The sequence below is a fragment of the Nannocystis punicea genome, assembly GCF_026965555.1.
Taxonomy (GTDB): domain Bacteria; phylum Myxococcota_A; class Polyangia; order Nannocystales; family Nannocystaceae; genus Nannocystis; species Nannocystis punicea.
In genome coordinates, this window is record NZ_CP114040.1 from 2,358,453 (window position 1) to 2,416,123 (window position 57,671).

General features: G+C 72.4%; 34 protein-coding genes and 2 pseudogenes (1 of these 36 only partly in view). 21 read left to right on the top strand and 15 right to left on the bottom strand.

The genetic code is table 11. From position 1 onward, the window contains the following. Positions 1-59: 59 nt before the first annotated feature. The 3 genes from O0S08_RS09115 (at position 60) to O0S08_RS09125 (ending at position 3,318) form a co-directional block, all read left to right on the top strand. Positions 60-1,133: a phage tail tape measure protein gene (locus O0S08_RS09115; protein WP_269038650.1), complete on the top strand. Its 1,074-nt coding sequence runs from the start codon at positions 60-62 to the stop codon at positions 1,131-1,133. Positions 1,134-1,151: 18 nt separating this feature from the next. Continuing rightward, positions 1,152-2,237, top strand: a complete 1,086-nt coding sequence (locus tag O0S08_RS09120; RefSeq protein ID WP_269038651.1) for a hypothetical protein — start codon at positions 1,152-1,154, stop codon at positions 2,235-2,237. 118 nt (positions 2,238-2,355) lie between these two features. Next, complete coding sequence (locus tag O0S08_RS09125; protein ID WP_269038652.1) at positions 2,356-3,318, top strand: ribulose phosphate epimerase; 963 nt, start codon at positions 2,356-2,358, stop codon at positions 3,316-3,318. 325 nt (positions 3,319-3,643) lie between these two features. Here the strand turns inward: O0S08_RS09125 and O0S08_RS09130 are convergent, their stop codons facing one another. The 3 genes from O0S08_RS09130 to amrA all read right to left on the bottom strand — a co-directional run bounded on the left by O0S08_RS09130 (position 3,644) and on the right by amrA (position 7,301). Beyond that, positions 3,644-4,477, bottom strand: coding sequence for a CDP-alcohol phosphatidyltransferase family protein (locus tag O0S08_RS09130; RefSeq protein WP_269038653.1), 834 nt, complete (start codon positions 4,475-4,477; stop codon positions 3,644-3,646). Between the two features lie 8 nt (positions 4,478-4,485). After that, the gene (locus O0S08_RS09135; RefSeq protein ID WP_269038654.1) at positions 4,486-5,130 is read right to left on the bottom strand and encodes an adenylate kinase; all 645 of its coding nucleotides are present in this window, start codon (positions 5,128-5,130) and stop codon (positions 4,486-4,488) included. A gap of 1,490 nt (positions 5,131-6,620) precedes the next feature. After that, complete coding sequence (gene amrA, locus O0S08_RS09140; RefSeq protein ID WP_269041948.1) at positions 6,621-7,301, bottom strand: AmmeMemoRadiSam system protein A; 681 nt, start codon at positions 7,299-7,301, stop codon at positions 6,621-6,623. Between the two features lie 584 nt (positions 7,302-7,885). Here amrA and O0S08_RS09145 point away from each other — a divergent pair. The 8 genes from O0S08_RS09145 (at position 7,886) to O0S08_RS09180 (ending at position 26,442) form a co-directional block, all read left to right on the top strand. Further along, the gene (locus tag O0S08_RS09145) at positions 7,886-8,245 is read left to right on the top strand and encodes a DUF962 domain-containing protein (RefSeq protein ID WP_269038655.1); all 360 of its coding nucleotides are present in this window, start codon (positions 7,886-7,888) and stop codon (positions 8,243-8,245) included. Positions 8,246-8,276: 31 nt separating this feature from the next. Continuing rightward, positions 8,277-10,715, top strand: coding sequence for a S46 family peptidase (locus O0S08_RS09150; RefSeq protein WP_269038656.1), 2,439 nt, complete (start codon positions 8,277-8,279; stop codon positions 10,713-10,715). A 616-nt stretch (positions 10,716-11,331) separates the two neighbouring features. Then, complete coding sequence (locus tag O0S08_RS09155; protein ID WP_269038657.1) at positions 11,332-12,795, top strand: hypothetical protein; 1,464 nt, start codon at positions 11,332-11,334, stop codon at positions 12,793-12,795. 278 nt (positions 12,796-13,073) lie between these two features. Then, positions 13,074-15,335, top strand: coding sequence for a hypothetical protein (locus O0S08_RS09160; protein WP_269038658.1), 2,262 nt, complete (start codon positions 13,074-13,076; stop codon positions 15,333-15,335). A 433-nt stretch (positions 15,336-15,768) separates the two neighbouring features. After that, positions 15,769-23,541, top strand: coding sequence for a tetratricopeptide repeat protein (locus O0S08_RS09165; protein WP_269038659.1), 7,773 nt, complete (start codon positions 15,769-15,771; stop codon positions 23,539-23,541). Positions 23,542-23,657: 116 nt separating this feature from the next. Continuing rightward, on the top strand, positions 23,658-24,434 hold the full coding sequence (locus O0S08_RS09170; RefSeq protein ID WP_269038660.1) for an alpha/beta fold hydrolase: 777 nt from the start codon (positions 23,658-23,660) through the stop codon (positions 24,432-24,434). A gap of 914 nt (positions 24,435-25,348) precedes the next feature. Next, complete coding sequence (locus O0S08_RS09175; RefSeq protein WP_269038661.1) at positions 25,349-25,900, top strand: hypothetical protein; 552 nt, start codon at positions 25,349-25,351, stop codon at positions 25,898-25,900. Positions 25,901-26,028: 128 nt separating this feature from the next. After that, a complete protein-coding gene (locus O0S08_RS09180; protein WP_269038662.1) occupies positions 26,029-26,442 on the top strand; it encodes a DUF6210 family protein in 414 nt (137 codons plus the stop codon). 252 nt (positions 26,443-26,694) lie between these two features. Here O0S08_RS09180 and apaG read toward each other — a convergent pair whose 3' ends face one another. The 4 genes and pseudogenes from apaG to O0S08_RS09200 form a co-directional block, all read right to left on the bottom strand. After that, entirely contained in the window at positions 26,695-27,078 is a 384-nt protein-coding gene (gene apaG / locus O0S08_RS09185) for a Co2+/Mg2+ efflux facilitator ApaG/CorD (protein ID WP_224193758.1), read from the bottom strand. 255 nt (positions 27,079-27,333) lie between these two features. Beyond that, positions 27,334-28,071 (bottom strand): annotated as a pseudogene (locus O0S08_RS51235) (aldehyde ferredoxin oxidoreductase C-terminal domain-containing protein); the annotation flags it as partial. Positions 28,072-28,989: 918 nt separating this feature from the next. Continuing rightward, a complete protein-coding gene (locus O0S08_RS09195) occupies positions 28,990-29,175 on the bottom strand; it encodes a hypothetical protein (RefSeq protein ID WP_269038663.1) in 186 nt (61 codons plus the stop codon). Between the two features lie 46 nt (positions 29,176-29,221). Further along, positions 29,222-29,782 (bottom strand): hypothetical protein, encoded by a 561-nt coding sequence (locus O0S08_RS09200; protein WP_269038664.1) that lies wholly within the window; start codon positions 29,780-29,782, stop codon positions 29,222-29,224. A gap of 619 nt (positions 29,783-30,401) precedes the next feature. Here O0S08_RS09200 and O0S08_RS09205 point away from each other — a divergent pair. From O0S08_RS09205 to O0S08_RS09215, 3 genes are all read left to right on the top strand, one after another. Then, positions 30,402-32,549 (top strand): hypothetical protein, encoded by a 2,148-nt coding sequence (locus O0S08_RS09205; protein ID WP_269038665.1) that lies wholly within the window; start codon positions 30,402-30,404, stop codon positions 32,547-32,549. A 291-nt stretch (positions 32,550-32,840) separates the two neighbouring features. Next, positions 32,841-33,821, top strand: a complete 981-nt coding sequence (locus O0S08_RS09210; protein ID WP_269038666.1) for an SMP-30/gluconolactonase/LRE family protein — start codon at positions 32,841-32,843, stop codon at positions 33,819-33,821. 147 nt (positions 33,822-33,968) lie between these two features. Further along, positions 33,969-35,564 (top strand): PAS domain-containing sensor histidine kinase, encoded by a 1,596-nt coding sequence (locus tag O0S08_RS09215; RefSeq protein WP_269038667.1) that lies wholly within the window; start codon positions 33,969-33,971, stop codon positions 35,562-35,564. 57 nt (positions 35,565-35,621) lie between these two features. On the opposite strand, the pseudogene O0S08_RS09220 reads toward O0S08_RS09215, so the two are convergent. After that, positions 35,622-35,945, bottom strand: a pseudogene (locus O0S08_RS09220) (redoxin domain-containing protein); the annotation flags it as partial. A gap of 12 nt (positions 35,946-35,957) precedes the next feature. Next, positions 35,958-36,188: a hypothetical protein gene (locus tag O0S08_RS09225; protein ID WP_269038668.1), complete on the bottom strand. Its 231-nt coding sequence runs from the start codon at positions 36,186-36,188 to the stop codon at positions 35,958-35,960. Positions 36,189-36,252: 64 nt separating this feature from the next. Here O0S08_RS09225 and O0S08_RS09230 point away from each other — a divergent pair, with 64 nt between their 5' ends. Continuing rightward, positions 36,253-38,994, top strand: a complete 2,742-nt coding sequence (locus O0S08_RS09230; RefSeq protein WP_269038669.1) for a serine/threonine-protein kinase — start codon at positions 36,253-36,255, stop codon at positions 38,992-38,994. An 89-nt stretch (positions 38,995-39,083) separates the two neighbouring features. Here O0S08_RS09230 and O0S08_RS09235 read toward each other — a convergent pair whose 3' ends face one another. Then, a complete protein-coding gene (locus O0S08_RS09235) occupies positions 39,084-40,034 on the bottom strand; it encodes a C13 family peptidase (protein WP_269038670.1) in 951 nt (316 codons plus the stop codon). 166 nt (positions 40,035-40,200) lie between these two features. Between O0S08_RS09235 and O0S08_RS09240 the strand changes: the two genes are divergently transcribed. Next, complete coding sequence (locus O0S08_RS09240; RefSeq protein ID WP_269038671.1) at positions 40,201-40,788, top strand: hypothetical protein; 588 nt, start codon at positions 40,201-40,203, stop codon at positions 40,786-40,788. 122 nt (positions 40,789-40,910) lie between these two features. Further along, a complete protein-coding gene (locus O0S08_RS09245; protein ID WP_269038672.1) occupies positions 40,911-41,594 on the top strand; it encodes a hypothetical protein in 684 nt (227 codons plus the stop codon). Positions 41,595-41,706: 112 nt separating this feature from the next. Here the strand turns inward: O0S08_RS09245 and O0S08_RS09250 are convergent, their stop codons facing one another. Then, positions 41,707-42,318: a superoxide dismutase gene (locus tag O0S08_RS09250; protein ID WP_269038673.1), complete on the bottom strand. Its 612-nt coding sequence runs from the start codon at positions 42,316-42,318 to the stop codon at positions 41,707-41,709. A 278-nt stretch (positions 42,319-42,596) separates the two neighbouring features. Between O0S08_RS09250 and rpmB the strand changes: the two genes are divergently transcribed. Next, entirely contained in the window at positions 42,597-42,833 is a 237-nt protein-coding gene (rpmB, locus tag O0S08_RS09255; RefSeq protein ID WP_269038674.1) for a 50S ribosomal protein L28, read from the top strand. A 66-nt stretch (positions 42,834-42,899) separates the two neighbouring features. Continuing rightward, on the top strand, positions 42,900-44,117 hold the full coding sequence (locus O0S08_RS09260) for a serine/threonine-protein kinase (RefSeq protein ID WP_269038675.1): 1,218 nt from the start codon (positions 42,900-42,902) through the stop codon (positions 44,115-44,117). Positions 44,118-44,120: 3 nt separating this feature from the next. Here O0S08_RS09260 and O0S08_RS09265 read toward each other — a convergent pair whose 3' ends face one another. Further along, positions 44,121-46,334 (bottom strand): CapA family protein, encoded by a 2,214-nt coding sequence (locus O0S08_RS09265; RefSeq protein WP_269038676.1) that lies wholly within the window; start codon positions 46,332-46,334, stop codon positions 44,121-44,123. 186 nt (positions 46,335-46,520) lie between these two features. On the opposite strand from O0S08_RS09265, the gene O0S08_RS09270 reads away from it, so the two are divergent. Continuing rightward, positions 46,521-47,081, top strand: a complete 561-nt coding sequence (locus O0S08_RS09270; RefSeq protein ID WP_269038677.1) for a hypothetical protein — start codon at positions 46,521-46,523, stop codon at positions 47,079-47,081. Positions 47,082-47,304: 223 nt separating this feature from the next. Here O0S08_RS09270 and O0S08_RS09275 read toward each other — a convergent pair whose 3' ends face one another. The 3 genes from O0S08_RS09275 to O0S08_RS09285 all read right to left on the bottom strand — a co-directional run bounded on the left by O0S08_RS09275 (position 47,305) and on the right by O0S08_RS09285 (position 54,038). Next, on the bottom strand, positions 47,305-52,176 hold the full coding sequence (locus tag O0S08_RS09275; RefSeq protein WP_269038678.1) for a DNA topoisomerase 3: 4,872 nt from the start codon (positions 52,174-52,176) through the stop codon (positions 47,305-47,307). A 478-nt stretch (positions 52,177-52,654) separates the two neighbouring features. Continuing rightward, complete coding sequence (locus tag O0S08_RS09280; RefSeq protein ID WP_269038679.1) at positions 52,655-53,461, bottom strand: hypothetical protein; 807 nt, start codon at positions 53,459-53,461, stop codon at positions 52,655-52,657. Further along, positions 53,448-54,038, bottom strand: coding sequence for an RNA polymerase sigma factor (locus O0S08_RS09285; protein ID WP_269038680.1), 591 nt, complete (start codon positions 54,036-54,038; stop codon positions 53,448-53,450). Before O0S08_RS09285 ends, O0S08_RS09280 begins: the two co-directional genes overlap by 14 nt. Before the next feature lie 448 nt (positions 54,039-54,486). Between O0S08_RS09285 and O0S08_RS09290 the strand changes: the two genes are divergently transcribed. Beyond that, positions 54,487-57,671: the 5' portion of a LamG domain-containing protein gene (locus tag O0S08_RS09290; protein WP_269038681.1), read on the top strand. 340 nt of this gene lie beyond the right edge of the window; only the first 3,185 of its 3,525 coding nucleotides appear in the window; it begins with the start codon at positions 54,487-54,489; its stop codon lies off the right edge, out of view.

A 57,671-nucleotide genomic window follows, 5' to 3' on the forward strand; every position in this document is an offset into this window, starting at 1 on the left:
GCTCGCGGCGCGACTTGCCGCCCCCCTTCACCGCCGATTTGTGTCACCCTTCGCCCACGATGAGTTCGAAGGCAAACCTCGACGTCCTGAGCCGCCAGGTCGCGTACTCCGGTGAAGGGATCTCCGTCAAGTCGCTCGAGACGGACATCCAAAAAGAACGCACGATCCAGGACAACAAGGTCGAGGAGCTCAAGGTCCTCCGCGAACGCAACGTGAACATCCAGAATGCGATGGCCGAGGAGCTCAAGAAGCTGCGCAAGTTCAGCGACTACCTCAACGGCACCGCCACCAACAGCGGCTTCTGGGCCGGCTTCAAGGAGGTCCTCAGCTACATCCCCGGGCTCGGGTCGATGAGCATGAGCCAGCGGTCGATCGAGGAGCTGCTGAAGGCGCAGTACCAGATCTCGGCCCGCCGCGTGAAAGAGGCCGCCGAGTACGTCGATACGCTCAAGCAGAGCGAGCAGGATCTGTACAAAGAGATCGATCGCATCAACGTGCGCATCGTCGAGATGGCCAAGAACGAGCGCGAGGCGCTGAATTACGTGCTCGAGCTCAAGAAGCTGCAGGAGCAGCTCGAGGCCGAGGAGCAGGCCGTCGAGGCCGGCAGCGTCGAGCAGCGCGACATCCAGGCCAGCGTCGACAAGGTCCGCGCCAAGCTCGCCGAGCACTCGACCAACGTGCAGCTCTACGGCTCGGCCGAGGAGCGCTACGCCCGCCTCAAGGAGAACACCCGCAAGCTGGCCGACACGATCCGCAACCTGGCCCAGGACATCCAGCAGTACACGACGGCGTCGTCGATCAAGCTCGACATGGCCTCGGCCCAGATCCAGGCGATCGGCCGCGCCGCCGACGCATCGACCGTCATGCTCGAGATGAAGCGCAGCCTCGACGTCATGACCGAGTCGATGAACGTCACCACCCAGTTCGTCAGCGACACGCAGATGTTCTTCCGCAGCAACCTCGACACCTTCATCCAGGAGCTCGACACCTTCGACGAGAAGACGTCGACGGTGCTCGAGGACAACCTCCGCAAGTCGAAGGAGATCGAGGACGCGCGGATCCAGGCGGCCATCGACAAGGCGGTCAAGCGGGCCGGCGCCCCGGCCTCGCCGGCTTCCCCGGCCGCGTCCTGACGCCTCGCCGAGGTCGCGATGACCGTCGTCGCGCTCCACACCCAGGCGCTCGTCCTGCCCGAGGCGGCGACCTATCTCGACCTGCTCGGTCGCTCGCTGCACGCGGCCCGCCTGTCGAACGCGTTCCCCGAGCGCCGGCCGCTGCAACACTCGCTCGAGACCCTGGCCGAGTCGCTGCGGCTCGGGCTCCACGGCGAGCTGTACGTCGACTCGCGCGCCGGCCTGCCCAACCTCGCCAGCTTGACCCGGGCGCTGACCGACAAGAGCGTCGCCCGCGAGTCGCTGGCGCGCATGGGCGACCGCGCGGCGCTCGAGGCCCGCGCCGGCGAGGCGGAGGTGTTCGCGCGCCTGGCGGCCAAGCACGGCTACTACGAGAAGCTGCAGGACCGCGAGCTGGCGCCGGTCGATCACCAGCGGGTCTTGCTGCGCCGCCACGACCCGGCCAGCGGCACCGCGGCGTTCCGCATCGAGCTGACCAAGCTGGACGCCAGCGGGGTGTACGTGCGCCTGCAGATCGAGCTGACGCAGGTGTCCTCGCTGTGGCGGCGCAAGGTGATCGACCTCGACAAGGACGGCGAGACGGCGGCCGCAAGCGAGGCGTTCCGGGCCATGGTGTACCGCTGCGCCGACCTCGACGCCGAGGCGCTGTTCATGCGCCTGCACGGGGCCGAGGGCGTGAGCGTCGAGCGGGTCCAGCGCGGCGTGATCGGCCCGGTGCTGTTCGCGGTGCCGATCGGCAGCGGCGTCCAGGTCGCCCGCACTGCCGAGGCCGGCGACGACGCCCTCGGCCGCGAGTGGCACGCGTGGTCGGTGGGCGCCGGCGCGGCCGAGCACGAGCGGCCCGAGCTGCTCGCGGCCTTCGCCACCGACTCGGCCGCGCTCGACATCCGCGACGAACGCAGCAACGACCCGATTTCGCCGCTCCTGCGCGACCGGCTGCGAGATCAGGAGCAGGCGCGTTATCGCGCGCTGCGCGAGCGCTACCCGTTCAAGGTGTTCAAGGACCGCAAGTTCGTGGCGACGCCGGGGCTCAAGGCGGTGGCCCACGCGACCTGCGCGGCCGCTGGCACCAAGAACATGATCTATGACCTCCAGTACCGCTGAGGCGGCGAGGTCTGATCGGACCCTGGCAACTTCGGTAGTTTCTGGTTTGCGTCCGGGCGCGCTTTGGCCAATCATCGCCGAGACGAGCGCCACACGCGCCGGCCGAAGGAGAAGATCAATGCTTAAGTACGTTCGATTCACCATCATCGGCGCCGCCCTGGCGCTTGGCGCCTGTGGGGACGATGACGGGAAGGCCACCGGGACGAACGCCACCAACCCGAGCACCAACCCGACCAACGACGCCACCGAGGGTGACACCTCGACGGGCACCGGCGACCAGACGACCACCAACGGGACGACGACCACCAACGGGACGACCACCGCGCCGAGCCCGACCACCACCGACGGGACCGAGAGCGCCGGCACCGAGACCACCGACAATTCCTTCATCACTCCGCCCGACGGCGGCGGCGGCGTGAAGGAGTGCGACGTGTGGACGCAAGACTGCCCGGACGGCCAGAAGTGCATGCCGTGGGCCGACAACGGCAGCAGCTCGTGGAACGCCACCAAGTGCTCGCCGGTCAACGCCAACCCGGGCAAGGAAGGCGACCCGTGCACGGTCGAGGGCAGCGCGGTCAGCGGCGTCGACTCCTGCGACGTCGGCCTGCTCTGCTGGTACTTCGACGAGAACAACAACGGCAGCTGCATCGACATGTGCAAAGGCACGCCCGACGCGCCGTCCTGCGACATGGGGCAGACCTGCGACGTGTCGAACGACGGCGTGCTGATCCTCTGCCTCGAGACCTGCGACCCGCTGATCCAGAGCTGCCCCGCCGGCCAGATCTGCTTCTGGGACGGCCTCGACCAGTTCATCTGCGATTTCGACGCCAGCGGTGACATGGGCGCGTACGGCGACCCCTGCGCCTACATCAACGTGTGCGACTACGGCCTGTACTGCGCCTCGCCCGAGTCCGTCCCCGGCTGCGACAACGCCGACGGCTGCTGCAGCTCGTACTGCAACATCCAGGAGCCCAACACCTGCCCCGGCGCCGGCGAGGGCCAGGAGTGCGTGCCGTGGTACACCGAGGGCATGGCCCCTCCGGGACAGGAGAACATCGGCGCCTGCGCCATCCCGGCGTGACCCGGCCGCGCGCCCTGACGGGTGCGCGGGGAGTTTCGAGGGACATGTCCTTGTGGGCATGTCCCTTCGCTTTTGCGGCGCAGGGCGGGAGCTTCGGCGAGATGTCCGAAGGGACAGGCCTGAACCGCATCGCCGGCGCGCGGGCCTCGGAGCCGCCGCGGCGGTCGTTTTAGATGTCCGAAGGGACAGGCCCGAGCGGCGCCTCGGGGCAGGGCTCGGTCGGAGAGCTGTCCGAAGAGACATAGCGGCCGCGCTGGCGAGCTGTCCCGGAGGACAGCCCGCCGATCGCCGACCTGCCCCGGAGGACAGCTCCGCGCGGGTCGGTTCACTCGTCGCCGACGGGGAACAGCGGCGGCTTGGGCCGGCCGCGGTAGCCCGGGCCGATCTGGCCCCACACCAGCCAGATCGCCAGCCAGGTCGAGGGCAGCAGGACCATGAACTCGGGGTAGACGCGCATGACGAGGAACGCCATCGCCACCAGCGACAGGGCGCCGACCACGAGGTTGGCCCAGCGGTGGCGCAGCGCGCCGAACTTCTTGTTGCGCAGGTTCGAGACCATCAGCAGCGCGCCGACGATCATCGCCCACGGGAACGCGGTCCACACCTCGGGCCCGAGCTGCAGGTCGCCGAACAGCCGGCCCTCGGCGAACCGGTCGGGCGCGGCGAGCGGGTTGTCGGGCCCGCCGTACTTGAGGCAGACGAGGAACCAGTTGACCAACAGCCCGGCGGCGAGGGTGGTCGGCACGCCGTGGAAGATGGTCTTGTCGGCGATCTCGGCGTCGCTCAGGACGTTGAAGCGGGCCAGCCGCACGGCCGCGGCGGCCAGCCACAGGCCGGCGGCGAGCAGCGCCCAGGCCAGGCCCGAACCTGACCCGAAGGGCAGGCCGGCCGTGGAGCTCAGCGCGGTCAGCACCAGGTACGGCGGGACCACGCCGAAGTTGAAGAAGTCGGCGAAGGAGTCCATCTGCACGCCGAAGCTGCTGGTCGCCTGCAGCCGGCGAGCGACGAAGCCGTCGGCCCGGTCGAGGAAGGTCGAGAAGAGCAGTAACCAGGCGGCCGCGACGTAGTCGCCGCGGTGCGCCAGCAGCATCGCCCCGAGACCGCAGGCCATGGCGCCCACGGTGATGAAGTTCGGCGCGAGATACGGGACCTTCGACATGATGCGCCTCAGCCGGCGGAGCGCGGCGCGCCGAGCACCGCCAGCAGCCGCGCGGTGACCTCGTCGGGCGAGCCGACGCCGTCGACCCGCTTGAGCAGGCCCTTGGCCTCGTAGAACGGCACGATCGGCGCGGTCTCGCGGTGGTACTTGTCGAGCCGCGCGGTCACTGCGGCCTCGAAGTCGTCGCTGCGGTGGACCAGACGGCCGAGGGCGTCGGTCGGCGGCGGGTTGAACTTGAGGTGGTAGATGGCGCCGGTCTCGGGGTCGCTGCGGCGGCCGGTGACGCGCTCGACGATCAGCGAGTCAGGGACCTCGAACAGGACCACGGCGTCGAGCGCGACCCCGGCGGCGGCGAGCGCGACGTCCAGCGCCTCGGCCTGCGGCCGCGTGCGCGGGAAGCCGTCCAGCAAGAACCCGCGGGCGCAGTCCGGCCGGCCGATCCGCTCGATCACCATGCCGATCACGACGTCGTCCGGGACGAGGTCCCCGCGCTTCATCGCCGCGTCGGCCTTCTTGCCCAGCTCGGTGCCGTTGCGGACGGCCTCGCGCAACATGTCCCCCGAGGAGATGTGGGGGATCCCGTGAGTGTTGACGATGAACTGGGCCTGGGTGCCTTTGCCGGCGCCGGGCGGGCCGATGAGGATCGTGCGCATAGAGGACAAGCTCGCAGGTTGGTGCGGGCCCCGCCGCGCACATGCGCGAAAAGGCCCGTTGGCGCGGCAACTGTGACACGGGCCCGCGGGCACCCGCAAGGTTTCCGACCGCGCGCCCGGCGACCCCGGCGACGCCGAACGCGGTCCGAGGACCCATCCAGGCGCTCGCGCCGGTGATCACGGCCCCGTCAGTGCGCGAGGATCACGATGAAAGAAGATCGACCGCGCGGCTCGCGATCGCGGCGCGGCGAGTGCACCCGCGCAGCGAGCACTGCGAAGACGGCCGCGCACGCAGGGCCGAGGGGCGGCGCCGCGACAGGCCGGCCGCGAACTCGGCGGAGCAGTGCGCGATGACACAGACTCCGCATGGATGCGGTGCGGCGAGCCGAGGCGCGGCGGTGAGGAGTGATGACGGCGGCGGAGAGAAGAGGCCAGCGAAGGGCGGTGGAAGCCGCGAGTGAGGGCTGTCGAGATGGAGAAGACAGGCAGCTCGCGTTCAAGGACGACTCTGCGGTGCGGCGACGAGGTCGTGTGGGAGCGCCGCGCGTGGCCGGCTTTCCAAGCACTGGCGGCGGCGTCGGTGGACGGCGCGAAGAGCCGCGGCTCCCACCGTTGGCGTCGCGCCGCGAGACTCCGGCCGTCCGACGGATTGTTCGGAGCTGGGCCGGGACGAGATTCGCCCGACGTGTCGAGCGGCGGCGGTTTCTGGCGGTGAGGGAGCGGGGCGCCCATGTGCGTCGAGTCGCGAGAGCTCTGGCTGTCGGATGAATGGCTCGCGGCCGGACGGGGCGAGAGGTGCCCGTCGGGTCGAGCCGCGGCGCTCCTCTTGTGATGAGAGGGCGCGCCCCGTGGCGGCGAGGAGCGAGAGCTCCGGCTGTCCGAGTGAATCGCTCCCGGCTGGGCCGGGGCGAGAGGCGTCCGTCGAGTCGAGCCGCGGCGTTCCGGTGGCGGTAGGCGCGAGGTGCCGCCGTGGGCCGAGTGGCGAGAGCCGTCCGGCGGACTTACTCGCGGCTGGGCCGGGGCGAGAGGCGTCCGGTCGGCGCAGTTCCTCTCGTGATGGGAGGGAGCGAGGCGCCCCATGCGTCGAGTCGCCAGAGCTCGCGGCCAGGCCGGGACGAGAGGGTCCGTCGGGTCGAGCGGCGGCGTTCCTCTCGCGGCGCGAGGCGCCCCGTGGCCGGCAGCTCGGCTGAATTGCTCGCGGCTCGGCCCGGGGCGAGAGGGCCCGTCGGGTCGAGCCGCGGCGTTCCTCTTGCGAGGAGGCGCCCCGCGCGTCGAGTAGCGAGAGCTCTGGTTGTTCGGATGAATGGTTCGCGGCTCGGCCCGGGGCGAGAGGGGCCCGTCGGGTCGAGCCGCGGCGTTCCTCTCGCGGCGAGCACCCCGTGGCCGGCCGCTCGGCTGAATTGCTCGCGGCTCGGCCCGGGGCGAGAGGCGCCCGTCGAGTCGAGCCGGCGGCGGTTCTCTTATTAATTAAAGGAAGAGGCAGGAGCCGGTCAGTGCACGTACTGCACGAGCAGCGAGTGGCCGCCGGCGTGGCTGGCCGAGGCGCCCGGGTGGGCCGGGGCGACCACCGGCTCGCCGAAGGTCTCGGCGAGGAAGACGCGGGCGCGGATCCGGGGGCCGTCGTGGACCGGCGACAGCCCGGCCTTGCGCATCAACGCGGCCAGGAAGTCGGACGGGCGCGGCAGCTGGCGCCACACCACCGGCAGGAACACGGCCTGGCGCGAGCCGATGCCGAGGATCACGCCGTCGCGGCCGGGCGTGACGGACTCGGCGATCGCGTCGAGGCCGACGCAGTCGAGCTGCTGGGGCTCCCCGAGGATCGAGATCTCCCCGTTCATCCGGTGCCAGCGGGACGGACGTGCCGGCGAGGTCCGCGGGTCGTGCAGACCCGCCTGCACCGCGTAGCGCACCACGGCCTGCTCGAGGTTGGGCCACGGCTCGAGCGAGCCGATGCAGCCGACAAGCTCTCGCACGTCGTGCCACGAGACGAACACCCGCGCCGGCGCCTCGAGCCGGGGCTCGTCCTCGACGCGCTCGGCCAGGCCGACCGGAAGATCCTTCGCGTCCGGGTCTCTCGCGGCCATGGCGTCGCGCAACGCCCGGCGGGCGAGGTGAAGCAGCCAACGACGCGCCGCTTCGGAGAGCGGCTCGGGGAAGGGGGCCTTTGCCATATCCAACGCGGGCGAACTATGGATCCTTCGGGCCGAGACGTCGATGGAAAAATTGCGAGCCGCGGCGTCGCGATCCGGAGCCGCCACGTCGAGCTCGCCGACCGCGACGGGCGCCGGGCAGCTGTCCGTGCGCGGGGTCCCGTCCGCGAGCCGGCGGCGTCCTCGTCGTCCCGGTCGCGAGCGACGCGGCGACGCCGAAGAGGCGGCGACGCCGGCCCTCTCGAGGCGCCCGCGCCGGCTCCGAGCCTCGCCGCCCGCGGGGCTCCGACGCCGGATCGGGGCGCGGCCGATCGGCGAGCGAAGGGGGCCGGCCGAGATCTCCGAGCTGTCTGAAGGGACAGCCCCGAGCCGGCCGCCGCCGCGGCAAGCCAGGCCCGTTCGCCGCCGGGTCCGGAGCCAAGAATTCGGCCGGAGCCTCGGAGCTGGTGGCTGCACCGCGAGCCGCCGGTCGCGTGCTGGTGCCCGACGCGCTGGCGGTGGGGCTCGGCTCAAGCGGCCGGCGCCCGCGGCAAGACGTGTCGGCACGCGCGCCGGCGCGCAGGTCGGTGTGCCAGTGGCGCCGGGGATGCGATACAACAGGACCTGTGAGCACCCTGGATCGGATCGCCAGCATCGACGAGTTCTGGACCCGCGAGTTCGCCTACTACCTGCACGAGCATCGCCACCCGCTCAACCGGCTGACGCACATGTTCGGCGTGCCGATCCTGGTGGTGACCGGCGTCGGCGCCGTGGCGACGCTGAGCTGGAAGATGTTCGTGATCGGCTGGACCATCGGCTGGGCGTTCCAGATCGCCGGGCATCGCATCGAGGGCAACAAGCCGGCGCTGCTCAAGCGGCCCATCTCGTGGCTGATGGGGCCCATGATGGTGATGGTCGAGTTCCTCGAGCTGGCGGGGCTCCACTTCGGCTTCGCTCGCCGCGCCCGCTCGATCGTCGGGCTTTGAGCGCCGATCTCGCGCTGCTATGGTGGCCGGGATGCACACCCGGCCGCACCTCGTCCTTTCGCGCTCCGCCCGCTGCCTCGGGCTCGTCGCCGCAGCCTCGCTGGTGGCCACACCGGCCCGCGCCGACGAGGGCCAGTGGTTGCCCGGACAGATCGTCGAGCTCGACCGCGACAAGCTGAGCGCGATGGGCCTCGAGCTGCCGCTGGAGCAGCTGTGGAGCAACAACACCGGGCTGATGCGGGCGGCCGTCAATCTCTCGGGCTGCTCGGCGGCGTTCGTGTCGGCCGAGGGCCTGATCGCCACCAATCATCACTGTGCGCACGGGGCGATCCAGGCGGTCAGCAGCGTCGAGCACGACTACCTCAAGGACGGCTTCCTCGCCCGCACCCGCGCGGAGGAGCTGCCGGGCAAGGGCCTGTCGGTGCGGGTGCTCGAGCGCATCGACGACGTCACCGCGGAGGTGCTGGCCGGCGCGTCGGAGCTGTCCGACGACCGCGCCCGGGCGCAGGCGATCGACCGCGCGCGCAAGCAGATCGTCGACACCTGCGAGAAGCCCGGCGGCGGGCTGCGCTGCGAGGTGGCGGCTTTTTACAACATGAGCCTGTTCCAGCGCTTCACCTACCGCGAGCTCCGCGACGTGCGGCTGGTGTACGCGCCGCCGGCGGCGATCGGCGAGTTCGGCGGCGAGATCGACAACTGGATGTGGCCGCGCCACACCGGCGACTTCACGCTGCTGCGCGCGTACGTCGGGCCCGGCGGCGAGCCGGCCGAGCCGCCGTCACGGCCCTCCGGGCCTGAGGGCGCGGACGCCAACGTGCCGTACAAGCCGGAGGCGTGGCTGCCGGTGGCGCACACGGGGGTCAAGGCCGGCGACTTCGTGGCGGTGCTGGGCTACCCCGGCAACACCGAGCGCTATCTGCCGCTGTCGGAGGTGGAGCGCCACGAGTCGCAGATCTTCCCGGCCCGCATCGATCTGCTCGGCGAGTGGGTGGCGATCCTCGAGGAGCTCGGCGCGACCGACAAGGCCCGCGGGATCAAGGTGGCGTCGGCCAAGAAGAGCCTCGCCAACCGGCTGAAGAACGCCCGCGGCATGCTCGCCGGGTTCTCGGCGATCGGCCTGCTGGACCGCCGCCGCGCCGAGGAGGCCGCGCTCGAGAAGTGGGCCGAGGAGTCGGGCGAGCGCGAGTATTCGAAGGTGCTGCCGGCCCTGCGCGCGCTCAGCAAGGACCGCAAGGACAGCTTCGCCCACGACTACCTGCTCGAGCAGGTGCCCAACGGGCCGAACCTGCTCGGCCTGGCGATCGACCTGGTCCGCCGCGCGCGCGAGCGGCAAAAGCCCGATCTCGAGCGCTCGGCCGGCTACATGGACCGCAACGAGAAGAAGCTGTGGGACCGCCAGGAGCGGCGCCTCCGCGACTTCGACGCGGAGGTCGACGCCCACCTGCTGGCGTCGGTGATCGCCCGCGCGCAGGCGCTGCCGGCCGGCTGGAAGCTGGATGCCTTCAAGGACATGTCCCCAGAGTCAGCCGCGGCGGGGGCGGCTGGGGCGAAGGACATGGCCGAAAAGCCAGGCTCGGGGCGCGAGCGCTACCTGAAGCAGGCGCGGCAGCTGATCGCCCGCAGCAAGCTGCTGGCCGAGGGCAAGGCGAAGGCGCTGTTCGACGCCGCCGACCCTGCCGCGCTGGCGGCCAGCGGCGACCCGTTCGTGACGCTGGCGCTGGCGCTGGCGCCGGCGATCGAGGCGGCCGAGGCGCGCGGGGAGACCCGCGCGGGGGTGCTGTCACGGCTCGGCCCGGCGTACTTCACGATGCTCCGCAAGGTCCGCTCCGGGCCGGTCTACCCCGACGCCAACGGGACGCTGCGCCTCTCGTACGCGTCGATCCAGGGCTACAAGCCGCGCGAGGGCCTGCTGGCGACGCCGCAGACGACGCTGTCGGGCCAGCTGGCGAAGGTGACCGGCGAGGAGCCGTTCACGATGCCGGAGCGAGTGCTGGCGGCGGTGCCGAAGGCGAAGCAGACGTACTGGGCCGACCCGATCCTCGGCGACGTGCCGATCGACTTCCTGTCCAGCGCCGACACGACCGGCGGCAACTCCGGCAGCCCGGTGATCAACGGTCGCGGTGAATTCATCGGCCTCAACTTCGACCGGGTGTGGGAAAACATCGCCGGCGACTTCGGCTACAGCGAACGCTCCCGCAACATCATCGTCGACGTGCGCTACCTGCTGTGGCTGCTCGACCAGGTCGAAGACGCGGAGGCGCTGCTGCAAGAGCTCGGGGTCGGCGGGCTCCGCGTGGCCGGCGCCCGCGCGCAGGTCGGCGAGGGGACGCCGGGGCCGACGACGGCCGCGCCCGCGCCGGCGCGCGAGACGTGCCCGCAAGAGCGCCGCGGCTGCGGCTGCGCGAGCGGCTCGGAGTCGACGCCCTGGTGGATGCTGGGGCTGCTGTGGTTCTGGCGACGGCGGCGCTGAGCTGTCCTTCGGGGCAGGCGCGCTCGAAGGGTCCTTGAGACATGGCCGTTCGGGCAGGTTGCCGTGCTTTGCGTGCGGAGGACTCGGCGGGCGGCAGCGTCGGGCGCGTCAGAGGTCGCACGGCGCGGTCGGGCCCCGGATCGAGGCGCGGCGAAGGTCGCGAGGCCGGTGTCCGGGGCGACCTGTCCCTTCAGACAGTCCTCGAACCTCGGGGCGGCCGGGGTGCTTCGAGGCGGTAATTGCCTCGTTCTGCGGAACTCAGTGCCAGGTCGCCCCGGCCCCCGTCCACGGGAGCTTTCTTGGGGCGGTGACGGTCGGCAGAGCCGAGATCCGGGGCCCGACCGCGCCTGAACGGCGAGACTCTCCGCGCGGGGATCGAGGTCGAGGTGCGGGCAATGTCATGCGTCGCGTCGAGCACGTAGGCAATGCGAGACTGAGCTCGAGGCACAGAATGTCTTTTTGGACATGTTCTAAGGTTTCATGGGGTGCGTGTCCCCCGGGACTCGCGGTATGGCCGGTTCGGCGGGGTTCAGTCGCGTCGGTGCGGTGATGCGAGCGCACGTCGGGATGTCGTCGCGGCCGGGTCGAGCCGTGATAAGGGCGAGGTTGCATGCGCGTGGTCTCGTTCGCTTCCGTGGTGTTCCTGTCGCTGTTCGCGTGTGGGCCGAAGGGTCCGGGGATGGCGACCGACACGGCCGACACGGGGAGCGGGACCTCCGGCGGGGGGACCGTCGATGCGCCGACGACGTCGGGCGGGCCGGGGGGGACGTCGGGCGGGACGGCGGGGATGACGATGACCGGCGGGGGCGGGGCCGACCTCGGTGCGCCCGAGACCACCACGGGGGGGACGCCGACCTGCGAGGTGACGGGCGGGTGCAACCGCCTCGACCTGCTGTTCGTGATCGACAACTCGGGCGGGATGGCCGACGAGCAGAAGCACCTCGTGGCCGCGGTGCCGCACCTGGTGGCCCGACTGCGCGAGCTGGTCGGCGAGGACGGTCTGCCGGTGGAGCCCGACGTGCACGTGATGGTGACGACGACCGACATGGGCCATCCGATGTGCGAGCCCTTTGAAAAACCCGACTACGACGCGGCCATGGGCGCGCCGATCGCCAGCCCGTGCGCGCTGCGGCTCGACCGCTTCACCGGGCTCGGCGCCAACCCGCTGCAGCGACCGGACGTGTGCCTCGAACCATGTCCCGAGAGACAGCTGGCAGTGCCCGTCGATCCCTTCGTGGCGTTCGACGCGGAGGGGCACAACGTGGTGGCCAGCGGCGAGGGCGACCCGGTGGTCGAGGCGCTCGAGTGCTTGCTCCCTCAGGGCATCGACGGCTGCGGCTTCGAGTCGCCGCTCGAGTCGATGATGCAGGCGCTCGATCCGGCGGCGGAGTGGAACGCGGGGGCGCAGCCGTTCCTGCGCCCGGGGGCGGCGCTGGCGATCGTCCTCGTCGGTGACGAGACCGACTGCTCGGCGCTGGACCTGCGGCACTTCGATCCCAAGAACGTGGACGACCCGGTGTTCAACCAATTCTGGGAGGACTCACCGGGCGTGCCGGGGGTCAAGGACGAGCCGACCAGCGCGATCTGCTGGAACGCGAGCATGACCTGCGAGGACACCGATCCCGACCTGGCGTACGACTCGTGCGTGCCGGAGGAGAAGGGGGTGCTGCAGCCGCTCTCGCGCTACACCGGGTTGCTGGTCGACGTCCTCGGCGGCGAGCAGGACAAGCCGGTGTTCATGCTGGTGGTGACGGGGATCCCGACGACCGGGATCGAGGATCTGGTCCACCGCGGCTGGGCGCCGGAGGACATCCTGCCGGACGACAGCGACACGCCGGCGCAGAAGGAGTTCGACTACGGGATCGGGCCCGGGTGCACGAGCCCGGCCGCCGGCAACGGGCTGCCGCCGGGGCGGATCCGTCAGCTCTGCGAGGCGCTGGACGTCGCGGACGATCCGGACACTCCGGCCGACGAGTCGCAGGTCCGCTGCTGCTTCGAGTCGACCTGCAACACCGACCTCTCGGGCGGGTTCGACTGTCTGGCCGACAAGCTGGCGCACAGCCTCCGCGCGGCTGGTTGAAGTCGCGGGACGATCCGCGGCCGTCGGCCGGGTGGCTGAGGATCTCGCGGTCCGGCTCGAGGTAGCGGGGGCCGACGACCTCGATCTCGCCGGCGTCGCATGCGGGCCGGGCGATCTCACGGACGGCCCTCGAACGGGGGTTGCGGGCGCGCGTACGGGCTCCCGAGGGAATGGCGGTGCGTGCGCGCGTACGGGCAGGCGCCAGCAAGCCCGGCCAGGGCCGCTCTCCGTGCCGTGGTTTTGGCGCTCGCGCCGAGGGTAGGGCACGATCCAGGAAGATGCCCGCGGCCGACGAGACCTACCGCCAGTGGTTGGAGCTCCGCCTCGGGCAATCGCTGGTCGACGACCTGATGTCCCCCGACCAGGTCGTGGTGTGGCACGAGCTGTGCCGCGCGCTGCGGGTCGGGCCGGCGCCGGTCGCCGACGACGACGACGACGAGCCGGCGCTGACGGAGTGCGGCGAGTCTCTCGAGACATGTCTCATCGGACATGGTGAAAAGGGCATGTCGCCGCTGTGGGCGGTGGGCTCGACGCGCGCCGGCGGGTGCACGCTCGTGCAAGACCTGCTGCTCGGGCTGTGCGGGCCGACCGGAGCGCCGCCGCGGGCGCGGCTGGGTGACGCGCTGCCGGTGCCGCTGGTGGTGTGCGGCCGGACGGTGCGCGGGCCGCTGGGGATGTTGGGGATGGATGTCCGCTGGGACAGCTGCGAGACGGTGGCGGAGGCGCTGGAGCGCTGGTGGTCGCTGGTCGAGCACGACGTGCGCCGGGCGTTCGCGCCGGGTTTCGCGGCGGCCGAGCTGCGGGCGCGCAGCCAGCCGCCGCTGCTGCTGATCGCGGGGCTCGACGAGCTGCCGGGGCCGACGCGGGCGGCGGTCGGGCGGTGGGCGGCGGAGCTGTGCGCGGCGGGGGCACCTGTCCTCTTGACCACGCGCTCGGCGGACGTGCCGGAGCTCGAGGCGCTGCGCGCGGCCGGGTCGCTGCGGCGGGTGTACCTGCAACCGCTGGCGCGGCCGGACATCGACCGGTTCGTCGATCGGTGGGTGCGGCTGCCGGGGGCGTTCGAGCCGGCGACCGCGGGGCGGGTGCGGGCGGCGATCGACGGAGCGCCGGCGCGGCGGGCCCTGGCGCGTCGGCCGGTGACTCTGGCGATGCTGACGGTGCTGCTGGCCCGCACGGAGGCGGCGCCCGACTCGCTCGAGGCGTTGCAGCGGCAGCTGCTCGCGGTGCTCGACCCGCAGCGACCGGCGCATCGGCTGCTGATGGCGCGCATCGTCGCCGATCGCGACAGCCCGATCGCGGCGCCGGAGCGGGCCGAGTGGGTGGCGCCGCTGGTGGCGGCGGCGGGGGTGCACGACCATCCGGAGCTGGGCGACGCGCTGGGCCGCGATCCGGCGCTGGCGGACGCGGGCGGGGAGGTGCTGCGCACGGCGGCGCAGGGCTGGGCCGCCGGCGGGTGCCCGATCGAGGCGGTGCGGTCGCAGGTGCCCGAAGGATTGGCGGGGCTCGCCGCGGGTCAGGTCGGCGACCGCGACGACGCGATGGCGCGGCTCCTGGTGTTCGGCCGGCGCGCGGGCTGGTGGCGACCGGAGCACGCGTTCGTGCTGCACCGCGGGCTGCCGGGGCGCGAGCGGCTGTTCGAGGTCGGCGACGAGGCGATCCGAGCGCGGCCGCTGTTCGTGGCGCTGTCGGAGCTGCAGGAGATGTGGGGCACGTTCGCGTTGCCGCTGCTGCGCGCCGCGCCGCTCGGCTACGTGCTGGCCGAGGGCGGCGCGGCCTGCCCGGTGACGACCGCGGCGCTGTTCGCCGAGACCCCGCCGCCCGAGGTCCGCACGGTGCGAGATCTGTTCCAGCGCGCCCTGCTGCTCGAGCTGACGCTCGTCAGCCTCGCCGCCGACGACGAGGTGCTGCAGCGCGAGGTGCTCGAGGTCGTCCTCGCCCGCGACCAGGACCTCGACGCGGCGCTCGACCGGGCCCTGCTCGCGGAGCTCGGCGAGGCCCGTCCGCCGGGGCCGCGCAGCGCCGGCCACCTGAGCCCGCGGCTGCTCCACATCGACGCGGCGCTCGAGCTGGCGAGCCGGCTGACGCCCGACGGGGCGCCCGAGCTGGCGCGAGACCTCGAGCTGGCGCGCGGGCGGGCGGCGACGGAGCACGAGCCGCGGCTGCAGCGCCTGGCCGCGTTCGTGGTCGTCATCCTTTTATATGCGATCGACCGCCGGCTGGTGCCGAGGCGCGCGGAGATCCGGCGGAACGATGTCTCGGCGCTGCTCGTGGCGCTGACGCGGCCGGAGACGGTGGCGGCGGCGTTCCCCGAGGAGCGCCGGGGGCAGATCGCGGCCGACTGGCAATGGGTGGCCCGGCAATCGTGGGGGCCGCAGCGGGTCGCCGAGATCTTGCTGCTGCACATGCCGGACGTGGTGTCGCTCGCGCCCGAGCAGGTGCTCCCCCGCTGCCACGCGTGGTTGCGGCGGTTCCTCGGCGCGGCGACGGAGCGCGGGCCGGCCGAACATGACGGCCGGGAGAGGCCGCGCGCCCGCAAGTGACAGCCGGCGCGAACGCCGAGGCGTGAGCCGGCGAGAAGTGCGCGAGGTGCTTGCGATGGCGGGACGCGTGCGAGCCGTCGGCGTCGGGCTGCGGACTCGCGGCGCGCGTGACTGCCCGATGCAGTCACGAGGCAGAGGCCGCGCAGCGACATGCCGTGGTGTCACCGCTCGGGGCGGGTGAATCGATCGGGGCTCTGGTCGCGGAGGACCTGCGTCGATGCGTCGCGGACGCGGCGATGCGGCGCGCGGAAATGTGCCGGCGGTGTGTCGCGCGGTGGTTCGCGTGGACGACACGGCAGGCGCGGGGGTGCGCGGCCCCGCCGGCCCGCGGGATAGGCAAAGACTGGTATGGTGCAACCCTGGCCGATACGGCCTGACGCGCGCCTTTGTGCGCGCAGGCGCGGCGCCGGTTAGGGCAGGCACGAGGCATCCGATGGCAGACACATCTTCGCGTATCCCCGATGAGCAGGGCTTCGACGGCGCGGCGGCGGCGGTCCGCAGCGAGCCCGAGCGGGCCGACCGCTGGGACCAGGTCGAGGCGCTCGGCGAGCCGGAGCACGCCGCCGCGATCGCGGCGCTCTATCGCGAGATCCTCGCCAAGGAGCTCACCCCCGCCGCGGCCGCCGTCGTCGGTCCGCGCGCCGTCGCCTTCTTCGAGGAGTGGTTCCCGGGCGACGAGGCGGCGCTCACCGAGGTGCTGCGGCGCGTGCTCGCGGTCCAGCCCGGCGACGGCTGGGCGTTCCAGCGGCTGACGGGGGTGCTGACCCTGAACGAGCGCTGGAGCGAGCTGCTGGCGCTGTACGACCAGATCCTGGCCTCGAGCTCGATCGACGAGGCGCGCCGGATCGGGATCCTCGAAGAGGCCACCGACATCGCCCGCGACTTCGCCGGCCAGCCGGATCACGCGGTCGACTACATGCAGCAGCTGCTGGCGCTGCGCCCGAACGACACGCGCTTGGAGGCGGCGCTCGAGCGCTTGCTCGAGAAGCAGGGCCGCCACCGCGACCTGATCTCGCTGTACAAGCGGCGGATCGGGCTGCTCGGGCGCGAGGCGACCGCGGGCCTGCCGGTCAAGATCGCCGAGCTGTGGCTCGATCGCCTGGCGCAGCCCGGCGAGGCGCTCGAGGAGCTGCGCGGCCTCCTCGCCGACGATGTCGGCAACCGCGAGGCGTGGGGGCTGCTCGAGCGGATCCTGGTGCTGGCGGAGGCGTCGACGACGGTCCGCACCGGCGCGCTCGACCTGCTGCGGACCAGCTACGACGCGGCCGACCTGCGCGAGGAGGTGATCCGGATCCTCGGGGTCGCGCTCGGGTTCGCCGAGGCGCAGGCGGCGATCGGGCTCCACCGCGAGCTCGCGGAGCGGCTGGTGGTGGCCGGTCGTCCGGCGCCGGCGATGGAGCACTACGTGGCGGTGGTCGGCGCGCTGCCGGCCTCGGTCGACGACCACCGGCGGCTGCGTCACCTCGCGGAGCTGCACGACCAGCACGCGCTGCACGTGAAGGGCCTCGCGGCCGCGGCGGCGAGCGAGCCCGATCCGGGCCGGCGCGCGGCGCTGTGGGCCGAGGCGGGCGATGTCCATCGCACGTCCTTGGCCGATCCCGCGGGGGCGATCGAGCTGTATCAGCGCGTGCTCGCCGAGCCGAAGGCCGACCGGGCGCTGGCGCTGCGGGCGGCGCGATTGCTCGACGACTTGCTGGCGCAGTCGGGGCAGGCGGCGGAGCGGCTGACCGTGCTCGAGCGGCTCGGCGAGCTCGAGACGGGCCCGACGCAGACGACGGTGCTCGGCGAGGCGGCCAAGCTGGCCTTCGGGTCAGGTGACCTGGAGCGCTCGCTCAAGAGCTGGCGCGCCCGTCTGGCCCTCGACGCCGAGGACGCCGAGGCGCTGACGGCCGCGATCGCGGTGCTCGAGGGCCTCGGGCGCTGGGGCGAGGTGGTCGAGGTGCTGCGCCAGCGCGCGGCGGGCCCGGTGCTGGAGCACCAGCGCCGCGCCGATCTGGTGCGGGTGGCGGAGATCCAGGCGGAGCACCTCGCGGACCTGCCGGGGGCGATCACGACCTGGCAGGAGATCGTGCGCGGCTTCGGCGAGACGGAGGAGACGGTCGAGGCGCTGGCGTCGCTGCTGGCCGAGGTCACGCGCTGGCCTGACCTCGCGGACCTGCTCGATCGGGCAGCCGGTCACGGCACCGCCCGACTGGCCGACCTGTCGACCCGCCTCGGCGACGTGTTCCGCAGCGAGCTGGCCGCGCCCGGCCGCGCGGTCACCTGCTACGACACTGCGTTGACCGCCGACCCGGCCCACGCGGGGGCCCGCACGGGGCTGTTGGCGACGCTCGAGACGGAGGCCCGCTCGGGCGCGGTCGAGGTGCTCGGCAAGCTGTACCGCGGCCGCGGCGAGTGGAGCGAGCTGGCGGCGATCGCCGACTCGCGCCTGGCGGTGGCCGAGGGCGACGCGATCAAGCAGGTCGACATCCTGCGCGAGACGGCCCGCCTGCACGAGGCGCACACCGGCGACAAGGCGGCCGCGGTCGCGGCGCTGGCCCGGGCGTTCCCGCTGGCGCCGGCCGACCGCTCGATCGAGCGCGATCTGTTGCGGCTGTCCGAAGAGACAGGTGATTTCGCGCCCGCGGCCGGGGCGTTCCATCAGGCCGCCGCGGCGCCGATCGCCGGCGAGCCGCACCGCGCGACCGAGCTGCGGCTGGCGGAGGCGCGGCTGGCCGAGCACAAGCTGGGCGACTCGGCGCGGGCGCTGGCGGCCTACCAGGCGGTGCTGGCGGCCACGCGCAGCGACGCGGAGGCGGTCCGCGGGGCGATCCGCAGCGCCGCCGCGGTGGGCGACTTCTCGGCCGCCGCGCACGCGCTGCTCGGCCAGATCGTCGGCGACCAGAAGATCGACGAGGCGACCTTCGTCCTGGTCGAGGGCCTCGCCGGCGAGCACGCCGGCTGGGATCGATTGACCCTGTCCCTCGAGGCAGCCGCCAACGCGGCCAGGGGCTCGCTCACGCCGGAGCTGTACGCGTTCGTGGCGGCCCGCGTGGCGCTGTGGCACCGCGACCGGCGGAGCGACGTGGCGGCCGCCCGCGAGGCGCTGCTGCGCTCGGTGGCGACGCAGCCGGGCCACCGCGAGCGGCTGCAGACGCTCGCCGAGCTGCAGCGCGCGGCGCCCGAGCCGGCGCTGATCGACACGCTGCTGGCGCTCGACCAGCTGAGCGAGACCGACTTCGATCCGCTGTACGAGGCCTCGGAGCTGGCGCTCGGGCTGCTCGGCGACACCGACATCACGCGCGACATCCTCCAGCGGCTGCTGAGCCGCGCGACCGCGCTGTGGAGCCGCGGGGTCGCGACCACCGGCAAGCGCAGCAACGACGCCAGCGTCGGCTGGGCGGGGCAGAAGCTGGCGCAGCTGTCCGAGCAGGACGGCGACCGCCGGGCCGCGGCCGAGCTGCTGGCCAAGGTGTCGACCTTGCCCTTCGAACAGCCTGTCTCTCAGGACATGCGCGTAAGGGCAGCCGGGATCTTCGCCGAGCTCGGCGACCGCCAGCGGGCGATCGGCCTGTACGAGGCGGCGCTCGAGTCGGACCCGGACGACCTCCGGGTGCTGCGCCTGCTCGGCCCGCTGCTGCAAGCCGAGGAGCGGTTCCCCGAGCTGCTCAAGCTGCGCAAGCACGAGCTGTCCAAAGAGCCAGACGCGGCCCGCCGCCTCGAGCTGCGGCTGGAGATCGCGCGGCTGGTCGGGGTGATCGAGCAGCGCGGTGGCAGGGTGGAGGCGCTGCGGCACAACCTGCAGGACGACCCGAGCCACGATCCGTCGCTCGCGGCGCTGACGGAGATCCTGGCCGACAAGGCCAGCCCGGACGAGCTGGCGAAGTTCCTCGGCGAGCACGCGGCGCGGCTCGAGCAGGTCGACGACAAGCCGCGCGCGGTCCGGCTGTGGACGCAGCTGGCCGAGCTGGCCGAGCGGCGGATCGGCGACGTCGAGCTGGCGCTGTCGAGCCACCGCCGCGCCGCCGCCCTGGCGCCCAACTTCCACAACCTCGACGCGCTGGCGCGGCTGCACGTGGGTCGCAACGAGCCGGCCGAGGCGGTGCCGTGGCTGACGGAGCGGCTGGTCCGCACGCCCGAGGGGCCGGAGCGCACCGACATCGTGCTCGGCCTCGCCAACGCGCTGCTGGGCGCCGGTCGCAACGTCAAGGCGATCGAGGTGCTGACCCGGGCGGTCAGCGATCACCCGGCCGAGGCGCGCACGCGCGACCTGCTGATCCGGCTGGTGCGCGAGGCCGGCGACTTCGAGCGGCTGGCGTCGCTGCTGCAGGTCGCGGCCGAGCACACCGACGACCGCGAGCAGGTGCTGGCGTTCCTGTACGAGGCGGCGGCGATCGTGCGCGACCGCCTCGGCGAGCTCGACCGGGCGATCCCGGTGCTCGAGCGCCTGCACACCCTCGTGCCCGACGACCGCGGCGTGCTGGCCTACCTGGCCGACGCGCTCGTCAGCGGCGAGCGCTGGGCCGACGCGCAGGGGGTCCTGGAGCGGCTCCTGGCCGACTTCGGCCGCCGGCGGCCGCCCGAGCGCGCCCGCGTGCACTACAAGCTGGCCCAGGTGGCGCGCGCGCTGGGCGACGCCAAGGCGGCGGTGGCCCAGCTCGAGCTGGCGACCGCGATCGACGTCGGCGACGTCGCCAGCCTGCAGCTGCTGGCCGAGCTGTCCCGAGATGCAGGTGACCTCGCCCGCGCCGAACGCAGCTACCGCGCGCTGCTGCTGGCGGCGCGCCGCCGCGGGGTCGACGGCGACGAGCGCCTGATCGGCATCGCCGAGGCGCAGTACGAGTTGAGCCGCCTCGCCGAGGGCCGCGGGCAGGCCGACCTCGCCCAGGAGCTGCTCGGCTCGGCGATCGAGGCCGCGCTGCAGGACGACCGCGAGGCCCGCAAGCTGCAACGGGCGCTGCGCAGCCGTGGCGACGCGCCGCTGCTGGTCCGGGTGCTGCGCTCGCGCCTGGCCGCGGCGCAGGACCCCGCCGCGCGTGGCAGCGTGCTCGGCGACCTGGCCGACGCGCTCGACGCCACCGGCCAGGCCGACGAGGCGCTGGGCCTGCGGCTCGAGGCGCTGCAGCAAGATCCGGCCTCGGACGCGCTGCAGCGGTCGGCGGCCGAATTGGCGGCGCGCCTGGGCCAGAGCGCGCGCTACGTCGACGCGGTGATCGGCCTGGTCGACCGCGCCCGTCGCAAGCAAGACGCGGGGCTGCAGGCCGACCTGCTCCTTCGGGCAGCCGACATCGTCGAGCGCGAGTTCGCCGACCACGCGCGGGCGGCCGAGCTGTACGGGCGCGTCGAGGCCGGCGGTCAGCGGGTCGTCGAGGCGTGGATGGGCCTCGCGCGGCTGGCCGCGGGGCGCGGCGACTCGGCGCGGCAGGTCGAGCTGCTCGAGCGGATCGCGAACTCCCCCGACGACTCGATGTCGCCGGAGGTCCGCGCGCGCGCGGCCTTCGGGCTGGCGGAGATCCACCTGGCCGCGCCCGAGTCGCGCGACGCCGGCGTGGCGGCGATGCGCCGCGCGCTGCAGACCGAGCCGCGCCTCGACCTGGCGGAGCCGGTGCTGCGCCGGGCCCTCGCGGCCGCGCCCGATCACAAGGAGCTCGGCGAGCTGTACGAGCAGATCGTGCGCAAGCTCGGCGACCGCCAGGCGCTGCTCGGCTGGCTCGAGCAGAAGGTCAACGTCGAGGGCGTCGATCCGAAGGTCGCCGAGGACGCGGCGAACCTGGCGCTCGAGCTCGGCGAGGCCGAGCGCTCGGAGAAGCTGCTGGTCCGCGTGGTCGAGCTGGCCAACGAGCGCGAGAACAGCGCCAACTTCATCGCCGAGACGTACTTGACCCTCGCCGGCCGCCGCAAGGCCGCGGGCGACCTGCGCGGCGCGGTCGACTACCTGCGCGAGTCGGCCGCCCACTGGCACCTGCCGCGGACCTTCGAGCTGCAGCTCGAGCTCGCCGGCCTCGCCGCGGGGCAGCCCGACCAGCTGCCGCTGGCCGCCGAGGTCTACGAGGACCTGCTGCTGCAGGACGCGAGCAACAAGGCAGTGTGGGCGCCGCTGATGGAGGTGTACCGCAAGTCCGGCGACCCGTCGCGGCTGCAGCAGCTGGTCGAGTCGACCCTGCCGAGCCTCGCCGAGATCGGTGAGCGCAATCAATTGCGGCTCGACCTGGTCGACGCGCTGCTGCAGGCCGGCGGCCACGAGCAAGAGGTGGTCCGCCTGCTCAAGGACGTGCTGATGGAGGAGCCGGGTCACAAGCAGGCCGAGAGCCTGCTGGCCGAGGTGTTCGAAAAGACAGGCTTCGACTCCGAGCTGGTCGACCTGCTGAACCAGCAGATCCTCGCGGCGCAGGGGGCGAACGACAGCGAGGGCGTGATCGCGGCGACGCTGCGGCTCGGCGACCTGCTGCGCAAGACCCAGCCCGACGAGGCGCTGGCGGTCTACCGCTCCGCCCTCGACTTCGCGCCGCAGAGCCGGGCGCTGATCGAGGCGATGCTGGCGCTGACCGAGGGCGAGCACGACCCGCGCGAGCGGGCGGAGATCGGCGAGCGACTGCTGGCGATCGAGACCGGCGCGGCGGCGGTCCGCCTGGCGCTCGACCTCGCGGGTCAGTACGACAAGCTCGCGGAGCGCGAGGCCACGAGCCGCGTGCTCGAGGCCGGCTACAAGGCCGCGCCCGACAGCGACGAGCTGCGCGAGCGGCTCGAGGCCTGGTACCGCGAGCGCGGCGAGTTCGAGCGCCTGGCCGAGCTGCTGGTCGCGTCGGCCGACCGCGCGATCGACCCGACCACGGCGGTCAGGCTGCTGCGCGAGGCCTCGTCGATCTTCGTCGACCAGCTGATGGACGCGCAGAAGTCGGCCGAGGTCCTGCGCATCGCGGTCGCCGTCGACCCCAACGACAACGAGCTGCTGCGCGAGTTCATCGCCCGCCTGTGCGACACCGGCGAGCACGCCAGCGCGGTCGAGGAGCTGACGAAGGCGATCGACTGGCGCCCGCTCGAGCGCGACGACCAGGTCGAGTTCCTGCGCCGCCGCGCCGAGCTGCGCATGATCATCGGCGACGAGGCCCGCGCCTCCGCCGACCTCGAGGAGGCCTACGGCCTGGTCGGCGCCGAGCTGATCCCCGACCTCATCGACGGCCTCGAGCGCTGGCGCAGCGCCGCCGCCAAGCGCAGCGACCGCGACGGTGAGCGCAGCGCGACCTTGCGGCTGGCCGACGTCCTGCGCAAGGAGGGCGCCGACGACCAGGCTCGCCACGCGCTGTCCGGGTGGATCGAGCACGCGCCCGGGGACACCGAGGCGCTGCGCCAGCTGACTGCGATGGACGTGGCCGCCGGCCGGTGGGAGAGCGTGATCGAGACGGCGACCAAGCTGGTGGCCGCGGAGTCGGGCGAGGAGCAGATCAAGGCGGTGATGCAGCTGGTCGACGCGTGCGAGAAGGTCGGCCGGCCCCACGACGCCCAGGCCGGGCTCGAGGCGGCGCACAAGGCCCAGCCGAAGAACGAGGCCGTGCGCGCGCGCCTGAAGCAGATCCTCGAGGAGACCGAGAACTACCCGGCGCTCGCGCGCCTGCTGATCTCGGAGGCCGACGTGATCAGCGACGAGGGGTCCCGCTTCGTGACGCTGCGCCAGGCCGGCGAGCTGCTGCTCGACGAGGACCCGGAGGCGGCCGTCGACGCGCTCAAGCGGGCGCTCAAGCTCCGCCCGGCCGACACCGCGGTCAACCTGCTGCTCGTCGAGGCCTACGCCGCCGCCGAGCTGTTCGACGAGGCCGACGCGATCCTCGACGCGGCCATCGAGGCGATGAAGGGCCGCCGCTCGCCCGACCTGTGCGCGATGCAGTACCGCAAGGCGATGGTGGCCGGGGCCCGGGAGAACTCCGAGCAGGAGCTGCACTGGCTCAAGGAGGCTCACAACACCGACCGCAACAACGGCGACGTGGCGGTCGCCCTGGCGACGCTGGCCGAGCAGCTCGAGGACTACGACCTCGCCATCCGCGTGCTCCGCAGCATCGCGTTGATGGAGGCGGCCCCGATGAGCCGTGCGGTGGCGTACCTGCGCCAGGGCTACATCGCCGAGCGGCGCGGCGACCGCCAGAAGGCGGTGCTGTGGGGCAGGAAGGCGTTGATGGAGGACCCGAACTGCACCGAGGCGACCGACTTCCTGCGCCAGATCGGCGAGCTGTAGCGCAGCGTGTCGCAGCGGCGGAGGCGAGGTCCCACCCGCGGGCCTCGCCTCTCGCCGTTCAGGCCCCCATATGCCGCGGTGTCGGGCCGCGTCCGTTCGGCCTATCATCGCCGCCTATGCCGACGATGACGACGAGCGACAAGGTCCAGATCGCCTACCGCGTGCTCGGCGAGGGGCCGCGGACGATCCTGGCGATCCACGGCTGGATGGTGTCCAGCACCGTCTACGACGAGCTGGCCGAGCGGCTCGACCTCGCGGGCTACCGGCTCGTGATCCCCGACCTCCGCGGCTCCGGCGAGTCCGACCGCCCCGAGTCCGGCTACACGGTCGAGCGCTACGCGGCCGACGTGACCGAGCTGATGGATGTCCTCGGGGACAGGTCGTTCGTGCTGGTCGGCCACAGCATGGGCGGAGCGATCGCGCAGTGGATCGCGTCGGCGACGCCGGAGCGAGTGAGCGGCCAGGTGCTGCTGTGCCCGGTGCCGGCGTCGGGGATCCCGTTCCCGCCCGACGCAGCGGCGCTGTTCCGCGGCGCCGACAACCGCGAGTCGAAGGCGACGATCCTCGGGATGGCCTGCACGAACCTGTCCGAAAGCGCACGCGATCGGCTGCTCGGCGCCGGCGCGTCCATCCCGTCGAAGTGCATCTCCGAGGCGTTCGAGTCGTGGTCGGGCCTGAGCTTCACCGACCGCCTCAAGAACGTCACGGCCCGCACCCTGGTGGTCGCCACCGACGACCCGTTCATGCCGCCTCCGTTCCTCCGCCAGACGGTGGTCGACCCGATCGCTGGGGCGCGCCTGGCGGTCATCCGCGGGGCAGGGCACTACGTGCAGGTCGAGCGGCCCGACGAGACTGTGGCGGTGATCTCGGGGTTCCTCGCGGGGCTCGGGTAGATCGGCGGGACATGCTCTTCGGGGCATGTTCTTCGGGGCATCTTCGACTTGTGTAAATCGCCGTGCCTCGCTGCGAGCATGCAGCCGTGGCACGACGCAGGGCGCGATCGGGCTCCAGCGGTGCGCGGAGGACGTCGCACTGGGGGGTCGGGGGCAGCGGTGGCGCGAAGGACGTCGCACGGCGCGGTCGGGGGCAGCGGTGGCGCAGAGGACGTCGCACGGCGCGGTCGGGGGCAGCGGTGGCGCAGAGGACGTCGCGCGGCGCGGTCGGGCCCCGGATGAAGCGCGGCGAGGGTCGCGAGGCCGGTGTCCGGGGCGACCTGTCCCCTCGGACAGTCCTCGAACTTCGAGGCGGCAGGGGTGCTTCGAGGGGGCAATTGGCTCGTTCTGCGGAACTCGGTCCAGGTCGCCCCGGCCCCCGTCCACGGGAGCTCTCTTGTGGCGGTGACGGTCGGCGGAGCCGAGATCCGGGGCCCGACCGCGCCTGAGCAGCGAGTGCCTCCGCGCCGAAGTTGATGTCGTGTCGAAGGAAGAGCTTGTCCCGGTGCAGGCCGTCGCTCTGGGCGATCCGGACTCTCGCGGGAATATCGATCCCGCCCTACGGGAGAGGCTGGGTGCCGCAGGCATGCCAAGACGTCGCGCGCCGCGGTCGGGTCAGGATGAACGCGGGGCGAGGCTAGCGAGGCCAGGTCCGATGAGACATGTCCATCCGGACAGTTTAAAACTTCGCCGCTGCTGGGTGCTTCGAGGCGGCAATCGCCTCGTTCTCCGGAACTCGGTCCAGGTCGTCCCGGCCCCCGCTCTCGGAAGCTCTCTTGGGCAGTGACGGTTGGGGCGGCTTGGGTCCGGGGCCGGGCTATGGATGTCGTCGTGTCGAAGAGCTCGCCGGCCGCGGGGGTGCTGGGGGTGCTGTTATGCTTGCGCGCGTGCGAGAGATTTTCTCACCGCTCGAGCTGCCGGCGCCGGAAGTGTTTCGGGCGGGCTTGCGGCCGCCGGTGACGGCGGTGACGCTCGTCGAGGTGGCGAGCTGTAGTGCGTGCGAGCCCGACCGGTTGGACGAGCTCATGGATAGGGCGGCGTTGCTGTCGGCGCCACGCGAGGCATTTCCCGCGGCGACTGCGGCGCTGGCCGGGTTCGTCAAGCGGCTCCTGTGCTGGTGGGAAGAGTGGCCTGCCGACGAGGTGTGGAGCGAGGACGCGGTGGCTTGTCAGGATGCTTCCTGGCGAGAAGAGGTGGGGCCTGGGCCGTACCCGCCGCTCGCACCGGAGAGGGCCGTGGAGGAGGCGCGGTGGGTGTTGGCGGCCATCGGCAAGAGTCGAGTACGCGCCGGGCGAAAGGCCTTCGGGACATGGCCGGAGGAGCAGCTCGAGGCGGTCTGGGCGTTGCGGTTCGCCTCGAACGATGTGCTGCTGTTCGGGCGAACAGCCGCGCGCTGGACCGCGTTCGCGTGGTCGACGACGGCGTGAAGGGGTCGTGGTGCGCCCTTCCTCGCGGACCGGAGCGGACGGCGAAGCAACAGGCAGCGCCCGAATTTGGCGATTTGCAAGGGAGTCGCATTCCTGCGCGGAACCGAAACGTGTAGCCTCGGGCCGCCGTGAGCCCGTCGATCGAGATTGACATCGCCTTCAGCCGCCCCGGCCTCATCGTCCTCGACGAGCACGGAGCCGTCTACACATCGCAGGTCTTCGGGAACAGCTGCGAGCAGGTCGCTGCGCGCGGCTTCTTCGTTCCGTTGGACGAGACGTTCCCGGAGTTCATCCCCGAACCGGTCGAGGAGGCGCTCGGCAAGCTCCTGGCGAATGCGCCCTATCTATCGGAGCGCGAGGCGGACGAAGTGGACGCGCTCCTCGCCCGGTATGGGGAGACCGAGTTCCTCCGCGTAGATCGAACGATGCTGGCGGAATCGGGGGAGGCTTGGGTCTACGTCGACGTCATACCGCGCGGAAGCTGTCCGCTCTCGGGAAGCGGACCGTGGAAAGGCATCCTGGTGTGGGCGAACAGCGACTGATCGTTCGCCGGTGCTCTTGCTCTCGACGTGCTGCGCCGTCTCGAGTTTGTCGTGCGTGTTCGATGCGAAGCACGAAGGCCGGTGGGTAGCCGCGCTTCGTCGGGCCTGAGCGTCGTGCGATGTCCTCCGCGCTCGACCTCGCCGCGCTTCATCGGAGCCTGAGCGGCGTGCGACGTCCTCCGCGCGGCGGGTCTCGCCGTACTTCATCGGAGCCCGAGCGCCTCCGAGCGGCTGCCCCGGGGGACATGTCCTTCAAACAATGGCCTGAGGGTCAGCCAGGACGAACGCGTCGACCAGCGCCTCGAAGCACGCGCCGTTGGGGCGGAACATCGTGTAGCTGCCGTGCATCGCCCCGTGGGGCGTCTCGAGCACGCAGCCGCTGGTGTACTCGAACGACTCGCCGGGGTGGAGCAGTGGTTGCGAGCCGACCACGCCTTCGCCCTCGACCTCGCGGACGCCGCCGTGGGCGTCGGTGATGAACCAGTGGCGGCGGCACAGCTGGGCGGGTGCGTCGCCGGTGTTGGAGATCCGGATCGTGTAGGCGAAGACGAAGCGTGCGCCCTCGGGCAGGGCGCGCCCGCCGACATAGCGCGTCTTCACTTCGACGCAGATCCCCTCCGTCTCGCTCCTGGTCACCTGGGGTCCCATTAGCCGAGCGACGCGGGGCCTTGCAAGGGGGGGGCGTCCGTGAGCCAGGCATCGAGCTCGAGTTCGCGGCGGAGGCGCTCCGACGGTCCCCCGTGCGGGACGTGCCCGCGGGCGGCGTGGTATGCGTCGACCATCGCGCCACGTCGGCCCGGCGGAGCGACGCGCCGTCTTCGAGCGCCTCGTCGAGGAAGCGGTCGGGCAGGCGGTCTTCGGCGAGCGTCCAGCGTCGGGCAGGTCGAAGGCGTGGCGCACGGCGGCGATCCTGCGTGCGGACCGCCGCAGATCGTCTTCGCCCCGAGACAGGCCCGTGACCATCGCCAGCAATTCGGCGCCCTCGCGCCGAGGCTCGCGGATCGCCCCGCGCAAGGACCTGCAGAAGATCCGTGAGTCGAGCAGGGCCGCGTTGTCCTCGGCCTCGATCACTCGCGCGGGCGCGCGCGCCACGTCGGCGCGGTGGCGGTCGACGCCGACCGGCAGGTCGGCCTGGTCGGCGCGGCAGCGGTTGTGGTCGGCGCCCCTGCTGGCGGCGCACAGGACCCAGCGCGAACGTCTGCATGGCCCGCGGCTCGAAGCCCGGCAGCTCCAGGCCCTTCACGTGGCAGGCGAAGCGCTCTTGCCCTGGCCGATCGCCGCCGCGGCGCGACGTGTCCTTTCCGCCAGCAGATCGCCGGCGCCCTCGCGGCGGGCGATCGCGCCGGGCCACGGCAGCACGTCGTCGCCGAAGCGGAGCGGCCAGTCGGCGAGACCGCGCTCGGCGCACTCGAGGGCGAACGCCAGAGTGTCGCCGGCCGAGATCGTGTCGAGGCCGAGCGCGTCGCAGGCGCCGGCGGCCACGAGCAGGCGCGCGGAGGCGTCGACGTCGATCCGCGGGCCCAGGGCGAACTGAGTTTCGTACTCGATGCGCGTGGCGCCGTCGCAGTGGTCGCGGCCGATCGTGCAGCCGGCGCAGCTCTCGCGCGCGTGTTCGCCGGCGCGGGCCAGCCCTCGGGCGCGAGCCGCTGCGTGGCCGCCTGGCCGATCGACACTGTCTGAAAGTTACGGCGCGGCAAGATCTGCGGGCGATCGAGGGTCTCGAGGTTGGCCGCGGTCCCGAGCGCCCGATACTTCTCGGTCGCCGCCTCCGCGCCGCGATGTCCATCCCGGAACTCCGACGCGACGGCGAGCCTCGCGCCGGACGCGGAGCGATTGATCGCGTGAGATCGAGGCGGCGGCGGTCCGCGCGGCGGCTGCCGAGCTCGCGGTTCGGATCTCCACACGTCCGCAGTGAGTCGCTCGAAAGCCTTGCGCGGATGTGTGCGCCCGAGAGGGCCGGGTGATGTGCGTGCGGGCGATCACTCGGCGGCGGCCGATCTCGCGGCCCGGATCTTCACGCGCCCGCAGTGAGTCGCTCGACCTGCTTGCACGGACATCTGCGCGCGACAGGGCCTGGTGATGTGCATGCAGGAGATCCCTCGGCGGCTGCCGATCTCGCGGCCCGGAGCTTCACGGCAGTGAGTCGCTCGACCTGCTTGCGCGGACCCATGCGCGCGACAGGGACCCGGTGATGTGCAAGCAGGCGCTCGCTCTGCGGCGGCCGAACTCGCGGCCCGGAGCTCCACGCGCAGGGCGTCGCTCGACCTGCTTGCGCGGATGCATGTGCGCGACGGGCCTGGTGATGTGCATGCAGGCGAATCACGCTGCGGCGGCCGGGCTCGCGGCCCGGAGCTCCACGCGCAGGGCGTCGCTCGACCTGCTTGCGCGGATGCATGTGCGCGACGGGCCTGGTGATGTGCATGCAGGCGAATCACGCTGCGGCGGCCGGGCTCGCGGCCCGGAGCTCCACGCGCCCGCAGGGCGCCGCTCGACCTGCTCGCGCGGATGCATGCGCGCGACAGGGCCTGGTGATGTTCCTGCAGGCGATCATCCGCCGGCGGTGGAGATCAGCACCAGCGCCATGCCGTCGCCGATCGGGTCGTCGGGGTCGGCGACCAGCTCGAGGGCGATGAGGGCGTGCTCGGTGTCCTGGACGAGGTCGGGGACGGGGCCCGGCAGGGTGAAGGCGAGCGCGTGGAGGATCGACGCGAGCGTGCTCGCGGGGACCTCCACGCGCGAGGCGCCCGCGCGCAGGCGCGGGACGCACGGTGAGCCCGCCTCAGCGGGCCAGCAGCGCCTGGGCCTCGGGGTCGGGCGTGAACTCGACGCCCTCCGGCAGCGTGGGCGCGGCGTGGGGCGCCAGCTCGGGCAGGCCCTCGATGTGCGGCGCCTTGCCGCCCTCGATGACCCACTCGTAGCGGCTGTAGTAGCGGGACGTGTGGCCGCGCTCGCCCTTGAGCTCGAGGCACAGCTCGAACGGCGCCGGCGCCTCGTCCTCGCACTCCCACACGCGGGCCTCGAGGTTGACGCGGACGCGGTCCTGCGGGAGGTGGAGGGTCAGGCGGTTCTGCTCGCGGTGCCACGCGAAGATCTCGAGGAAGTGGCGCCACTGCGAGCTCTTGCCGAACGCGCCGAAGCGGTCGCGGCCCTGCTCGAGCAGGACGAGGTGATGGATCTGGTCGCGGTCGTTCTGCGGGAGCCGCTCGATCCACACCTGATTGGCGAGGTGCTTGACCTCGCTGGTGCTGCCGCAGTCGAACAGCCCGAACTCGTACGCGCCGATGCCCAAGGTCGCCGCGAGCCCGAGGCCCACCCACTTGCTGGTCTTGCTTCGTGCCATAGCCGCGGCAGTCTAGAGCGCGTCGCCGCCCGCGTCCACGGGGCTGCAGCCGCTCGCCGCCGAAATGCGCCCCGGCGCTCCCGCCGGCCGAGATCGCTGTCTCGCCCACAGCCCCTCCCGGCTCGGGCCGGCACCGAGCTCGGCGGTCCGGGGCCGGGGCGAGCCGCCGGGCCGAGGCGAGGTGCGTCTGGACCTGTCCCGAGAGACATTGTGTGCAGCGCGAGGCGGGGCCGCCAGGACGATCGGCCGATCGTCGCGGCTGTGACGATTCGCCGGCGCCGACGCGATGCCTCGATTCGCGGTGTCCTTCGATCGGGGCGCGCCGCGTCGGTGCCATGATTCGCGGCAGGGAGCCGCGACGGGTGCGAGCGCGCCTCGTCGCGATTGCGCGCAGGAGCCCGCGTGGGCGGGCGAGGGGAACCCGTTGCAGCGTCGGGCGACGCCCCATCTCTCGTCGTCGAGGTATTTGCGAGGCGACGCCGAGCGGGCGCTCCTGGGGCTTGCGAGCGAGGCGATGCAGCCCCTGCGTGGGTTCGACGCGCCCCGCGAAGACTCCGATCGTCGAGTACGCCGAGGACGCCGCGATCGCGGCGATCATGCACCTCCACGGGGGTTTGCGATGAAGACGCCACGACTGCACGAGCTCCTCCCCATCCTCGGCGTGCTCGCCTGTCAGGCGAGCGACGGCAGCAGCGGAGGCACCGAGACGGCGGGTTCGACCGGCGCTGCCAGCGAGACCGCGGGGGAGCCGACCGGCGGCACCGCCAATCCGCCGACCACCGGGACGAGCGACACCGGCGAGACGGGCGGCGACACCGGCGAGGCGCCGACGGGGCCGTACGCTCGCTGCGGCGCCGGCATTGTCGACAGTGTGAGCGGGGAGATCGACGCTGCGCGATACGAGCAAGTCGCCGAGGATTGGAGCAAGGAGGCGGTGAGTTGCCGGCTGGGCCCGACGTGGGCCGAGCTGCACGACGGCGACGCCGCCAACGACGCGTCCGAGGTGTGGGGTCCGACCGGGCAGACGTGCGGAGGCGGCTACCTCACCGACGGGATCCCCGTGCAGGCGGGCGTGTGCCCCGAGGGCGGCGGCTGCTACGGCAGCGTCTCCGGACAGGCGATCTACGTGCCTTCCGCAGGCGTCGGCGCGGCCACGCCGGGGGTCGACCGGATCCAGACGCACGCGTGGGAGCAGGGCGCCATCTCGAGCCACCCGAAGCTGCTCGATAGCCCCGAGCCGTACGTCACGCGCCCCGAGTACGACCCGGCCTCGCTGGGTCAGCCGATCGCCGTCGCTCGCAGCGAGCGCAACTGGACCAACGATGGCGTCGCCATTTTCGCCGGCGGGGCGGTGGGCACCGGCGGCACCGCGACCTCGGGCTCGGTCGGCGCCTATTATCAATTCCCGCCGCACCTGAGGCCGAGCGCGGTGGCCATCACCAGCAACAACGAATTCGTGCTGGTCACCTTGTGGAACACCGCGGAGGTGCGCGGCGAGCTGGCGGTGCTGTCGGTGCGCGCGCCGACCCCGGACGCGCACTCGTGGTGGTACCACGGCCTGTTCAACGCCGGCGGCGTGCGCGAGCTGAAGTTCCTCGGCACCGTGCCGCTGCCGTTCGCCACCCCGACCTCCATCGCCGCGGTCACGACCCACGGCTGGACGAACCCCAACGACGCCAACGGCAAGTCGATGCGCAATGTCGCTTTCACCGGGCCGCACAAGGACACGATGGTCGACACCTGCTTCACCGCCGAGGCGCAGATGTCCGACCCGGCCAATCAACAGCCGATCTCCGCCTTCGCCGATGGCGGCTGGCTGCAGCACCTGGTCGCGCGCAAGGGCTACGCGCTGGTCGCCAGCCAGTGGGAGGACAAGGTCGCGTTCGTCGATCTGGCGCCGCTGCTCGACTACTTCCATTCGATGTACTTCGGCAGCGAGGCCAGCTGCGGCGAGACGCTGTCGCAATTCGTATGGGACAAGACGCAGCCCGGCGACCAGGTGCTGCCGCAGGCGCCGGCGGACGTGTGGCCCTTCACCTTCGACCTCGCGCCGGAGAGCGCGCGGCCGACTGTGGCGGCGGTGTTCGACGTCCCCGGGCCGCGGGCGGTGCGGGTCGGCCTCGACAAGAGCCAGGCGATCTACGGCCCGACCAATGGCGTCGACGTGTGGAAGGCCTACGCGGCCGGCGACGACGGCGTGCTGCACGTGTTCACGCCCGGGCGGCTGATGGCCAGCTGGTTCGAGGTCGGCAAGGGCGAGCAGGCCACCGGCGAGCCGGCAGCGGTGGCGACCGGGCAGATCTGCCAGCACCCGACGTCTCTGGTGATGCACCGCGGCCTCGTGGCCGATCATTCGACGTTCCTCGACATCGTGCCCGAGAAGGTCGACGACAAGACGCAGGAGATCCACGGCATGAACGACGGCGTGATCGTGGTGTGCCGCGGCGAGCGGGCGCTCCAGCACGTGGTCGCCTGGAAGGACGCGGTGGAGGTCTACGAGGAGATCCGCGACAGCCGCATGAACGACCCGGTGGCGGTGTGGTACTCGGACCGCGCCGACGTGCGGACCGTCGCCGACTTCGACGGCCGGAAGCTGCTCAGCTATCGGTTCGGCTGGGTCAAGATCGAGGACTGGAAGGACGGCGGATGCGGGCCTCAGGGCGCCAATTACGGCCCCGGCGAGGACGGCACGGGCGATCACGAGTTCTCGGGCGAACTGGCGGTCGCTGGTTGGCCGTTCCACGTCAGCGTCGCCAACGTCAACTGAAGGCCGCGGACGAAGCGGACGTCGCGGAATTTCGGCGGCGCGCCGGGACGTCGCGGGTGTTCGTGCGCCCGCAATCGCGGGACAACCATACGGTGGCGAGGCTGCGACAGGACGGCACCATGGCCCACCCCGTCGGCGGCCCCCGTCGTGCTCCCGCTGATGTGTTGACATGGCAGCGGCGCCTACACGGAGATAGGAGCGCATATGGATGGAATGACTCGCGGTCCGATTATGCATAGTCATTGACGCCGCGCGCGCCGGGCCCGTACGTTGGCCTGGGGGGATTCGCAGATGGTGAGGACACTAGCAGTCGTGGTGGGTGCGGCGGTGTTGTTCGGCGCGGGTGAGGCTTCGGCGGGCGGGCCGTCGCTGGTGCGGGCGTTCGACCCGGCGCAGGGGGAGCTACCCGAGTCGATCACGACCGACTGGGCCGGCAACCTCTACATGTCGATGGGGCCGACGGTGAAGCGGCTGAAGCCGAACGGGCAGCTGACCACCCTGGCGACGCCGCCGGTGCCGGAGGGCACCTTCATGCTCGGGCTCAAGTTCGGCTGGGACGGCTATCTGTACGCCGGCAGCGGGGCGTTCGCGCCCGAGCCGGCGGCCGCGTTCGTGTGGCGGATCAACCCGATCACCGGCCACACCACCGAGTACGCCGCGCTCGATCCGCTCGGCTTCCCCAACGACCTCGCGTTCGACGACCGCGGCGACCTCTACGTCACCGACCCGTTCCTCGGCGTGATCTGGAAGATCGACGACGACGGCGACGCCGACGTGTGGCTCGCCGATCCGTCGCTCGAGGGCGACCCGGTGACCCCGTTCCTGCCGTTCCACAGCTTCGGCGTCGACGGCATCGCGTTCGACCGCTGGAAGCGCAACCTCTACGTCGGCAACCTCGACTACGGGACGATCGTGCGCATCCCGATCGAGTGTCACGGCGAGCCGGGCGAGCCCGAGGTCTGGGTCGACGACTACGACAAGCTCGCGGGCGCCGACGGCATCGCCTTCGACGCCGACGGCGATCTCTACGTCGCGGTCAACGGGCAGGACCGGCTGGTGCGGGTCGACGACGACGGCGACGTCCACGTGCTCGCCCAGGGCGGCCTGCTCGACGCGCCGTCGAGCGTGGTGTTCGGCCAGACCTTGCTGACGCGGAAGAAGCTGTACGTCACCAGCTTCGCCATCAACCGCGCCCTGGGCGTCGTGCCCGGCACGCCTCACCCGGCGTTGCTGTCGTTGTCGGTGTCCGACCCGGGGCTCCTGCTGCCCTGAGGGCTGCGGCTCGCCGCTTCGCCGCACGGTCGGCCGCGTCCACGGGCGCGCCGAACCGTGCGCGCGATTGCATCTGCACGGCGGGGCCCGCGCGAAGCAGCGGCTGAAGCGTCCCGACCGCCGTTCCGGGTGTTATCATCACAGGAGATGACCGCGAGGTCGGGAGCACCGGGGCAGCTTGGCAGCACGCACGTCGGCTTTGGTGGTGCCGACGTGGCGGCGCTGTGGAACGCCGCCGAGCTGCTGCTGGCGCGGGTGCGGCTGGCGCCGCGGCTGCAGATCGAGGAGCTGGCCGGCGCGGTGCGCGAGCTGTCGGGGCGCGACCCGGCGGAGCTGTTCGCCGATCCTGCGGGCCTGCGCGCGCTGGTCCACGACGACGACCTCGAGCGCTACGACGACGCGGTCGCGGGCGCCTCGCCCACCACGTCGATGTTCCGCTGGCGACCGCCGGAGGCGCCGATCCGCTGGACCGAGCACACGATCGTGCCGTGGCTCGACGAGGACGCGCGGCGGGTCGGCTTCCTCTGCCTCGTCCGCGCCGTGCGCAACGCCTCGTCGGTCGAGCTCAAGCGCGACGACTCGTACTTCCACACCCTGCTGCAGACCATCAACGACGGCATCCTCGTCAACGACCCCGACGGCGCGATCGACTTCGTCAACTCGCGGCTCGCGGCGATGCTGGCGACCACCCCCGAGGCCATGATCGGCCGCCGGATCTTCGACTACATGGACGACGAGAGCGCCGCCGCGGCGCGGTCCAACCTGAAGCGGCGGCGCCAGGGCTCCGAGGACCAGTTCGACTTCCGCTTCCGCCGCGAGGACGGCGCCGACTTCTGGGCCATCGTCTCCGCCAAGCCGCTGTTCGGGCCGCGCGGCGAGCACCGCGGCTCGCTGGTCGCCATCACCGACATCACCGCGCGCCGGCGGGTCGAGGAGGACCTGCGGCGCGCCCGCGACGAGCTCGAGGCCCGCGTGGCCGAGCGCACCGAGCAGCTGACGCTCGAGGTGCAGGAGCGGCGGCGGGCCGAGACCCTGGCGCTCGAGGCCAGCCGGACCAAGAGCATCTTCCTCGCCAACATGAGCCACGAGCTGCGGACCCCGCTCAACGCGATCATCGGCTACACCGAGCTGCTGGCCGAGGAGCGCGACGAGCAGGACGAGCTGCAGCGCGACCTCGGGCGGATCCACGGCGCCGCGACCCACCTGCTCGAGCTCATCAACAACATCCTCGACCTGTCGAAGATCGAGGCGGCCAAGATGGAGATCACGCGCGAGCGCTGCGTGATCGGCCCGCTGCTCGACGACCTGCAGAGCACCCTGCTGCCCGCGGCGGTCAAGAACGGCAACCACATCCAGGTGCTGTGCAGCGAGCCGCAGCGGGCGATCGTCGTCGACCGCACCAAGTTGAAGCAGATCCTGCTCAACCTGCTCAGCAACGCGGTCAAGTTCACGCGGCGCGGGTGGATCGAGCTGCGGGTGTGGTTCGAGCGCGAGGACGACGTCGACTTCCTCGTCGCGGTGGTGTCCGACACCGGGCCGGGGATCCCGGCGCACAAGATCGGCAGCCTGTTCAGCGCCTTCCAGCAGGCCGACGGCTCGATCGCCCGCAAGTTCGGCGGCACCGGCCTGGGGCTGGCGATCTGCCGCGAGCTCTGTCATTTGCTCGGCGGCGAGATCCTGGTCAAGAGCGAGGCCGGCGAGGGCACGACCTTCACCGTGCGCCTGCCGTTGCTGCCGACGTAGGCGAGTGCCCACATTCGTGAATGTGAGCACCTCGTGACGCGGGCGTCGCGAATGACGTCAGCGCGCGAGCGTCCGCGCCACGTCGAGCACGCGGTCGACCCGCGGCCGCTTGTAGAACCGCTCGCCGTCGTCCTCGAAGAAGACGGGTTTGTGGTCGCGGTCGAGGACGAAGGTGCCGGCCAGGCCGACGCCGTTGCCGAAGTCCCAGCGCGACCACGCCTTGAGCATCACGCCCTCCGGGTCGCTGAGGATCGGGAAGGTCAAGTGCTCGCGCGCGATCATGATCCTGGCGCCCTCGAGGTCGTCGGCGGACACCGCCGCGACGTTCACGCCGAGCGCCTGGAGCTGCGGCAAGGCTTCCTGCAGCTGCCCGAGCTGCTTCCTGCAGAAGGGTCACCAGTGGCCGCGATAGGTGACCAGGACCAGGCCGTTCGGGCCGGCGAGATCCGCCAGGCCGCGCGGCGTCCCGGCGCTGTCGGGGACGCGGAACTCGGGGGCCACCGCGAAGGGCGGCGGCGCCTCCGCGCGGCTGGGCGGGACGGGACCGCTGCGCTGACCCGCGCAGGCCGCGATCCCGGCGGTGAGGTGAGCGGCGAGCGCGAAGACGCGAGCGCGACGGGGCATCGCCGCCAGGCTATCGGGACCGATGAGGCCGCCGCAAGGGCCGTGGTACGATGCCCCCAGACTCGTGTCTTCTCCCGCCGATCTGACGCTGGACACGCCGCTGACGCCGGTCCTGTCGCACGTGAGCCCGTCGCCCGAGGCCGGGACGCCGCTGACGCCGCCGGTCGACGGCGAGCCGGCCAACGACTGCGCGATCGACTTGGAGCCGCTGCCGAGCCAGATCGGCCGCTTCAACGTGCTCAAGCGGCTGGGCTCGGGCGGGATGGGCGTCGTCTACGTCGCCTACGACCGCGACCTCGACCGCAAGGTCGCGCTCAAGGTGATGCGCACGGCGGTGGTCAGCCGGGCCAAGCGGGACAAGGCGCGTCACCGCCTGATGCGCGAGGCGCAGGCGATGGCCCAGCTGTCGCACCCGAACGTGATCGCGATCTTCGACGTCGGCTCGGTCGAGGACCAGATCTTCTTCGCCATGGAGTTCGTCAAGGGCGTGACCCTGACGAAGTGGTTGCGCTCGGCGGAGGGCCCGAACGGGCCGCGGCGGCGCGGCTGGAAGGAGGTGCTGGTGGTGTTCATGCAGGCCGGACGCGGCCTGGCGGCGGCGCACAAGGCCGGCATCATCCACCGCGACTTCAAGCCCGACAACGTGCTGATCGACGCCGAGGGCCGCGTGCGCGTCGGCGACTTCGGCCTCGCCCGCGCCGGTCAGGGCCTCGGCCCGCTGTCCCGGCCCGACACGTACACCGAGGTGATCAAGGCGATGGCCGAGAAGAGCCTGCTCGACATGCGGATCACCCGCACGGGCGGCATGACCGGCACGCCGGCGTACATGGCCCCCGAGCAGTACCTCGGCCAGGCCACCGACGCGCGCACCGACCAGTTCAGCTTCTGCGTCGCCCTGTACGAGGGCCTCTACGGCCAGCGGCCGTTCGTCGGCGACCGCGTGCCGGTGGTCCGCGAGGCCGTGCTCGCCGGCCGCGTGCAGGACGTCCCGAAGGACACCGACGTCCCGGCCTGGCTGCACCGCATCGTCCTCCGCGGGCTCAGCGTCCGCCCCGCCGACCGCTTCAAGGCGATGAACGAGCTGCTCGACCACCTCGACGAGACGCCGCGGCCGCGCCGGCTCGGCCGCAAGGTCGCGCTCGCGGGCGGCCTGGCGGTCGCGTTCGCCGGGGCCGCGTTCGCCGTCTACGACGTGGTCGCCGCCCGCCCCGAGCAACCTGTCCTCGCGGGCATGTGCGAGACGCCCGACCTCGGCTGGGACGAGGGCCGCCGCGCCGGGCTGGCCCGCGCCCTGGCCGAGCGGCCCGGCGGGGCGGTGTTCGCCGGCCCGACCCTGGCCGAGCTCGACCACCACGCGCAAGAACTTCGAGACATGTTCCAGGAGACATGTCGCAACGCGCAGGCGGACGCCGAGGCCGGCGGCGAGGCCGGGGCGCGGCGTCGGGCCTGCCTCGAGCGCCGGCGCAGCGCGTTCGCCGGGCTGGCGCGGGCGCTGTCGGAGGCCTCGGGCCCGGCGCTCGACCGCGCCGCCACGGCCCTCGACGCCCTGCCGGCGCCGCGCGACTGCGACGACCCGCGGCGGCTGGCGGCCGTGGTGCCGGGGCCGGAGGACGACGAGCTGCGGGCCCAGGTCGCGCGGCTGCGGGCCGAGCTCGACCACGCGGGCGCGGTGCTGGCGCTGGGCGACGCGCCGCGGGCGTGGGACATCGCCCGCGCGCTGGCGGCCGCCGACGAGACGTGGCTGCCGGCCCGGGCCGAGGCGCTGTACGGGCGCGCGGCCATCGAGCGGGCGCTCGGCCGCGCCGAGGCGGCGGCGCGCGGGCTGTCGGACGCGCTGTGGGCGGCGGAGGCGAGCCGTCACGACGAGGTCGCGGCCGACGCCCTGACCCTGCAGTTCGCGGTCGAGTGCGAGGACCTCGGCCGCCGCGGCGAGGCGCGCCGGCTGTGGCCGCGCCTGTCGGCCGCGCTGCAGCGGCTCGGCGACGACGGCCGCCGCGAGGCCAGCGCCCGCGGCCGCTACGGCCGGGCCCTGCTGCAGGAGGGCGACGTCGAGACGGCGCGGGTCGAGCTGACCGCGGCGCTGCGCCGCGGCGAGGAGATCCTCGGCGTCGAGCACCCGCGGCTCCTGCCGATCTTGCTCGACCTCGCGGCGGCCTGTCAGCGCGGCGGTCGCGACCACGAGGCCACCGGCCACGTCGCCCGCGCCCAGGAGCTGGCGTCGGCCCGCCTGCCGCCCGAGCACCCCGACCGCGCCCGCGTCCACGTCGCCGCCGGCGACCTCGCGCGCGCCCGCGGCGACTCGGCCGCGGCCCGCCAGCGCTACGACGACGCCCTCGCCATCTACACCGAGATCTACGGGCAGGACCATCCGGACATGTCCCTCGCGCTGATCGGCCGCGGGCTGGCGGCGGCCGCCGACCAGCGCTGGGCCGACGCCGCCGGCGACCTGCGGCGCGCCCTCGCGGCCTGGGAGCACGTCCTCGGCCCCGAGCACCCGCGCCTGGTCGAGCCGCTGACGTGGCTTTGCGCCGTCGACTCGGCGCTCGGCGAGCACGCGGCCGCCCAGGGCGCCTGCGCCCGCGCCCTGGCCCTGGCGACCCGCGCCGCCGTGCCCGCCCAGGTCGCGCTGGCCCGCTTCGCCCTCGCCAAGGCCCGCGCCGCCGCCGACCTGGCCGCCGGCGAGACCGGCCCCGAGAGCCGCGCCCAGACGGTCGCGCTGGCCCGCCAGGCCCTCGGCGAGGCCTCCGCCGGCGGCGAGACGGCCCTCGCCGCCGCGATCTCGGCGTGGATCGCCGGCCAGGGCTGAGCAGGCCGATCGGGCATGTCCGTGAGGACATGTCCTCTGAGCAAGCCTCTTATGAACATGTCCTCGAGGACATGTCCCATGAAAGAGAACTACGGCACGGCGCGGCTCTCGAGGAACACCGGCAGCGACGGCGTCGCGCCGTGGCTCGCCTCGGCGCTGGCGACCTGGGCTTGCAGCGCCTGGTAGAGGCCGGGCCAGTCGAGCGCGGGCAGGGCGGCGGCGGCGGTGAGGCGGTCGGCGAGCAGGCGGATGTAGATCGCGCCGAAGATCGTCATGTCGGGGCCGGGATCGCAGCCGAAGCTGGTGCGGTCGTGGCGGGCCGCGGCCAGGCCGACCAGGCCGGGGACGGCGGCGAGCGCCGCGGCGAAGCCGCCCGCGTGACACGCCTGCAACACCACGATCTTCGGCGTCGCGACGGGGAACGCTTGCAGCGAGCGGGCCAGCATCCCCGGGGAGAACACCAGGTCGTCGGCCGGCGCTCCTGCGCGGCGCGCCGTCATCAGGAACGCCGGGTGGAACCCGCGGCCCGGCCCGGCCCCCAGCTGCAGCGCGTACTGGTCGAGCATCGCCGCGTCTGGCGCTTCGAGCAGGTCCTTCGGGACATCCGACGGCAGCAGGGAGCTCAGCCCGTGGCTCGTGACGTACACGTAGAGGAACGGCGGCCGGCGGGCGGCCGCGCGGGCCAGGTGCTCGCGCACGACCGCGGTGGCGGCGGGGTAGCAGTCGGCGAGCTCGGTCGCGAGGCGGCGGTACTGCGCGCGGTCGCGGCGGAACGCCTCGCGCGTGGGCCAGGCCCAGTAGCACGCGATCTCGTCCCGCTGCACGCCGCGTGCGATCAAGAGTTCGCGCTGGGCCGCGACCTCGGCGGCGAAGTTGGCGACGTCGGATCCGCCGGCGATCAAGAACACGTGCGCTCGCTCGGGCAGCGGCGCCGTGCTGTACGGCACTGCCTCGACGTACCGCGTGTATGCGAGCGGCGCCCCGCAGCCCGCGAGCGCGAGCGCGAGCCCGATCGTCGTGACTGCGCGCAAGAGCCTCACGACCTGCAAGCTAGCACGGGCCGCTCGCGTGCTCTCCGCATCCACGTGTCACGACGAGCCTGTCTTGAAGGACAGATGATTCGGGGCCGGCCCTGGGGCTTTCTCGCCCCATCCGCGATTGGACGCTTGATCGCAACAGTGCCGAGATGGTATCGATTGTTGCGCTATGAACAGTGTTTCCATCTCCTGGATTGCGAGCGCCCGCAAGGCCTCGCTCGCCGCGCTGATCCTCGTCGCTGCTGCGTGTGACAACGGCAACGGCGGCTCGGCCTCGGACACCGACGACACCACCACCACCGACGCCACCAACGCGACCACCAACAACACCACCACCAACGAGCCGACCACGACGGACGCGACGGACACGACCGACGGCACGGCCACCACGGACGACACCGAGACGCCGACCACCGGCTCGGGCGCGGTCGACTACGAGACCGACATCCAGCCGATCTGGGACGCGAACTGCACGACGGGCTGTCACGTGGCCGGCGGCACGGCCTCGGGCTGGTTCGTGATCACGCCGGGCGACTCGCACGCCAACCTCGTCGGCAAGCAGTCGATCGAGCTCGCGTCGATGCAGCTGGTCGCGCCGTCGGATCGCGACGCCAGCTACCTGTGGCACAAGATCAACAACACCCACGTGGAGGTCGGTGGCAACGGCACTGCCATGCCGCCGCCGCCCGCCGCTGCGCTGAGCTCCGCCGACCTCGACAAGATCGGCGCGTGGATCGACGCCGGCGCGGCCGAGTGATGCTGGGTGCCTGCGACCTCATGCGTCGCAAATGAAGTGGGCCCGCCGCCGCGCTCGGGACAGCCCCGAGAGCGGCGGTGCGCGCGTCGAGGCGCGGTGACTCGTGATAGTGTCCCGCCGCGATGAACACCTCGCTTCGATTGATCTTCACCTGCTCCTTGTTCGCCATGCCGCTGGTCGCGTGCGGCGACGACGGCAACGCCACCGACGCCAACGCCACGCCGGGCACGACCATGGACGACACGACGAGCGCGACCGACACCCTCGGCACGACCACCGGGACCGAGGCCACCACGAACGAGCCCACCACCGCCGAGCCGACGACGACCACGTCGACGACCGAGCCCGAGACGGCGACCTCGCCGGGCACGACGACGGAGGAGCCCGGGACGACGACCACCGAGCCCGGGACGACGACCGAGCCGGGCACCACGACCGAGGCGGAGACCACCACCTCGACCACGACCACCACCGGCGACGGCCTCAGCTGGGAGGCCGACGTGTTCCCCGTCGTCATCCAGGGCCATTGCAGTTGCCATCAGCAGGGCTCCGGCGGCCTGACGATGACCAACGCGCAGGACTCGTACCAGAACCTGGTCGACGTCGACTCGATGCAGGCCGCGGGCTTCAAGCGCGTCGCCACCGGCGACTCCGCCAACTCGTACCTGGTCGCCAAGCTCAAGGGCACCGCCGGCGACGGGCCGTTCAACGGCAACCCGTCGCAGATGCCGAAGGGCGGCCCGCCGCTGCCGGCCGACACGATCGCCCTGCTCGAGCAGTGGATCGACGAGGGCGCCGCGCCCTGAGCCCGGTCTTCCCGAGCGCATGAACGAAAGGGCATGTCCACACGGACATGCCCTTTCGCGCTGGGTCTTCAGGCCATGTCCCGAAGGACATGGCGCCGGGGACATCGGCCGCTCAGGCGAGGCGCTGCGCGATCACGTCCCAGGCGACGTTGGCGAAGAAGTCGTCGATGTAGGCGGCGCGCTCGGGCGGCAGCGGCTTGCGGTAGACGGCGAAGGCGTGCTCCCACACGTCGAGCGCGAGCAGCAGGCGGCCGCCGGCCGGGTGGCCGTCCTGGTGGGCCTCGACCCAGTGGTTCCAGATCTGCCCGTTGTTCGGGTCGAGGTAGGTGAGGGCCCAGCCGACGCCCGGCATCTTGGCGACGCCGACGAGATCGGCCTTCCACGCCTCGATGCTGCCGAACTGCGCGGTGACCGCCTGCGCGAACGGGTTGTCGGCGCGCAGCTCGCCGGCCTTCGGGGTCAGGCCGTCGAAGTAGTACTCGTGCAGGCGCATGCCGTTCCACTCCCAGCCGGCGCGGCGCTTGAGCTCCTGGAAGCTGGAGTCGCCGGTCTTGCCGTCGTTGCTGAGCCCCGCGACCTTGGTGAACAGGGCGTTGGTGCGGTTGACGTAACCGCCATAGAGCTTGAGGTGGACCTCGATCTGCTCGTCGGTGATCCCGACCAGCCCCCTGAGGTGCGAGTAATCCTTCGCTTTGTACTCGGCGGGCGCGTACTTCGGTGTCATCAGTCGCTCTCCTTGGCGGCCCGGAAGGTAGCACGCACCGGCGGGATGAGCGCTAGCGCACGTTGCGTGTTCGGCGCCGGGCGGCTGCAGGGGGCAAGATCCGGGCTCTCTGCACCAATTCGGGCGTCCGCCGCGCTGCCGCGGGCGGGTTGGGCCGCCGCGATCCGCGGAAGCGCCGCACTCGCCGACGCCGGCGAGCGGCCGGCACTGGCTTGACACTCCCGGGAGCCCGCGGCTACTTTCCCGGCCCTCCAACGCCTCGCATAAGGCCGCTCGCTATGTCGCAAGTCTGTCAGGTCACCGGGAAGCGCCCTCAGGGCGGCATGAACGTGTCGCATTCGCACATCCGCACTCACAAGCGGAACATCCCCAACCTGCACCGCAAGCGCTTCTTCGTGCCGAGCGAGGATCGCTGGGTCACCCTGCGGGTCAGCAACCACGGCCTGCGCGTGATCGACAAGCGCGGCATCGAGTCGGTCCTCGCCGACATCCGCGCCCGCGGCGAGAAGGTCTGAGCCGGGCGGCGAACTCGCCGCTCCCCAGCCCGCTGACCGGAGCAGAGATGTAAGAAGGAAGAGCGCATGCCCGAGATCTTCGTCTCGCTCTTCTTCTTCATCACCGTCCTCGGCGTGTGGCTCGGCCCGAAGTACCTCCGCTTCAAGCACGAACAGCGGATGAAGGAGCTCGAGGCCGGGGCCGGTGAGGCCGGCCAGCTCAAGGCTCTGATGGAAGAGCGCAAGGCGCTGATCGAGGAGCGAAAGGCCCTCGAGCAGCGCGTGCAGTCGCTCGAGACCATCGTCTGCAACGTCGACTTCGAGCTCAACGCCAAGCTGCAGCGGCTCGCGGTCGCGACCCAGAGCATCGCCGCTCTCGGGCCCGCGCCGGCCGAGCGCGCGGCGATCTCGGCCGCGGCCGGCGAGGCCGAGAACCTGATCGCCGGCCAGGTCCGGCCCGGACAGCGCGTCGCCAACCGCTTCGTCGTCGCCCGCCTGCTCGGCGCCGGCGGCATGGGTGCGGTCTACCTGGCGCGCGACGAGCGGCTCGGCGAAGAGGTCGCCCTCAAGGTGGTCGCCGGCCTCGGCCTGCTCGACCCCGGCGCCGCCGATCGCCTGCGCCGCGAGGCCAGCACTGCCAGACGGATCTCCCACCCCAACGTCGTGCGCTTGCACGACATCGGCGAGGAAAACGGCCTGCTGTTCCTGTCGATGGAGTACGTCGCCGGCGAGAGCCTCGCGGCCCGCCTCAAGCGGATCGGGGCGATCCCCGCCGCGCAGCTGCGGCCGATCGCCGAGCAGCTGTGCGACGGCCTGGCCGCCGCGCACGGCGCCGGCGTCATCCACCGCGACCTCAAGCCGGCCAACGTGCTCCTCGCCGGCGATCGCACGGTGAAGATCATCGACTTCGGGATCGCCCGTCCGCTGGCCGAGGCCGGCATGACCGCGACCAACATGGTCATCGGGACACCCGAGTACATGGCGCCCGAGCAGGTCCGCGGCGGCCTCGTCGATGCGCGCACCGACATCTACGCGCTCGGGGCGATGCTCTACCACGCGCTCACCGGCCGCCCGCCGTTCGCCGCGCCGTCGCCGATCGCCCTCGGCCTGGCCCACTGCCAGGATCCGGTGCCGGCGCCGCGACTGCTGCGGCCCGACATCCCGGTCGAGTGGGAGGCGCTGATCCTCCGCGCGCTCGAGAAGGATCCCGCGCGCCGGTTCCAGAGCGCGGGCGAGCTGCGCGAGGTGTTCCGCGCCAGCGAGGCGCCGACCTGGCAGGGCCCGGCCCCGACCGTGCGCGTGTGAGGCTCACCGGGCCGCGTAGCGGCGGTGGGTGAACACTGCGTCCATGCGGGTGATGTCGGGCGCGACGTCGCGGAAGCGGACGAAGTCCCACTTGTTGGGGGTGGGGATCGCCTCGCCGGAGCGGACCGTGCGCTCCCACTGGATCGCCCGGACATCGTCGATGAAGGCGACGCCGGTGCCGCGCGCGGGCCGATCTTGCCGAAAGGACAGGTGCATCCCGCGCGCGCCGGCCGGCGGAGTGACTGTGGCCGAGAAGCGGGCCCAGTCGTAGTTGCCGGCTTTTTGGGTGAACACGACCTGCTCGCCGAGCAGCTCGGCGTCGACGAAGAAGCGCGCGCGCACCACCACGGCCCCGGCCGCCTCGCCGCGCAGGTAGCCGCGGACGGTGATCGGCCTGTCGCCGTCGATCGGGACGCGGCGGCGGGTGACCAGCGAGGTCGTGTCGTCCAGGGCCGCCGAGCGCCGCAGGGCCGCCGCGCGCGCGCCGTGGCGCACGGTGCGGCCCTGGACGAACGCCGACGCGCTCAGCTCCCAGCCGAAGGCGTCGCCCGTCTGGCCGTCGACGTCGCCGTCCTCGAAGTCGCCGTGATCGAGGAGGTCGCGGCCGAGCCAGATCTGCGCGGGGACGTCGGTGTCGACGCGCGCCAGGTTGTCGGCCCCGCCGCGGCGGGCGAACGTCACCGCGCCGCTGTCGCGGCCGAGGACGGCGAGTTGCACCGGCTCGCGCGTGTCGGTGGTGGCGTAATGACGCGGGTCGGCGAACGCGAGCACGCGGTGGCGCGAGGGGAACACGACCGCGCCGCGGAGGCCGTCGCGCGCGGGCGGCAGGGTGGTGGAGAGGTGGCCGATCGAGCGACCGACGCGGGCCAGGGCCTCGCCGGCCAAGAGCCGCGGGACGTAGCCGTCGAGGCGCACGGGGATCAGCTCGACGCGCTCGACCCGGTGACCGCCGTCGCGGACGTCGACGTCGACCACGGCGATCGCCGACTCGACCGTGTCGTGGGTGGTCTGGTCGAACAGGAAGTTGCCGAGCGACATCAATACGAACCGGGGCGCGTCGGCGCCGTCGACGACCGCGACGCCCTGCAGCACGTGCGGGTGATGGGCGACCACCAGGCCGGCGCCGCCCTCGATGGCCTCGACGAACAGGGCGCGCATGGCCGCGGTCGGATAACGGGCGTACTCGTCGCCGCCGTGCAGCATCGGCACCGCGAACGCCTCGCCTGCTTCGGCGAGGAAGTCGCCGAGGTTGTGGGCCGAGGCGTACAGCGCCCCGCTCTTGGCCGGGTCCTCGGCGACGAGGCGATAAGTGGCGTGGTCGAGGCCGTCGACGCGCATCTGCGACAGACCCAGCAGCACGACGTCGACGTCGTTCACGGCGCGGACGATCGCAGTCTGCCGCGCCTGGCTCTCGTTGATGCCGGCGCCGGTGCCGTCGAGGCCGGCGGCGGCGAGGAACTCGAGGGTGTCGGCGACGCCGGGCGCGAGGAAGTCGAACACGTGGTTGTTGCCCGAGCTGACCGCGTCGACGCCGGCGTTCACCAGGCCCTTCAGGGCGTCGGGGTGCGAGTGCAGGACGTAGGGCTTGTACGGGTGCGGCGTGCCCGGGCGATCGGTGACCACGCATTCGAGGTTGACCACGGTGTAATCGGCGCTGGCCAGAGCGTCGCGGACGAATCGCAGCACCCGCTCGGCGTCGGCGGTCCGCGATTCGGGGCGGATCAGGTCGCCCGGCTCGCCCTCGACGCCGTCCTGATCGTCGTCGACGAAGCGGCGCCCGAGCATGGTGTCGCCGACGAACATCAGGCGCGCGCGCCAGGGCCGGCGCGCGGTCATGGTCAGGGCGCCGGCGTCGACGGTGCCCTGCCGGGTCGGTCGCTGCAGATCGATCGGCACCAGCTCGGTGTAATGCGAGCCGTGGCTCAGGCGCAGCAGCAGCGAGCGCCGGGCCAGGCCGGAGACGGTGAAGCGTCCCTCGGGCCCGCTGACGACTCGAGGTTGATTTGCGGCCGCAGCGAAGTCGACCGCCTCGACGGTGACGCCGACGAGCGGACGGCCGGCGCGATCGAGGACCCGGCCCCGCAGTCGCACTGTCCCGTCCCCAGGAGCCGCCGCCAGGGTCGGTTCGGGGGCTCCGCGCGCGGCCGATGGACCGAGCGCGGTCAGGATTGCGAGCAGCAGCGGGCCGAGGCGTCGCACGAACGTCGAGCAATCCATGGTGCTTCGCGCAAGGATGGATCGCGGCGACGGGGTGACCAGCGAGCGACGGAGCGGGGTCGGTGCACGCTGCAGCGATTCTTTTCCGCAGTGTGCACGAGGGGGCGAATGTGCGCCTCGAAAGATCGAGCACGCCCGCCGTCACCTTTTTCGCGGGGGCCCGTAGAGCGAGGCAACGGAGACAACATGCTGCGCACCACCATCGCTTCGCTCGCCCTCCTTCTCGGCGCCCTCGTCGGCCCGGCCGGCTGCCAGAACGACCTCGAGGTCCAGGCCCGCTCGGCCGAGCTCGCCGATCTGCCCGGCATCACCGTCAAGATCGCCGGCGTCGACCTCGACCACGCCGAGGTCCAGGCGATCGCCAAGCACCTCGAGGGCAAGACCGTGGAGACCGGCGCGGAGATGGTGCGCATGAAGAAGGACGATCAGACCGGTTCGTCGGTCGAGATCGAGCTGTACGCGAAGTCGCTGCCGTCGGCCGAGGCGATGACCGGCGACCTCAAGACGGCCTTCCCGAAGCTGGCGGACGCGACGATCACGGCCGCCCCCGCGACCGGCAACATCGACGACCTGCCGGTGATCGAGGTCAACGAGGTCAGCAAGGAGCTCTCGCCCGAGGAGGCGAAGCAGCAGATCCTCGAGCAGCTGCAGGCCGACGGCGTCGACGGCGACGTGAACGTGCAGATCCAGGACAGCGCCGAGGGCCGCCGCATCGAGGTCAAGATCGAGAAGCAAGAGGCCCACTGATCGCGGACCGCGGAGCGCACGCGTTCATGCGCGGTCATCGACCGGCGCTCGCTCGCGCCGGCGGTGGAGGTGGACTGGCCGCGTCGAGGTCGAGCTCGAGGAGCGAGAGGTCCACGGATCGCGGAGCGCGTGCCGTCATGCGTCGTCACCGGCGCTCACTTGCGCCAGGCCAAGGATTCAGGACAGCATCGAGGTCGAGCTCGAGGTCAAGAAGCGCACGCTCTCATGCGCTGTCATCGACCGGCGCTCGCATGCGGCGAGCGGTGGTCGTGCGCTTCGCGGTCGTGCGCTTCGTGGTCTTCTTCGCGGTCTTCTTCGCGGTCTTGCGCTTGGCGGAGGCCGGACGGCTGGGTCGGCGGCGGGTCGTCGACTTGGACTTCTTGGCCGGCGTCTGCTTCGGCAGCCGCAGCCCCGCGGCGGTCATGTCGTGCGACTTGCCCGCGGCCGTCAACGTCGCGCGCTCGAACGGGATGAGCTTGCCGCGCTTGGTGAACGACGCCTCCTCGAGGGTCACGAGGCCCGCGGCGACCAGGCCGCCGAGCAGGTGCTCGAACGAGCGTCGATCGACGTCGCCGTCGGGGAACAGCTCGCGGTGGAGCCGGCCGGTGGCCTGACCGTCGGCCTTCGTCAGCGCCGCGAGCAGGCGCGACGCGTGGACCTGCTCGCTCGCGCTCGGGGCGCGGAATTCCTGGGCGATGCAACGATCGGGGGCGCACGCGTCGCAGATGCCGCAGGGCTCGCCGCCGTCCTCCTGATCGCCGAAGTGACGGACGAGGCGCACCATCCGGCAGCCGTGCGACTCGGCGAAGCGCGCCATGTCCTGCAGCTGGGCCTGCTTGTGCTCGCGCTGGGCGGCGTAGCCGGCCTTCCAGGTGGCCGCGCCCTTGGCGATCTGGCCGTCCCCGCTCTCGAGCGCGCCGCCGTGGATGAGCAGCTTCTCGAGGGCCCGCTCGAACGCCTCCCGCCCGGCGCGGCTGCGCTTCTTGTTCAGCGAGGCGCGGTCCGCCGGCGTCTTCGGCAGCCGGGCGTAGATCCGCTCGAGCTCGGGGGGCTCGGGGTAGTCGCGCTCGTGGAAGAATTCGTGGGTCTTGCGATCGACGTAGGCGTGGAACAGGACCGCCCGCGCGGCCTTGCCGTCGCGGCCGGCGCGGCCGATCTCCTGATAATAGCCCTCGAGGCTGCCGGGCAGCGCGGCGTGGATGATGGTGCGCACGTCGGCCTTGTCGATGCCCATGCCGAAGGCGGTGGTGGCGACGATGACCTCGCGCTGGCCGGCGAGGAAGGCCGCCTGGACGCGGTCGCGGTCCTCGTTGCCCATGCCGGCGTGGTAGGCCGCGGCGAGCCGCGGACCGAGCGCGCGGGCCAGCTCCTCGGCGCTCTTGCGGGTGGCGGCGTACACGATCGCGGGCCGCCGCGCGCGCTCGGACAGGAGCTCGCAGATCGCCGCGGCGCGCTCGCCCGGGTTGCGCTCGATGACCTCGATGGCGATGTTGGTGCGGCGAAAGCCGTGGATGAAGCGTTTGGCGGCGCGCAAACCCAGCTGATCGACGATGTCGTCCTGGACGGTGGGCGTGGCGGTGGCGGTGAGGGCGATGATCGGCGCCGGGCGCAATGCGGGCAGTCGCTGGCCGAGCAGGCGATAGTCCGGGCGAAAGTCGTGGCCCCACTGAGAGATGCAGTGGGCCTCGTCGACGGCGATCAGGGCCGGCGTGCGGCGGGCGAGCATCTCGGGGAAGCCGGGCACGCGCAGGCGCTCGGGGGCGATGAACAGGAAGTCGAGCTTGCCGGCCAGGTAATCGAGGCAGACCTGGCGCGACTCGGCGCGACCGCGGCCCGAGTGGATGCGCTCGGAGCGAAAGCCGCGGGCCGAGAGCCTGGTGGACTGATCTTCCATCAAGGCGATGAGCGGGCTGATCACCAGAGTGGTGCCGCCGCGGGCGATGCCGGGCAACTGATAGCACAGCGACTTGCCGGCGCCCGTCGGCATGACGAGCAGGAGGTCGCGGCCGCGCGTGGCGGCGCTACAGACGGCCTCCTGGTAGGGGCGAAAGCCGGGGAAGTCGAACCGTGAACGAAGCAGGCCGAGCAGGTCGTCGTCGGACTCGTTCGCAGCGGCGCGGTGCGGTGGGGTGGCAGAAGAGGCTTCGAAGAGGTCGCTCGCGGAGTCGCGGCGAGTCGGGGTCGGGACCGGGGAGAGATTGTTCGTGGTTCCGCGTCGAGGCGGGGTGGCGGGAGTGACGTCAGGATCGGCGCTCGCGGAGCTGCGGCGAGGCGGGGGCACGGAATCGAAGAGGTCGGCCGTCGCTCCGCGGCGAGGCTGGGTCGCGGGAGCGGCTTCATCGTGGCCCTTCGCAGGAGCGCGGCCAGGCGGAGTCGCGGAATCAAAGCGGTCGGCCGTCGCTCCGCGGCGAGGCGAGGTCGCGGAAGCGGCTTCATCTCGCTCGCTCGCAGCAATGCGACGAGGTGAGCGCACGGAAGCGGAACCGAACAGGTCGCCCGTCGTTTGGCTGCGAGGCGAGGTCGCGGAAGCGGCTTCATCGTGCTCGTCCGCAGAAGAGCGGCGAGGTGGAGCCGCGGGAGCGGAGTCAAAGAGGTCGCGCGTAATTCTGCGACGAGGTGGGGTCGCCACAGAGGCCTCGTCTTGCTCGTTTGCAGGCAAGCGGCGAGGCGAGGTCGCGGAAGCGGCTTCAGCTTGCTCGCTCGGAGAAATGCGGCGAGGCGAGGAAGCGGAGTCAAAGAGGTCGCCCGTCGCTCCGCGGCGAGGCGGGGGCGCGGGAGCGGCGTCAGGATGGTCGCTGGCAGAAATGCGGCGAGGCGAGGAAGCGGAGTCGAAGAGGTCGCCCGTCGCTCCGCGGCGAGGCGGAGTCGCGGAAACGACTTCATCTTGCTCGCCGGCAGAAATGCGGCGAGGCGAGGAAGCGGAATCAAAGAGGTCGCCCGTCGCTCCGCGGCGAGGCGGGGTCGCGGAAACGACTTCATCTTGCTCGCCGGCAGAAATGCGGCGAGGCACGGGCACGGAATCGAAGAGGTCGCCCGTCGCGGGGCGGCGCGGCGGGGTCGCCCCGGGCCGATCACTCGCCGATGTGTGGCTCCCGGCACGAGCACGGGGAGGCTCGGTCGCGAGAGGAGGCCCGGGAGGCTCGCTCGCGGCGGGCGGGCACCGCTCGGCGGCTGCGGGGCCCGAGGGATTCGGGAGCGGCGCGATGCCGGTGACGCGGCCGACGACGGCGGAGACGTACGATTCGATCGCGGCCATGAAGGTCGGCAGGTCGCCGTCTCCGCGCGACATTCGCTTGAGCTTGGCCTCCCATTCGCCGGTCATCGCCGGGCTCTTGACGTCGGGGTGGACGACCGAGATCAGATGAATGCCCTTGTCGGTGGCCGCGAGCGACTTGCCCTCGCGGACCACGTATTCGCGGCGCAGGAGCGTCTCGATGATCTGGGCCCGCGTGGCGGGGGTGCCGAGGCCGAGGTCGCGCATCGCGTCCGAGAGCTCCTTCTCTTCGAGCTGCCGGCCGGCGGTCTCCATCGCGGTGAGCAGGGTGGCCTCGGTGTGGCGCGGCGGCGGTCGCGTCTGCTTGGCGAGGATGTTCGCCGCGAGCACCTGCTGCAGCTGGCCGCGGGCGAGGCCGGCGGGCAAGGCTTGATCGCCGGGGTCCGCCTCACCGGCGCGCGACTCGGCCTTGCCGCGGGTTTTGGCGGCCGGCTTGCCGTGGCCGACCTCGACCACCTTCCACCCGTGCTGCTGGACCGCGGTGCCGCGGCTCTCGTAGTGATCGACGATCTCGGGCGCGTCCGCGGACGTGATCGTGGTGACCACGGTGGTCGCCGAATAGACGTAGTCCTCGTGCCAGGCCGCGAGCAATCGGCGGCAGATCAGGTCGTAGATCTTCTGCTCGTGGGCGGTCAGGGTCGCTTCGTTCGGCGACTTCGCGGTGGGCAGGATGGCGTGGTGATCGGTCACCCGGGCGTCGTCGACGAAGCGGCGCCCGAGCGGCCGCTGGCCGCTGCCGGGGGCGAGCAGACCGGGATAGCGGCCGCCCACGGCCGCCACGACGTCGGCGAGGGTCGCGGCGATGGCGGTGGAGAGGTGGCGGCTGTCGGTGCGCGGATAGCTGATCAGCTTGTGCCGTTCGTACAGCGCCTGGGCCACGTCGAGGGTCTTCTGCGCGCTCAGGCCGTACAGGCGATTGGCGTGGCGCTGCAGCTCGGTGAGGTCGTACAGCAGCGGAGGCGGGATCTTGCGGGTCTCGGCCTTGAGCGACGCGATCGCGGCCCGACCGGCGAGCGCCCGCGCGACGATCGCCTTCGCTTCCACGCCGTCGGCCGGGAGACGCCTGCGCCTGGCCGGCTCGTCGTCGGCCTCGCCCGGGGCCGGCGGGCGAAACCACGTGCCCTCGTAGGCGGCCGGGGGCGTCGCGTCGGTGATCGGCTGGAAGCGGGCCACGACCTCGCGGTAGTCCTCCGGCACGAAGTCGCGGATCGCCAGCTCGCGCTGGACGAGCATCGCCAGCGTCGGCGTCTGCACGCGGCCGACCGAGATGTCCTGATCGAGGGTGAGGCTGTAGGCGCGAGAGAGGTTCATGCCGACCAGCCAGTCGGCGCGGCTGCGGCCGCGGGCGGCGTCGGCCAGATCGTCGAAGTCGGCGCCGCTGCGCAGCCGCGAGAAGCCCGCCAGGATCGCCTCGCGGGTCAGGGACGAGATCCACAGGCGGCTCACCGGCTTGCGGCAGCCGGCGGCCTCGTAGATGTAGCGGAAGATCAGCTCGCCCTCGCGGCCGGCATCGGTCGCGCAGATGACCCGCGTGACGGCGCGGTCGTTCAAGATCCGCTGCACCACCGCGAACTGCGACCGGGTGTCGGGGATGACGACCAGCGGAAAACGGGTCGGCAGCATCGGCAGGGTGAAGAGGCTCCAGCGCCGCCACGCGGGGTCGATCTCGTGCGGCTGGGCCAGCGCGACGAGGTGGCCGATGGCCCAGGTGACGATGGTTCCGCTGCCCTCGAAGAAACCATTGCGGCGGCCCGTGACGCCGAGCGCAGCGGCGATGTCGCGGGCGACGGAGGGCTTCTCGGCGATGACTGCGGTGGTCACGGAGCGACGCGGACCTTAGCACACGCGGATCGGCGCGCCGCTCCGGAGACGGGGCGAGGCGCCTGCGCTCGCGTGCCGCCCCGGCGGCCCGAGCTGCGCATGGGAGCGCTCGCCGGGGTCGAGGTCACGCCGCAGCGGCCTCGCCGCCATGTCCTTTCGGACATGTCCGCGGATATCACGGCGAGAGGGTTCGCCCTCGGCTTCGACGCGGATCTTGCTCTCGCGGCGGGCAGCGGCCTCGGTCGGCGAAAATCACGGCCCGGCGGACTCGCGCTCGGCGTCGAGGCGGAGGTCGAGCTCACGGCGGGCGGCGCAGTGGTCGGCGAGAATCACGGCCCGGCGGACTCGCGCTCGCCTTCGATGCGGAGGTCGAGCTCGCGGCGGGCAGCGCCGTGGTCGGCGAGAATCACGGTGAGAGGGCTCGCGTTCGGCTTCGATGCGGAGCTCGAGTTCGCGGCGGGCGGCGTCGTCGCGAAAGTCACGGCCCGGTGCGCTCGCTCTCGGAGCCGATGCGAAGCTCGAGCTCGCTGCGGGCGGCGCCGTCGTCCGGGAGCTCGCCCTCGGCTTCGATGCGGATCTTGATCTCGCGGCGGCCGGCGCCGTCGTCGGAGATCTCGACCTCGGCGTCGCCGCGCAGGCCGCGGGCCTCGAGGCGCTCGAGGATCTGCGCGCGCGCGGCCTCGGCGTCGTCCTGGTCGAGCAGCTCGAGGTCGAACCATTCGAAGCCGAGGCGGCCGCCGAGGGTGCCGTGGACCGTCTCGACGAGCGGCTCGATCCGGCAGCTCTCGACCTTCAGCTCCGGCATGTCCTCGACCTCGGCCAGCAGCTCGTCGTCGATCCGAGCGGCGTCCCCGCCCCAAAGATCGATGCGCACGGTCGCGGCGCTGCCGTGGTCGGCGTGCACGCGCATCGTCACCTGCTCGGCGGCGGCGCGCTGCTCCAGGCGATCGGCCAGGGCGCGTAGGCGGTCGCTGGTCGGGACGTCCTCGCCGATGGCCTCGCACCAGACCGTCGCGCCGAAGCCGCGGTCGTAGTCGTAGGGCATCCGGCAGGCGGCCGCGACCGCGACCGCGGCCAGGCCGGTCGACAGCGCCCAGCGGTAGCCGCGGACGAACCCGGCGAGGCGAGGCCGGGCAGGCGCGGGGTGGCGGCGCGCGAACCTGGCCATGAGGTCCTGTTCCAAAGACGGTGGCGGAACGGACATGTCCGATAGAACATGTTCTTCGGGCGCGCCGGCGCGGTAGAGGCGCCGGAGCGCGGCGGGGAGGCGATCAGGCCAGGGCACCTTCGGCTCCTTTCTTGCCCGGGGCGGGGCGGAGGCGGGCGCGGAGGTCGCGGAGGGCCCGCGACACGCGCTGTTTGACGGCGGCCTCCTGGAGGCCGAGGACGTCGGCGATCTCGCGGTGGCGCAGGCCGTCGGCGAAGCGCAGGGCCAGGAGCTCGCGGGTGTCGGCGGGCAGCTCGCTGACGAGGGCGGCGAGCTGGCCGAATTGTTCGCGCTGGAGGAGGCCGCCCTCGGGGCCGATCGCGTCGCTCGGCAGGAGGTCGAGCAGCTCCGGCGCGGCCGCGGGCCGCCGCTTGCGCAGGTGATCGATGACTGCGTTGCGGGCGAAGGTGAGCAGCCAGCCGCGCACGCTGCCGCGCTCGCGGTCGTAGTCGCCCAGCTTCTCGACGAAGGCGACGAACACCCGCGCGGTCAGGTCCTCGGCGTCGGCGCGGGCAGGCACGCGCCGGGCGACGAAGCGGACGACGTCGGGGTAGAGGTCGCGGTAGAGCGCGCGGAACGCCTCGCCGTCGCCGTCGCGGGCGCGGGCGAGGCGACGCGCGTGGAGCTCGTCGCGCAACGGCCAGGGGAGCTGCATGTCTGTCCGCAGGGTACGGGCCGGCGCGAAAAAGGTGACAGGCGCGAAGTCACGACCTTCGGGCGGGCCGCGCGCGAGGCGGAGGTCGCCGATCGAGGACGACGAGACGGCGGGCGCGAGCCGAGGGGGTCCCCTTTATAGCGAGCCGAGAGTCGGCGTGTGGCGCGGCGCCGGGGCGGCCGGGACATCGGGCGAGCCGGCGCGAGCAGCGTGAACGCAGTTCATCCGCGCGTGTCGTAAGAGACATGTTCTTTTGGACATGCATGACGTGGGTCGGGAGTGGTTGTGGAGAATTGATGGAGAGCGATCGGGCTGCTCGGCGCGGGGGTGCGCGGCGATGGTGGCACGATTGCGCATTGTGGAGGAGTGATGGAGGGTCTGCGATTGGGCCGACGCGGCGGCGTCGGAGCGGCTAGACAAGGCGGCGGTTCGAACGGAGGAGTCGACGATGAAGGTTATCGAGGTTGCGGCGAAGGGGTATATCGACATTCCCGGGGTCTCGCTCGCGGAGGCGAGCGAGGGGTTCAGCGTCCAGCTATGGGTGCGGCCGACCGGCGTGGGCGGGCCGATCTGGCGGTGGGGAGACAGCGGGCCGATACTCATCATGACGGGGAACGGCGCGCTCGAGCTGCGCGTCGGGGTGCTGAAGCTGCTGGCGCCCGGGGCGACGGCGACGGGTCGCTGGACGCACGTCGCGGTGGAATTCGCGGCCGACGGGAACGCGGCGATCTTTATCGATGGGATCCAGGCGGCCGTGGGGTCGCTGCCGAAGCTCGCGGCGACGTCGTTCATTCGCCTCGCGGACGCGGGCGCGCCCGGCTTCGCGCTCGCCGACGTGCGGCTGCTGTCGCGGGCGCGGGCGGCGGACGAGCGCTCGCCGTCGGCGAGCCCGCAGGGGCCGCTGGCGCACTACGCCGGTCAGATCGAGGGGACGAGCGTGCGCGACTCGGGGCCGCAGGGGCGGCACGGGCAATTGGTGGGCGGGGGCCAGGCGGTCGAGGTCGCCGACCTCGACGTCCTGCGGAGCGCGAGCCCGGGCGCGATCGTGTGGGACGAACGCGAGGACGTCCTCGAGCTGCCGGCGGTGACGACCGACTTCTCCGGCGGGATCGCCGTCGAGGCGTGGATCCGGGCGCGCAAGGGCGAAGACCGCATGTCGGTCGTCGCGCTCGGGGGCCCGGACTTCTTCAACGTCTGGTTCAGGCCGGGCGACGGGACGCTGATCGTCGAGTTCGTGGCGACGGCCGGCGCGCAGGTGATCAAGGTCCCCGGCGTGGTGCGCGGCGACGAATGGCAGCACCTGTGCGTCTCGGTCGACGGCGGCGGAATGTGCAGAGTGTACGTCGACGCCCGCACCGTCCACGAGCAGCAGGTGAAGGCGCCGGCGGTCGCGCGCGACGGGGCGCGCAAGGGCGGCACGATCGGCGAGCGGTTCCTCGGCGAGCTCGCCGAGCTGCGCGTGTGGCAGCGCGGGCGCTCGCTCGAGGAGGTGCGGGCGCTGTGGCTGCGACGCGCTCGCGGCGACGAGGATCGGCTCGCGCTCTGCTACCACCTCGACACGCTCGCTGAAGGATTGGCGTACGACGCCGGGAAGCGCCGCCAGCACGCGCGGCCGATGGGCAGGTTGACGTGGGGCGACGGGCCTGGCCTGCCGCTGCGCGCCCTGGGAGACACGCGCCGGGTCCACGTGCGCGCGCTCGGCAAGCTGCTGCTCGACGAGCTGCCGGTGTCGCTGTTCCCGAGCAAGACGATCGACGTGCCCATGGGGGGGTTCGGGGACATCGACATCAAGGTGCCGACGGCGATCGAGTACGGGACAGTGCACGGCTCGCTGGTCCGCTGCGCGGTGTACGAGGTGGCGATCGAGCCGCGCGCGGCCGACGGCAGCAAGCTGGCGGGCGAGGTCGAGGTCCGCGTCGACGCGCCGGTGACGGTGGTCCGCAGCGACGGCGGCAAGCAGCGGATCGAGGCGTGGAAGCCGGGCGCCGCGGTGAAGGTCGCGGTCAGCGACGGCGGCCGCGCGCGCGTGCGGGTGCTCGCCGCCAAGGCGCTCGACTGCCCGGCGCTGCGGGTCCGCGCGGCCGGGATGGACGGCGACTGCTGGGCGGTGGTGCGGCCGGCCGACGCGGCGCAGCGGCAGCTGGCGAGCCTGAGCGCGTCGGCCTTGAAGAAGCCTCCGCCGGGCAAGACGCCGGTGCTGAAGGGGAGCATGCCGAGCGACGACGCCGAGGCGGTGACTCAGTTCATGCGCGACACGGCCCGCGCGCTGCCGCAGGCCGCGCCGGTGCCGATCCTGAAGGGCGAGAAGCTGTCGTGGGGCGACGTGTGGGGGACGATCGAGGGGGCCGGCAAGGCGGTCGGCAGCGCGGTCGTCGACCTCGGCGGCGACGTGGCGAAGCTGACGATCTCGGCCGCAGAGGACGCGACCAAGCTGGCCCACAAGGCAGCCGGCGCGGCGGTCCGCACCGGCGAGCAGATCGTCCGCGGCTGCATCGCCGACGCGCGCGACCTCGCGGTCGACGGGGCGTCGGCGACGTGGGGCGCGGTGACCGTGGTCGGCGAGATGGTCGTCGACGGGACGAAGAAGATGTTCCGCACGATCGTCGCCGGGGCGCTCGAGGTCGCCGGCGCGATCGAGGCGTTCCTCGAGCGGATCGGCGCGGCGATCCGCGACTTCATCGAATTCCTGGCGATGCTGTTCAACTGGGAGAAGTTCCTCGCCAAGTCCGACGAGCTGTACGACCTGGCGAAGGCGCAGTTCGGCAAGGTCAGCGGGTACGCCGGGCAGATCCGCGAGATCCCGGCGCTGCTCGATCAGCTGGTGGCCAAGCCGGTGCGGAGCGGGCTGTCGGGCAAGTCGCTGGGCCAGGCGTTCGGCGTCGGCGACTTCGAGCTGCCCGACTTCGACGAGCTCAAGTGGCTGGTCGACGTGATCGAGGAGGCGTTCACCGGCTCGCCGCCGAAGCTCGAGGACGATCCGAAGGGGTCGCAGGGTCCGACGCAGCTCGACAAGGCGAAGACCGCGAGCGAGAGCGAGGCGACGACGGCGGCGCTGCCGAAGGCGCTGCTGGACGGGCGTGACGTGCTGGACACGTCGATGGACGCGCTGCTCGACCTGCCGAAGAAGACGTGGGCCGCCGGGCGATCGGTGACGACCGAGATGACGGGCTGGATCGCCGACCGCACCGACGACCTGGCCGATCAGGCCCGCAGCACCCTGACGACGCGGTTGAAGGTCCCGTACCTGACCGACGTGATCGAGGTGGCGATCCTGCGCGGGCGCAAGCTCGACATGCTGCGCCTGATCGCGCTGGTCGGGGCGGTGCCGGCGGTGCTGGCCAAGGGCGGCAACAAGTCGACCGGGTCGCTGCAGAAGTCGGCGAAGTCGCAGGCGGAGGAGGCGATCCGCTGGACGCAGTTCGGGATCAGCCTCGTCAACTCGGCGCTGTTCATCGCTCGCAGCGCGTCCGAGTGGGCCGATGAATTCGTCAGCGTGTGGGCGTTCAGCGCGCTCGGCGGGGCGACGTCGGTGGTCGCGGCGGCGTTCGACATCGGCGCGGCGGCGGCGTTCGAGGACGAGGAGACGCGGTGGTTCGGCATCACGCACGGGGTGCTGGCGCTGTGCGGGGGGCT

Coding starts and splice junctions, on each gene's coding strand:
- O0S08_RS09125 (WP_269038652.1), top strand. CDS start 2,356: ATGCTTAAGTACGTTCGATTCACCATCATCGGCGCCGCCCTGGCGCTT.
- O0S08_RS09215 (WP_269038667.1), top strand. CDS start 33,969: ATGACCGCGAGGTCGGGAGCACCGGGGCAGCTTGGCAGCACGCACGTC.
- O0S08_RS09130 (WP_269038653.1), bottom strand. CDS start 4,477: ATGTCGAAGGTCCCGTATCTCGCGCCGAACTTCATCACCGTGGGCGCC.
- rpmB (WP_269038674.1), top strand. CDS start 42,597: ATGTCGCAAGTCTGTCAGGTCACCGGGAAGCGCCCTCAGGGCGGCATG.
- O0S08_RS09260 (WP_269038675.1), top strand. CDS start 42,900: ATGCCCGAGATCTTCGTCTCGCTCTTCTTCTTCATCACCGTCCTCGGC.
- O0S08_RS09240 (WP_269038671.1), top strand. CDS start 40,201: ATGAACAGTGTTTCCATCTCCTGGATTGCGAGCGCCCGCAAGGCCTCG.
- O0S08_RS09265 (WP_269038676.1), bottom strand. CDS start 46,334: ATGGATTGCTCGACGTTCGTGCGACGCCTCGGCCCGCTGCTGCTCGCA.
- O0S08_RS09225 (WP_269038668.1), bottom strand. CDS start 36,188: ATGCCCCGTCGCGCTCGCGTCTTCGCGCTCGCCGCTCACCTCACCGCC.
- amrA (WP_269041948.1), bottom strand. CDS start 7,301: ATGGCAAAGGCCCCCTTCCCCGAGCCGCTCTCCGAAGCGGCGCGTCGT.
- O0S08_RS09200 (WP_269038664.1), bottom strand. CDS start 29,782: ATGGCACGAAGCAAGACCAGCAAGTGGGTGGGCCTCGGGCTCGCGGCG.
- O0S08_RS09170 (WP_269038660.1), top strand. CDS start 23,658: ATGCCGACGATGACGACGAGCGACAAGGTCCAGATCGCCTACCGCGTG.
- O0S08_RS09115 (WP_269038650.1), top strand. CDS start 60: ATGAGTTCGAAGGCAAACCTCGACGTCCTGAGCCGCCAGGTCGCGTAC.
- O0S08_RS09165 (WP_269038659.1), top strand. CDS start 15,769: ATGGCAGACACATCTTCGCGTATCCCCGATGAGCAGGGCTTCGACGGC.
- O0S08_RS09120 (WP_269038651.1), top strand. CDS start 1,152: ATGACCGTCGTCGCGCTCCACACCCAGGCGCTCGTCCTGCCCGAGGCG.
- O0S08_RS09245 (WP_269038672.1), top strand. CDS start 40,911: ATGAACACCTCGCTTCGATTGATCTTCACCTGCTCCTTGTTCGCCATG.
- O0S08_RS09150 (WP_269038656.1), top strand. CDS start 8,277: ATGCACACCCGGCCGCACCTCGTCCTTTCGCGCTCCGCCCGCTGCCTC.
- O0S08_RS09285 (WP_269038680.1), bottom strand. CDS start 54,038: ATGCAGCTCCCCTGGCCGTTGCGCGACGAGCTCCACGCGCGTCGCCTC.
- O0S08_RS09205 (WP_269038665.1), top strand. CDS start 30,402: ATGAAGACGCCACGACTGCACGAGCTCCTCCCCATCCTCGGCGTGCTC.
- O0S08_RS09160 (WP_269038658.1), top strand. CDS start 13,074: ATGCCCGCGGCCGACGAGACCTACCGCCAGTGGTTGGAGCTCCGCCTC.
- O0S08_RS09270 (WP_269038677.1), top strand. CDS start 46,521: ATGCTGCGCACCACCATCGCTTCGCTCGCCCTCCTTCTCGGCGCCCTC.
- O0S08_RS09250 (WP_269038673.1), bottom strand. CDS start 42,318: ATGACACCGAAGTACGCGCCCGCCGAGTACAAAGCGAAGGATTACTCG.
- O0S08_RS09175 (WP_269038661.1), top strand. CDS start 25,349: ATGCTTGCGCGCGTGCGAGAGATTTTCTCACCGCTCGAGCTGCCGGCG.
- O0S08_RS09135 (WP_269038654.1), bottom strand. CDS start 5,130: ATGCGCACGATCCTCATCGGCCCGCCCGGCGCCGGCAAAGGCACCCAG.
- O0S08_RS09210 (WP_269038666.1), top strand. CDS start 32,841: ATGGTGAGGACACTAGCAGTCGTGGTGGGTGCGGCGGTGTTGTTCGGC.